Source organism: Undibacterium sp. Di27W, from assembly GCF_049340345.1.
In the GTDB taxonomy this organism is placed as follows: Bacteria; Pseudomonadota; Gammaproteobacteria; order Burkholderiales; family Burkholderiaceae_D; genus Undibacterium.
The window spans coordinates 173,014-230,684 of sequence record NZ_JBMPOS010000010.1 but is presented as its reverse complement, the minus strand read 5'-3'; the positions used below and the strand labels follow the sequence as shown (position 1 = coordinate 230,684).

Sequence of the window (57,671 nt, the reverse complement as noted above, 5' to 3'; positions counted from 1 at the left end):
CTTGCTGCCCGCCGCCATTGCCCACGGCCTGGGCAGTGACGTGCAGCGCCCGCTTGCCACGGTTGTGGTGGGTGGTTTGATCACGGCAACCGGCCTGACTTTGGTATGGCTGCCAGGTCTCTACTACCTGATAGAAAAATATATAGAAAACAAAAACAGTAAAGCTGCAGCGCACCATGATGCCAGCGCAGCAGACGCAGTGTAAGGAATCATCATGCAAAAATTTAAGATAAAAACAGCCCGTGTACTGCCGCTGATGTGCAGCCTGCTGCCATTGTTCTTGCAATTGCCTGCACATGCACAGGTAACTGCACCGACAGCAACGGTCAGCATGCAGCAATACCTGGCTGCGGTAGAAAGCAATAGTCTCGATTTGCAGGCGCAGCAAGAACTGATAGCCAGTGCCAGGGCTGGTATTTCCATCGCCGGTGTGCGGCCAGACCCACAATTGACGGCAGGTATTGACTCCAGGGAAATGTATGGCCCGAACAAGCCCAATACCGCGACCACGTCGATAGCAGGTATCGCCATTACTCTGGAAACAGCCAACAAGCGTGGGGCAAGGATACAGGCCGCCGAAAGCAATGTACGCCTGACCGAAGCCAGTGTCTCAGCCTACCGGCGGCAACTGCTGAGCGATGCTTCCAACGCTTTTACAGAAGCCTGCCGCTCTGCGATGTCGCTGGCACGCCGGGACAGCAGCCTGAATACCATGCGCGATATTGTGAAGATGAATGAGACACGCTTTAAAACTGGCGACATAGGCAAGCAGGAACTGGTGCAATCAAAAGTCGAAGCCGATCGCTTTGCCATGGATGTCACCAGCGCCCGCGCTGACACCATCAACGCCGAAGCACAATTATCGAATTTCCTGGGAAAGAGCTACCAGGAGATTTTTGCAGACAGGAAAATCGATTGCAGCAGCAACCAGGATGAGATGACGACAGACCTCGCCACCCTGACACGGCAAGCCCTGGAAAAACGGGAAGACATACAGGTAGCACGCTCAGCCAGCGAGAATGCCAAAGACAATATAGAACTGGCAAGAGCCAATCGCTGGATAGATCCTGTGATCAATCTTGGCATGAAAAATACCCCAAGGGTGAATGCCATACAAAATGCCAGTGGTGTGGTGACGAATTCTCCTGCTGAGCGCTCGAATCCGCTGAGCCTGACGGTCACGATTCCTATTCCTTTTTCACGCATGCAAAGTGGCGAATTAAGCCAGGCGCAATCAGCACTGACACAGGCGCAACTACAATTGCGCTCGACCCTGATGAAGGCAGAAACTGAGGTAAGGGGCAGCTATCTGCAATATCAGGCTGCTTTGCAAAATATCAAAAACTATAAGGAGCACGTACTCGATGATTCCGACCGTTTGCTACAGAGCGTGCGCACCAGCTATCGCAAAGGGGCAGCCTCCATGCTGGAACTTTTGAATGCCCAACGCAATGCCGATGAAATTTACCAGGCTTATCTGCAGGCAGAAGCCACTCTGGCGATTGCCAGAATCAAGCTGCAACAAAGCACGGCATATCAGATGAAATAAGGAAGTGAAATAAGGAAGTGAAATAAGGAAATAAAATAAGCCTGTCGCATTGCAGGCAAACGGAACATAAAAAGCATGGGCAAGCCCATGCTTTTTAACTTCATTTTTGGAGACTGGCCCATGTGTACGCATGGGCCAAATTTATTGCTTGATATTACTTAAGCAACCTGGCGTTGCAATTGATTTTGCACCTGAGCCTGCTGTTCTACCAGTTGCAGATTTTCGGCATCAATCAGAATGCGACGTGGTTTGTGTGCTTCTGGGATTTCACGCACCAGTTCTATACTCAACAAACCATTGTCGAGGCGTGCGGTGACGACTTTGACATGATCGGCGAGGCGGAAACGGTGTTCAAAATCACGTGAGGCAATACCACGGTGCAGGAAGTTGCGTGCGCCTTCTGCCTTTTGGCGGCGGCCTACAATTTTCAGAGTATCGCGCTCGGTTTCTATATCGAGTTCACTGCGATCGAACCCGGCAACTGCCATGGTGATTGCATATTTATCTTCTGCAATCAACTCGATATTGTATGGGGGATAGCTGGGTGCATTTTCTGTACGTTGTGCGTCATCAAACAATTGTGCGAGACGGTCAAAACCGATAGCGGAACGATACAGAGGAGCGAAGTCAAAATTACGCATGATAATATCCTTATAAATTGAAGCGATATAAATTAAATGTTTAGAAACTCTTTTTTGAAACTACTGCTTTAAAACTACTACCTTTACTTCTTCAGCAAACCTCGCATTTGAGCATCTGCTGATTAGAAAATGGTACTGGGGCCAAGAGTTTCAAGAGCTTCATATAAAAAAATTTTCTTCAATAAAATTGAATCAGCCAATCATTAATTAAAGACTGTTCTCACCAGCAATACTTATAACAGTTTCAAAAAAAACAGGAAACAGGCATGGCCAAGCTCTACTTCAGATATTCAGCAATGAACGCAGGAAAATCCACGGCACTTTTACAAGTTGCCCACAACTACGAAGAGCAGGGACAAAAAGTCCGGCTCTACACAGCAGCCATCGATAACCGTTATGGCGCAGGTAAAGTCACCTCACGCCTGGGCCCGCAAAGGCAGGCAGAAGTCTTTGATGCGTATTTTGATTTTCTGGCAGAAGCACCGCAAGTCAGTTGCGTACTCGTTGATGAAGCGCAATTCTTGTCAGCAGACCAGGTACGTCAACTGCATCAGCTGGCGCAAGTACGTGGCGTACCGGTGATTTGTTATGGCTTGCGCAGTGATTTTCTGGGTGAACCATTTACCGGTTCCAGCTACTTGCTGGCATTGGCCGACGATATAGAAGAACTAAAAAATATCTGTGCCTGCGGAAAAAAAGCGACGATGAATATTCGTGTAGATGAAAACGGCAGGCGCATGAAATCTGGCGAGCAAATTGATATCGGTGGCAATGAGCGCTACCAGCATGTCTGTGGGCGCTGTTTCTATTCAAACTAAATTCAAACTAAAAACTAGAGCAGGCCCTTGAGCCTGCTCTTTTACTATGCTGCTAAAGCACCATTAAAATTACATTACAGCACCTTCAAAAACTCCGTCAAATCAACAATCTCTTGCGGAGTAAAACCTATATTGAAGCGCTTGTCATAGAATTTCACTACATCAGTCAACTCCACCATGCCGCCATTATGAAAGTAAGGTGAACGCGCTTCTATGGCACGCAGACTGGGCACTTTGAAGCGGCCTATGTCTTTCCATTTTCCAGTTGCCATGGCACTGCCGGGGTCGGTAGTTTGCACTACTTCGCCGGTCAGTTTATTTTTCAGCGTATATAAAGGCATGTCCGGCGTACGCAGGCTGGCATCTGCCACACCAGTGTTGAACAGGCGCGGTACGGAATGCGTACCCACATTGCCTACGCTATGGCAACTGGTGCACGTGGCACGTTGCAAGGGCAGGCGTAATTCATCATTGAAACCGGCAACGCGGGTAATATTGAAGGGCTTGTTATTAAATATTTGCTCTCCCCTGGCGATGGATGCCCTGGCAAGGTTGATGGCCGATGGTGCCTGAGGCGTTTGCGGTGGCTGTGGCGGGCGCCCTTGTGCCGGTGGATTGGGTGGCGCAGGCCGGTCCAGGCCGCGCCAGCTGGTGAACATGGTCATGACATTGCGGTCAAACGGTGCACCCGTTATATAGTCTCCGGCATCAAGGTCATTGATACCAAAATAAAAATTATTCCTGGCCAACTCGGCAGGGCCACCTCTGGCTCCGGCGTCGGTCAGATTACCCGCAACCAGGCTAGTGATTTGTGCGGTGAATAAAGTCTTTTCAAAGTCCACGATGCTGCGCTGCTCTGCCGCTGTCAAGCCTTGCGCAGCTTGTGCATGGCCGGTTACTGCGCTATTCGACTGGTGCAGCAAATCAAAATCGGTAGTCGAGAAGCATTGCAACGGACGGGTATTACGTATGCAAAGATTGGACTTGGCATCGGTGAACGTTTCACGGCCATCCCACATTACGGTACTCAGGAATTTCAAATTCGTGGTTGGCAACGGACGGCGGAACAGGGACAATTCCTTGGCGCTGGCATAGCCGTAAGGATCATCAGCCTTGACCAGGGTAAACTCGGCATCGGCAGGTACGGCCAGGCCTACCCTGATGAGCCCTTTGCTCAGCAAGAGATTATATGCCAGGCGTTTTTGATCAATCGTCGCGACCTGGGCATTGGGTGAATTTGCGCCATCATTCAAACGAAAGATGGGGTCATTGCCATTGCTCTGGGTGAACCTGTCTTGCAAATTATCCGGACGCACGCTCCAGCCCTGGCCTTCCTGATGGCAACTGGCGCAGCTGCGACCATTGCCAAAGGCTTTGAAAAAGGCATTGCTCTTGTCGATGGCTCCAGTGGTCGATACCGTCAAGGCAGCTCCTTCGCCATTGGCAATCGGCACCAGTGTAGGTGTATCTGTCAGCGGTGCCGCTGGTGGTGGTGCAGATGTCCCTATGCTGGCAGATGTACTGACTGGCGGTGCCTGTACATTGCCTGTATTGCTGGTAGCCGCCGTCCCGGCATCACCACCGCAAGCAGCCAGACTGAATGCCATAAGAATGGCGATGGATAGCTGTACCCTGCGGTAGCCGGTTTGTGATTTCAATTGTGGTTTCATTTGAAGTCCCCTGGTAGTTAAATTTTTTGCTACTCAAGTAGCCCGTCATACTCATGTCCGGGATCTGAGACTGGGTACAGGATGTCTGCCGAATGTGAAGAAAAAATGGAGAATCAGAATTTTTTTGAATTCAGCCAAAAAGAAATAGCAGAAAAATAATTGTGAGCAGGCCATCGTGTTTACTTCACGATTCCTCCATAATTGCCTGGCACTATGGCAAATTATTACTATTATTAATTTTCGCTGGAGCCCTGAAAAAGTATGCGCCTGACCATCGCCCGCAAGCTTGCCCTGGCCATTACTGCCATCGTCATCATCAGCATAGGCACGCTGGCCTGGGTCACCAGTCAAAACCTGAAAAGTGGCTTTATTGCTTATCTGAGCGATCTCGAAAGGCAAGACCTGGTCAGGCTCAGTAAATTGCTGGCAGAAGATTATCGCCAGAATGGCAATTTTGACCGTTTCCAGGCAAACCGCCGTCCCATGCGTGACTTGCTGGACCAGATACGCAATCAGCCACGTCCAGAAAATGAAGATGCGCCTGCGCCGCCACCGCGCAGACGGCAGCGTGAAGCCGCGGCTGACGATAGGGGCGATCGCGATGAGCGGCGCCCGCCACCTCCTCCGCGCGCGCAAGACCGGCCACCGCGTGATGCGCCGCCTGAACAAAGGCCACCTATTGATCCGATGGGTTTTGGCCAAAGGCTGTCGTTGATAGACAAGCATGGCACGGCATTGATAGGCCCGGGCGATGCGCCGGGCGGCAGCATACAGGCCATCATGCTGGGCAATGAAAGAATAGGCACGATACGGCTAGCCCCTTTGCGGCAAATCTCGAATGCCAGTGCGATTGACTTTGTCAGCGTGCAGATACGTCACACACTTTGGTTGGCACTGACGCTGATCCTGGTCGCCCTGGTATTTTCACTGTGGCTGGCCAGGCATTTATTGCGTCCCTTGAAATCCTTGCACCAGGTCACGGCAAAAATCTCCAAGGGCCAGCTTGATGCCAGGGCAGAAATCATCAGCCAGGATGAGCTCGGTGACCTGGCCCGCGACATCAACAGCATGGCGCAAAACCTGGAAAGAAATGAAACACAAAGAAGCAAGATGCTGGCCGATATCTCGCATGAATTGCGCACACCGCTGACCGTCATCCAGGGTGAGATAGAGGCGCTGATAGATGGCGTGCGCCATATCACACCGGCAGCGCTGGAATCCCTGCATGCAGAAGTGCGCCACCTGAATAAACTGGTTGATGATATACGTCAGTTGACGCTGGCCGATAGTGGCGACCTGCATTACCAGTTTGTCGCCATGGATTTACGCCCCTTGCTGGCAGATCTCCTGCAACGCTTTGCCTTGCGCATAGAGCAAGCCGGTTTGCGCCTGGAAAGCCAGCTAGATGATATGCCCGCCTGGATCAGGGCCGACGGTGGTCGTCTGACCCAGGTATTGGGTAATTTACTGGAAAACTGTATACGCTATACCGATAGCGGTGGCCAGATTGTATGCAGCCTGCAACGTAATGGTGCACTGCTGGAGCTGAGCCTGGAAGACAGTGCCCCCGGCGTCGCCGACGGCAAACACGCCTTGCTATTTGATCGCCTGTATCGCGCCGACAACGCCCGCAGCCGCGCCAATGGTGGCAGCGGCCTGGGTCTGTCCATCTGCAAAGTGATTGTAGAAGCCCATGGTGGACGTATCAGCGCCACAGCCTCACAATTGGGTGGCGTGAAAATACTTATACAATTACCCTATATTAAAACTCCCTAGGATCAGGCATGGATACTACTGCCCGTATCTTCATCGTTGAAGATGATGTGAAGATTGCTGCCTTGCTCAAGGATTATTTGCTGGCTGCCGCTTACCAGGTCAGCCATGAAATCAATGGCAGGCTGGCTCTGGAACAAATACGCCAGTCGCCGCCTGAGCTGATCTTGCTGGACCTGATGTTGCCTGAGCTGGACGGTATCAGCATCTGCAGGGAGGTGCGCAAGTTCAGCCAGGTTCCCATCATCATGCTGACCGCCAGGGTGGAAGAAGTTGATAGATTGCTGGGCCTGGAAACCGGGGCGGATGACTATGTCTGCAAACCCTTCAGCCCGCGTGAAGTAGTAGCAAGAGTCAAGGTGCATTTGCGCCGCAGTATGGCTGCTCATGATAAGTCACCAGCAATGGCACCATCACGCTTCACCATAGACAAACAGCAATTGCGCATATTGGTAGATACCCAGCCCCTGAATTTGACACCTGTGGAATATCGCTTGCTGGCGGAATTCATCAATCATCCCGAGCGAGTATATTCACGCCAGCAATTGCTCGATTTCGCCCATGAAGACCAGCGCGACATCAATGACAGAACAGTCGATACCCATATCAAGAATATACGCAAAAAAATACAGGGTAAATTACCCGAGCATGAATGCCTGCATTCTGTGTATGGTGTAGGTTATCGCTTTGAACTGCCACATGGATAGCCAAATTCGCTGTGCGACGGCTTTTTTTCATGAATTTCGCCGCTTGCCTGCATGACTGAAAATGGAAAATAGGGTTTTGACGATTTCCCTTTTCTATGATGATGCTGCAGATCGCCACCTTAAAACATCTATTTCATCCAGACCCGCTCAAGACGGATTCAGTATGCCATCCGCTCAGCTCGCTGCTTTACCAGACCTTGTTACGCATCAATCGCTCAGGTGATATCCCTGTTGCTGATCTGGCCAGCAGCTGGATGCATTCTGATGATTATCGCCTATGGTCATTTGCCATTGCACCTGCCTGTTTTACGGATGGCCAGACGGTGTCGGCTAGCCATGTAACGCACAGCCTGGCACGCCATGTCTGGCCTGCATCAAGCTCTATTTTTGCTAATATCTTGCGCGAATTGATACTGGGGGCTGCCGCCTGTGCTGAAGGCGAGATACCGGCTGGCCTGTATGCCAATGATGAACAAAGCCGCTTGTTCATACAATTGCAGCAGCCATATTGCTCCTTACTGGAAATTCTTGCTCACCCTGCCATGGGGATAAGTCTGCAGATAGCTGAAGATAAGATCATCGGTTCCGGCCCCATGCTGATCAGCTCCAAAAGTACGACCGAAATACGCTTGCATCGCAATCAGCACTATGCAGGCCAGCGTCAATTGCCCGAAGATATCTGCATACAAGTCCATGATGAATTTGATGCGATAGTGCAGACCTTACAATCCAGCACAGCAGATGCTGCCCTGCTGGAACGCCAGCATCAATTAAAACTGGATGACATGCAAGGCATGCATAGCACGCCACTGCGTGACCGCTGGTCCGGCATGTTGATTTTGAATGCAGCAGGTGTGTTCAATCAGTTAGAAATACGTAAAGATTTTCATGCGCTATTGCAGCAGCAAGTCAGGAAAAAACTGGTGGCGCTTTATCATGCTGATTTTATTCCCGCAGATATCCTGGCTATTCCCTCAGGCGCGGTGAGCGAGATCAGTCTGGCAGTATTCCAGCAGCGCTGGAGCCAGCATTTTTCTGACACTGCCGTGCGCATCATCTATGCCGCCGGGCGCGGGCCATTAAGCACAGCCCTGGATTGCGCCATAGAATTGCTGCAGGCTTGCGGCATCCATTGTGAATTAATACGCACGAAGAATGCGGCAGAAGTCTATACATGTGTGGCCAGCGGTGAATTTGATATCGTTGCGCGCGGCTGGATACAAGACTATGACGACGCTGATCAATACTTTGGCGTCTATGAGAAACAGGCCCCGCAAGCCGAAGCACTTACAGCATACCAGCAATTCTACGAAGCTATCGCCGCCGCTCGCTATCTGGGCCAGCCAGATACCAGGTCTGCCGCTTATGCCCAGGCATTGCAGGCATTGAATGAGGAATATCTTTGCACTACCGTATGCCGCGATCACCACAGGATATTTCATCATCGCGACCTGCTTCTGCAAGAACTCTGCCGCGATCCCTTCGACTTGTGAGTGGAATATTATTTTTCCTGTATGCTTGACTTAGAGTGCACTCTAACTTCTAAGATCATACCGTGACCAAACAATTCATTTCCATCAGCGAGCTGGCGGCCCTGACAGGTTTGTCTGCCCATACCCTGCGTTTTTATGAAAAAGCGGGGGTATTGCAGGCAGCAAACCGGGCAGATAACGGCCACAGACGCTATAACTCCCAGGATGTATTGGTGCTGGCGTTTGTACTACGCTTGAAGCAGACTGGCATGCCCCTGGCTGAGATACGCGAGTATGCACAGCTCAGGGCACAGGGGGAGATGAGTTTGCAAGAACGGCTGACGATGTTGAAGCTCCATCGTCAGCGTCTGGCCACCACTATCTCTGAGCTTGTGGCGAATGCCAGTGCACTGGATGACAAGATCCAGATTTATCAAAAGATGATAAGTAATAAGCCTGGCAAGAAAAAGAAAGTCTGATCATGAATCAAAGCAGCAATGTATCAAGCAATGAACGTTATCAACGTGGCTGGGCAAAACTCAAGGAAATCGATGGTGAGGCCGGTGAAAAAGTAATCGAAGCCCTGGCTGATATAGCACCTGACTTTGCCCGCTACCTGATAGAGTTTCCTTTTGGGGATATCTATTCACGCCCGCAACTGGATTTGAAATCGCGTGAAATCGCCGTTGTAGCAGCATTGACAGCATTGGGCAATGCCACGCCCCAGCTGAAGGTTCATCTCCAGGCTGCTTTGAATGTTGGTTGCACAAGAGAAGAAGTCACCGAAGTCATCATGCAAATGGCAGTATATGCTGGCTTTCCGGCCGCTTTGAACGGCTTGTTTGCGGCGAAAGAAGTGTTTGCTGCACTCGATGCGCAAGTTTAAATCGGCAGGCAATAACTTTGCTTGACTGTATCCATGACGACCGTGGTACGGAACTTGAGGATATTCTCATTGACAAAGAGTACCGCGCGGGTGAAGCGCTCATAGGCAGCCATGTCTGTGGTTTGCACAATGAGCATGAAATCAAATTCACCCGCAAGGTAAAAGCATTGCTGTACTTCTGCCAGAGCTTGCATATTTTGCTTGAAACTGTCGATGACATCGCCCAGGCCTTGCTTGAAAGCGACTTCGACCATAACAGTCAGGGGATAACCCACCGCTTGCGGGGCGACGATCGCCACCTCGGCCCTGATCACGCCTTCTTCCCGCAATTTGCGTATGCGTCTTTGCACGGCAGTGGCAGACAAGCCTATGTCAGCCCCGATCAACTCGGCTGAATGGCGGCTATTCTTTTGTAGATAGCGCAAGATGGCGAGATCAAAACCGTCCAGTATCATTGCAATATGAGTTCATAGAGGGAAGCCTATTATGAACTCATATTAATACTTAATAATACCTAAAGGCAATTAATTTGCCTTGTAGAAATTATAAAGTGCTTTATATGGGGTGCGTGTTTCCGCACCCAGCTGGAAATCCGAGCAGCCTGTCAGAGGTGCTTTGCCGCCTACTGTGACCACACGTTGTATGCTGGTGATCCTGGCAAAAGTACCTGTGCCAGTATTGGATTTGGCTTTCAGTAATAACCATGGAATGGCATTGCTTTCAGGACTGTCGCTTTTGGAGGCAACCTCGCCAACTACCTTGCTGCCATCATTGCCTTCCCAGGTCGGGCCAGCATAGTGCTTGCCCAATTTGAGGTTGCTGCTGTCATGGCTGGCATATAACTCGGCTTCTGGTGCACGGAATACCCATTCAAATTTTTTGGCGACGTCTTTATTGGCCTTGCAGTCATAGATTTGGACGCCTGTTGCCGCCATCTGGAAAGCCAACACTTCGCCAGCAGGGGCTTGCAGATTGGCCGGGACAGTGACTTGCTGTGCCACCGGAGTTGCCGGAGCACTATGATTGACAGGTGCAGTCGAGCAAGCGGACAACAAGGAGACAGCAGCCAGACTGCCGACAAGAGCGATATTCTTCATTTATTAAACCTTTCAATAAGATGTACGAGGCGCATCAAGCACCGCAGACGCATGGCTGATTTATCCTGGCTATACTCAAATAGGACTTCGCATCATGAGCCCATTACTCGCTGCGGGCCAGGAATTTGAGTGGCCAGATTCTAGCAATGGCGTTTGCAGATAAATAAAACACTTACGGAATTTTACATCCTTGGCAAGGATATGCTGGCCCCTACTTAAGTATAGCCAGAGTCTGGTCAGACATATTTACTCCAGGCCAATGTCCTGGTTTGACTAATTTGACTCATTTGACTAAGCACAGCACCTTTGCCCTTCATGGGACAATATCGAATATCTAGCCCGAGCGGGTCTTGCAAAATAATGGACAGTTCTTCATGAGCAACAAAAGCAATAGCGATAAAAGTAAACCAGCTGCCAGCCAGTTGCTGCATCCGCGCAATCGCCATCAAGGGCGTTATGATTTGCCGGCCCTGATCCAGGCTGTGCCTGGGCTGGCACCATACATGGTGAATAATCCGGATGGGCTGGCCACCATCGATTTTTCCGATCCACAAGCCGTCAAACTGCTGAACCAGGCTTTGCTGCAAACCAGTTACGGCGTGCGTGAATGGGATATTCCGTCGGGAAATCTCTGCCCGCCTGTCCCCGGCAGGGCAGACTACCTGCATTATCTGGCGGACTTGCTGGCGGCCAGTAATCAGGGTCGCGTACCGAAAGGCAGGCAGCTACTTGCTCTCGACATAGGTACCGGGGCCAGTTGCATCTACCCCCTGCTGGGTGTCAGCGAATATGGCTGGTCATTTTGTGCCAGCGACATCAATGCAGCTTCACTGGCAAATGCCCAGGGCATACTTGATCGCAATCCAGATCTGGGCAAGCAGATACAGCTACGCCATCAACCTGATCCACAGTCGCTGTTCAAGGGCATAGTCGCCGATGACGAATGGTTTGATGTCAGCCTGTGCAATCCACCTTTTCATACCTCTGCAGAAGAAGCACGGGCAGGCAGTCTGCGCAAATGGGAAAATCTGAAGAAAACCGGCAATGCAGCGTCTGCCGAACCCGTGTTGAATTTCAGTGGCCAGGATGCAGAACTCTGGTGTGCAGGTGGAGAATTGGCGTTTATCAAGAAAATGATAGTGGAAAGCGCCAGCATACCCACAAAAATTTTATGGTTTTCCAGCCTGGTCTCGAAGTCAGCCAATTTACCGGCTATCCATGCAGCATTGAAGCAGGTCAAAGCCTGTGATCAGAAAACCATTATCATGAGCCAGGGCAATAAAGAGAGCCGCTTGGTCGCCTGGACTTTCCTGAATGCAAGTCAACAAGCGGCTTGGGCTAAATTACGTTGGTCAAATAGCAAGAGATAAGGCCTGTGGCCAGGTATTTACCTGCTGTACAGAATATAATCTTAACTGTAGGGGCTGGCCCTGGCTTACAATCTCGTTCGTCTTCGGGCTTGTCAGCCAGAATATGCAATATGTAACGATAGTATGTGCGTCGCGTGATTTACTTTTGAGCAAATGTGTCAAGGATAACAATGAAACGTGTAGATGATTTCCGCCTGAAGCTGGGCAAAGATGAGCTGGTTCCTATCATGATCGGTGGCATGGGCGTCGATATTTCCACTGCTGAACTGGCTCTGGTTGCTGCACGTCTCGGCGGTATTGGCCATATTTCTGATGCCATGGTACAGGATGTCTCTGATCGTCGATTTGACACCAGCTTCGTCAAGGAAAAGACCAAATTCTACAAATACAATATTAACAACTCCGACAAGACTGACATCAAGTTCAATCTGGAGCAGCTGGCCGAAGCTACCCGCCTGCATATAGGCAAGACCATGGAAGCCAAGCAGGGCTCGGGCATGATCTTTGTCAACTGCATGGAAAAACTGACCATGAACGGCCCGCGCGAAACCCTCAAGGTACGCCTGGAATCTTCACTCGATGCTGGTATTGATGGCATCACCATGAGTGCTGGTCTGCATCTGGGTTCCTTTGGCCTGATCGCTGAGCACCCACGCTTTCGTGATGCCAAGCTGGGCATCATCGTTTCTTCAGTACGTGCGCTGCAATTATTTCTGCGCAAGAATTCCCGCCTGAACCGCTTGCCTGACTATGTCATCGTAGAAGGCCCGCTGGCTGGTGGCCATCTGGGTTTTGGGATGGATTGGGCTGAATATGATCTGCAAACCATCATCACTGAAATCTCTCAGTATCTGAAAACAGAAAACCTGGATATCCCGTTAATTGCAGCGGGTGGCATTTTCACCGGCAGCGACGCCGTATCTTTCATGGAAAACGGTGCGGCCGGGGTGCAGGTAGCAACACGCTTCACGGTCACCAATGAATGCGGTTTGCCTGCCAGCGTCAAGCAGGAATATTTCAAGGCCAGTGAAAACGATATCGAAGTCAATAATATCTCGCCTACCGGCTACCCCATGCGCATGCTGAAGAACACGCCAGCGATAGGCGATGGCATACGCCCTGGTTGCGAATCCTATGGTTACCTGCTGGATGGTAACGGTAATTGCGCTTACATCACTTCTTATAACCGTGAAGTGGCGGCCAATCCGGATGCCAAGAAAGTCTCAGTCATGGACAAGACTTGCCTGTGCACGCATATGCGCAACTTCAATTGCTGGACTTGTGGCCAGATGACTTACCGCCTGAAAGATACGACCCGCAAATTGCCGGATGGTACGTATGAATTGCTGAGCGCAGAACATGTGTTCCGCGATTATCAATTCAGCGTTGATCACCAGATTGCCCTGCCAGTTTAAATCACTGACCTGAATAAAAAAACGCCGCTTTAGCCTTCCAGCAAAGCGGCGTTTTTCATTCACCCAAGCAATCAGAGTTCAGATGGCTTCTTGTTGGCGATAGTTTTCCAGTTGGTTTTTGCCAGATCAATATTGCCAGGAATATCTTTGGACCAGATCGTACGTATTTTGGTGTCAAGGTTGAAGTACAGTTTGTTGTCGACGATGTCGTAGACATCCGGGTCAGCAACAAATTTCTTGCCTATCGATGCACCGTAAGCACAATAGCCACCAAACGCTGGCAGGTATTTTTCAGGATTTGCCAGGAAAGTCTTTTTGTTTTCTTCGCTGGTGAACAGGTAATCAACACCATCGATAGTCGCCACATGATGGCCAGTGCCGTGAGCTGGTTTTTCGCTGGTGAAGAAAGTCGTCAAATCATAACCACGTGCGCCGATGACGCTATTGGCAACAGTGTCAGCGGCACTGATGCCGGGTACTGCGACCATGCTCAGGGCAGCCGCGGCCGACAAGAGAATAAATTTGAATTTGCTGACTAATTTGCTTACTGTACTGGTGAGTGAATTGCCAGCCTGGCTAATGGATGTGCGTGTCATGATGAGTTTCCTTTCAGGGTTTATGAGGACTTACATTTCGCTTTGAAGGCTTGGTGCGAATGAAGAGAAGTTTATGATCATTCGCCAAAAGAAAGAATAGTCAAAATATTGAATTCATTATTCCAATAAATGAAATGACTAAAGCCTTAGCTGACTCTGTTTGGCTCTGCCTGCCCGAACCTGGGGTACGCCTGCCATGAGGTACTCACTGCTGGCATAATTCTGGTGACGCAAGCTGGTGCAATACACTGCTTTTCTTCTAAACGTCACGTCTTCAGTTACAATTCTCAGAAAACCGCTGGTTCCCGCAAAGAATAAAAACGGCCCTTAATTCTGGACATGCAATGAAACAAACTCTCTACGACATACTCTCGGTTCAGGCGGATGCGACGGCGGAACAAATACACGTGGCTTACCAGGATGCCATGGTCAGGCTGGAAAGCGTGGAACTGCACGACCCAAATAAAAAAGTCCTGGTGCGTGAGGCGTATGAGTTGCTATCAAATCCACAAAAGCGTGCCAGTTATGATGCCCACCTGGCCAGACGAGAAAGCGTGCAGGCACAAACCACCAGCGATCAGACCAAGAGGCCGGCAGCCCCGGCAAAACCGAGGAATGTATTTGGTCCTGTGATTTTGCTGGCCTTATTACTGGCAGCGGCTGGTTTGTGGTGGTCCATGAAACAAAAAATGGAACGCAACAAGCAGGCAGAAATACCTGTCTATAGTGAAGTGACACCTGCTGCGCCAGCCAAGCTGCCACCCGCGCCTTTGGCAAATACGCCTGCTCCAGTGACGGCCCCTGCAACTGCGGCCCCAATACCAACACCAGAACCAGTCACCAGCAATGCTGAGACAGGCAAATCTGCCGAAGAAATATATGCCCTGCGATCACCCAGTATTGCCCTGATTTCTGTGTACGGACCTACTGGTGCGCAAGTCGCGATGGGGAGTGGTGTGGTGATTGCACCTGAGGTCGTGATCACGAATTGCCATGTAACACGCCCCGGAGTGCAATACAAGGCCAAGATAGGCAAGGAAGTGCTGGCAGCAACTGTCACCATGGCAGACGAAGAATTTGATTTATGTCGTCTCAGCGTACCAGGCTCAACAGCACCCGCCGTGTCACTGGGTAGTACCGACAGTCTGCGCATAGGCCAGAAAGTATTTGCGATAGGTGCGCCCCAGGGCCTGGACCTGACCATCAGTGATGGCATAGTCTCAGCGCTGCGCCCATTGTCAACCGGTAAGGTGATACAGACTACCGCACCAATTTCACCTGGCTCCAGTGGTGGCGGTCTGTTTGATGCAGCCGGCAGGCTGGTAGGCATCATGACCTTCCAGCACAAGCTGGGACAAAACCTGAACTTCGCCGTGCCTGCAGACTGGATCACCAGCATGACATCCCGAAAGGCCAGCAATCAAAGCGTGGGTGCACTGACCATGGGTAGCGCAGAAAGTAACAGGGAAGGTAACCGCGATGGTGGCGCGCAAGCTTCAGCAGCACAACAAGCGGTTGCCAGGCTCCTGGGTAACTGGACCTGTTATGGCGTCTTGACTGGCTATAGCATGGAAGTCCTGTTTGACAAGGACAGCAAAATGAGCGGCACCATGAACGGCAAGAAGTTTACTGGTAATTATCTTTTTGATGGCAAATCCCTGTCGTTGAGTATGGGTAGTTCAGTTTCTGGCGTCGTCGAAGAGTTCACGGGTAATAAACTTGTGGTCAATGGCGGCAAAGCCGACCGCCTGGTATGCAATCGGCGATAAGCATGTGGCCTACCATTTGGAGTAGTGATCTTCAGTCACACCCACCAGTTTCTCTATTTGTCGCCTGGGCTCATCCAGGCTGGCCCTGACCCAGCCGCTGAATAAGCCTATGGGTTGCAGATAGCGGCTGCTGGCAATAAGCAGATTCTTGTTTTCCGCACGAAAACCTTCTGGCCGGAAGTGCAGATCCAGCAAACCATCATCGGTAAAAATATGCCAGTCAGCCATGGCCTGGCTGGCATCGAATTCAAATTGAGCAGCGCCCAGGCTGATGAGCTTGCCATCCAGCCACAATGCATTTTCATGCTGGCCAAAATAGCCTGCCTGCAAATTGAAACCGACATCCATGCCGTGCGCCGAAGCCCAGCGCCAACTGGTTTCACGTGCCAGGAAACCATTGCTATGGTCATAGCTACCTATACCGGCTTGCAAGCTGAAACTGCGACCACCGACGATCACCTCGCCTGCCAGCGGCATGCCTGGTGACTTGACAGTCGCGTGCACGGTGCCGCCCTGCACTTCGCCTATGGCAAGTAGAGAAGGCGCGGTCAGGCTGGCATTCAGCAAGGCATCGATACTGAAAGAACCGCATTGCAGTTGCAACTGGAATTGCCCACGGTCTGGCAAATGCTGGAAACGGATTTTGTTACTCAGAAACTGGAATTGCGCCGCAGCCCCGGCTGCTGGCTGCTGCTTCAGTTTTGCTGTCAGACCAGGCAAGCCATCCTGGGAATAACTGGCGATGAGCTTGCCTTCCTGTCGATCAAACACATAGGCAAAAGCAGTATTGGTCCAACCCACGTCAACGATGGCAATGCCGCAAAATATCTCTGCCGTTGCCAGTGCCACATAATGCCAGTGCTTATGGTGCAAAGTTTGCCACAGCTTGCTGCGCTGATAAGGCAGGGCCAGGCTAGCCCAGTCTATGACATCGGGAGCACCGGCATATTTGCCAAATCTGGGTAGCCCTTCAGGGTTCAGGACGTGTGTGGGGGCAGGTGGTAGAAAATTGGCTGGCATGGTGTCTTCATATTTATTGTATGTCAGCGATTCTGCCGCAACTTGCCTAGAGCGTCTATTTCAAAGCGTACTCAGGTTTTGGCGACGTATCGCCGGTATGCTGAGCAGCTTCAACAAAGCATAACCCCATAACAGCAAGCCCATCCCCAGGCAGCCATAGGGGTCAGCCGGCCCACCAGACAGCAGGAATGGATAAGTGATGGCGAACAGGCTGATCAGCAGACCCAGCCACAAATGGCCCGGTACTTTAAACAATCTCGCCAATGGCAGGAAATGCAAACCTATGATCAGCATCGCGACTGGCATGACCCATACTGCATGCCCCAGATTGATCAATACATTCGAGGATATCAGTATCAGCAACCATTGCCCGCCATTCACGATATGAAACCAGCGCGCTGCCTTCTTGGTGGCAGGGCTATCTTCTTCAGCAAATTCCAGGTACTGGCGATTGCGCAAGCAGGCCAGGCAAAACAGGGCAAGGCCACCCAGGGCGATAAGCAGGTACACCAGCCAGCTAGCCTGCAGAGATCGCTGTATCCATAGTGCCAGCCAGGCAGAGCCAAAGACAGAAAAAAACATCGCACCCTTGGCACGGGCGGAATAAGATGACAATGCCACAGTATTAAGATCAGACATGATGAACACTCCCTGGTTGTATGCAGCCAGTGTGAATGAAATGCGTACATCGCATCAGAGCAAAGTGTCAGGACTTGCAGGTGACAAATGTCATTAGTCCTGTTTTACATCCTGAAACAGCACAAATGGCATGCACACAATGACTTGCATGCATAATGTCGTTTTGCGTGATTATTTCTGTCCGAGTGGGCAGATAATTCAGGAGATATTCGCTGTGCATCTACTCATTATCATCGTCGCCTTGCTAGGTATTGCCTATGTGCTCAACCAGCTTGTGCAGAAAGACAAGTCAGGAACAATTGGCGCGACACTACCAAACTCAGCCCACGATCCTGCCCAGCAAAGCAAGCTGGACCATGCGGCACCAGGCACGGCTGTGGCTTTTATTTCGGAAGGTAAATTGTTTTATCGCGCAGCCCATGGTGAAGTCAAACAACTGCATAGCCCTTACGTGCAAGAGATGCTGGATAAAATGGAAAGACACCAGGAGAAGAATGCCTGGAAACAAGGAACCAGCTTTGGCATTTCTGCATCCGGTGCCATGCGCCGCTTTGATGGCGAAGCTGCACAAATCAATACGACTGCCATGCAATTTGATGAGCAAGGCCGTATCCTGTATTTTTTGCAGGATGCAGGCATGGGTGGCTTGTTTTCTTATGAGCTGGAAACTGGCGTAGAGAAGCGCATCCTGCACAGGCAAAACCTGGCACTGACAGACATGCAACTGGACAAGGTGACTGGCCGCTTGCTGGCATCCGCCACGAATAAAACAGGTGTCGCCAATTTAGTCATGCTCGATCGCGAGGGCGACAATTATCGCGAATTGACTGGCGGTGATACCCTCGATACCAGCCCCTGCTGGATACCCGATGCCGAGAAACAGATACTCTACCAATCCACAGGCATAGCCCGTAATCAAAGCGGTATCACACTAGCCCATGGCAATGCCAGCATACAGATGCTGGATATGAAAAATGGTTCGGTAACGCCCGTGCTGGATGATCCCGCCTATGACTACCTGCATCCACGCGTATGCCCGCAAGGCAATTTGCATTTCATACGCAGGCCTTATGAGATACCAAAGTATGAAACCCGCAATGCCCTGCTGGATGCCCTACTCTTCCCTTTCCGCTTATTGCGTGCAGTGTTTCATTACCTGAATTTTTTCTCCATGATGTATAGCCGCAAGCCTTTGACCAGTGCGTCCGGGCCTGCCATGAATGCCGACCTCAAAGAAATCATGTTGAAAGGCAAGCGCATCGATGCTGAAAAGGCCTTGCAAAAAGAAAACATGATCAATGGCGTGCCTTCGCTGGTGCCCGCATCCTGGCAATTGATCAGCCGCAATCGTCAGGGGCTTGAAACTGTCTTGGCCACCAATGTGGTCGCCTACGACATGCGCAATGATGGCAGCATTATTTATTCGAATGGCCGTGGCGTATTCTTATTGGGTACGGGCAGACTATCCAGCCTGATCCTGAAGAGTGATCTGGTGGCTGATGTGATTGCCCAATAAGGTCATAAAAGTTATAGGTTATCATACATCCATAAGCTCACTTGGGGTAAAATCTCCCCATACCTCAAGCAAGCAGCCGCCACATGGACACTCCAGACTACGCCAACACTCTCCCCTCCAAAAGACGGCACAAAAGCCTGTCCCAGGGGGTAGTCGAAAGTATTAGCAATAATATCAAGAGTGGGGTATTGAAGCCGGGTGACAAGCTGCCTACCGAATCCGCCATCATGGCTTTGTATGATGTCAGCCGTACTGTGGTGCGGGAAGCCATTTCGCATCTGCAAGCCGCCGGGCTGGTGCAAACCCGCCATGGCATAGGTACTTTCATACTGGAACCCAGCCAGGCCACGACTGGCATGCTGCGCGAAGCCATCGTCACTGTCAGGGATGTGCTGGATATACTGGAACTCAGGATCAGCCTGGAAACCGAGGCCGCCTGGCTGGCCGCAGCCCGCCGAACAGAAGAACAGGCGGCAGCTCTGGGCAAGGCACTGGAAGAGATACTCAGCAATAAAACCGAAGAAAATGCCTCGGTGGATGCCGATGTACGCTTCCACCTGCTCATCGCGCAAGCCACTGGCAACCGTTATTTTGTCGATATTCTCAGCAATCTGGGCACCACCATCATCCCGCGCGCCAGACTTAAATCTGCCATGCTGGCCCTGGATGGCAGCAGCAATGCCAGTAGCAACTACTTGGACAGAGTCAATCGCGAGCATGAAGATATCTACCTCGCCATATTGCGCAAAGACCAGGAAGCCGCCAGGGCAGCCATGCGTACCCACCTCAGCAATAGCCGTGAGAGATTGCGCCAAGCACAGCAACGCATAGAGGCAACACCGGATTAATTGCGGCCATATCTGAATGCATGCATCTGCGCATCTCAGCGCTAATGCAAAGCTGCTTGCTGTACAGAGTGCGACCTGGTTAAATTAGCAAGCCGCACCTATCACCTCCCCCTCATGGTCAGAAATTCCAGGAGGTGTTGCGCATGCCACAGCCTGCGAAATACAGACCTGACAAAAGCCGGGCTGTAGCCTGGCCAGGACCAGTGTCAAACCTCTTTCACTAGCACAACACACTCATATTTTTAAAAAGTCTGCTTGCGATCTCTTATTTTAAGTTGTACGATGACGTATGACTTAATTAAGCAATGACTCAAACACGCACTTTTTAAAAACCATAGAACCTGGTCCAGACGCCATCCAGGTTGCCATTTCCGGAGCCACCATGCATCCTCAAGAACTGAAACAAATCCTGTCCTCTGGCTTGCTGTCTTTCCCTTTGACTGACTTTGACGCGGCTGGCGATTTCAATGCCAAGACTTATGCAGAACGTCTGGAGTGGCTGGCCCCCTATGGCGCCAGCGCCTTGTTTGCAGCCGGCGGCACGGGTGAATTTTTCTCGCTGACCGGTGGTGAGTATGCCGACATCATCAAGACTGCGGTAGACACTTGCCGTGGCAAAGTACCTATCCTGGCTGGTGCCGGTGGCCCTACCCGCCAAGCGATTGCCTATGCACAGGAAGCAGAGCGCCTGGGTGCGCACGGCATCCTGCTGCTGCCACATTATCTGACCGAAGCCAGCCAGGACGGCCTGATCCGCCACGTAGAAGAAGTCTGCGCCTCGGTTAAATTTGGCGTGGTTGTGTACAACCGTGGCAATTGCCGTTTGACTGCCGATTCCCTGGAGAAACTGGCAGCGCGCTGCCCCAACCTGATCGGTTTCAAGGATGGCATAGGCGATATCGAATTGATGGTATCGATCTGGCGCCGCATGGGCGACCGTTTCAGTTATCTCGGCGGCTTGCCCACGGCGGAAGTGTATGCTGCAGCGTACAAGGCACTGGGCACACCGGTGTACTCTTCTGCCGTATTCAATTTCATGCCCAAACTGGCGATGGATTTTTACCATGCCATTGCAGCGGACGATCATGCCACATCAAATCGCCTGCTGGACCAGTTCTTCCTGCCTTACCTCGAAATCCGTAACCGCAAAGCCGGTTATGCAGTGAGTATCGTCAAAGCAGGCGCGCGTCTGGTTGGCCATAGTGCAGGCCCGGTACGCGCACCACTGACCGACCTGACAGAGGAAGAAGATGCCATGCTGCATAAACTCATCCTGGCACAAGGCCCGCAATAAATTCAAAAGCAAAGGGAGTACAGTATGCAAATCACCGGGCAAATGCTGATCGGTAAAAAAGCGGTTTTTGGTCTGGCAGGTAATGTCAAAGCCATAGACCCATCCACCAATCAGGAAATCGAGCCTGTCTTTGGCTACGCCACGAAAGATGAAGTTGAACAAGCTTGCCTGCTGGCTGAACAGGCGTTTGACAGCTACCGCAACACCAGCCTGGAGCAAAGGGCGCGCTTTCTGGAAAGCATAGCCACCGGCATCATGGATCTGGGCCCGACACTGATAGAGCGTGCAGCACAAGAAACCGGCTTGCCCATCGCCCGCCTGGAAGGTGAACGAGGCCGTACCGTCAATCAATTGCGCCTGTTTGCCAAGGTAGTACGCGATGGACACTGGCTGGACGCGACCATAGACAGCGCCTTGCCAGAACGCGCACCACCACGCCCGGATTTGCGCTTGCAAAAAATTGCCCTGGGTCCGGTTGCGGTGTTTGGCGCCAGTAATTTCCCGCTGGCGTTTTCAGTAGCGGGTGGCGATACTGCATCTGCCCTGGCCGCGGGCTGCCCTGTCGTCGTCAAGGCGCACAATGCTCATTTAGGCACAGCAGAACTGGTAGGCCGCGTCATACAAAGAGCAGTAGCGGATTGCGCCTTGCATGAAGGCGTGTTCTCCATGCTGGTAGGCGCTGGCAGCCAGGTTGGGCAGCAACTGGTAGCTCACCCTGCCATCAAGGCAGTGGGTTTCACGGGTTCACGTTCAGGTGGCCTGGCACTGGTAAAAACTGCCAGCCAGCGCAAAGAGCCTATTCCGGTGTATGCGGAGATGAGCAGTATCAATCCAGTATTCTTGCTGGATCATGCTCTGGCCGAACAAACCACGACACTGGCGAAGAATTTTGTCGATTCCCTGGCATTGGGTGCGGGTCAGTTCTGCACCAACCCCGGACTGGTGATTGCCATAGAAAGTGCAACAGCACGACAGTTCCTGCAAGATGCCGCCAGGGCTTTGGAAGACAAACATGCGGCAACCATGCTGACACCTGGCATACACCAGGCCTATGTCAAAGGCACTACGCATCTGGCTGACATCGCGCAATTGCAATTGGTGGCCAAAGGCCAGCAGGCAGAATCTCCATGTGCAGCACAAGCGATGCTGTCTGTATGTTCAGGCAGCACCTTCCTGAGCACGCCAGCCTTGCAGGAAGAAATTTTTGGACCTTCTTCCATCGCGATTCTGTGCAAGGATTTTGATGAAGTGCTCACCGTCGCCTCATCACTGGAAGGGCAATTGACAGCAACCGTGCATGCCATGGCTGAGGATCATGCCCAGGCCAGAAAGCTCTTGCCCGTACTCGAAAGAAAGGCCGGACGCATCTTGTTCAATGGCTTTCCTACCGGAGTGGAAGTGGCGCATGCCATGGTGCATGGCGGCCCCTTCCCGGCAACCTCGGATAGCCGCAGCACTTCAGTTGGCGCTGCTGCGATTGAGCGCTTCTTGCGCCCGGTTTGTTATCAAGGTTTCCCGGCAAATTTATTGCCGACAGCGCTGCAGGATAACAACCCCCTGCAACTTGCACGTATCATGGATGGCAAATTGACCTTCGCCTAGCATGACACTGAACAGCTCTGGCTGTTGAATGATAAGCAATGCACCAAGCACACGAAGATGTGCAGGCATGCCAATGAATGAATAAAATGGAGACGCTCGCATGAGCCAGCAAAGCATAGGAAAATACCGGTGGACCATCTGTGCCCTGCTATTTTTTGCCACTACCGTTAACTACCTCGACAGGCAGGTACTCAGTCTGTTGTCACCAGACCTGTCCAAAGAATTTGGCTGGACCAATACCGACTATGCCAATATCACGGCAGCCTTTCAGTTTGTGTATGCCATTTCCATGCTGCTGGCTGGTCGCTTCATCGATAAGATAGGCACCAAGAAAGCTTATCTGATCGCGATTGCAGTATGGTCGATAGGTGCAGTCATGCATGCCTATTCCATCATGCTGGGCAAAGGCATGGTGAATGCCCTGACAGCGCTGGGCATCGCAGCAATTCCAGTCTCTGTCGCAGGCTTCATGATTTCGCGTGCAGTACTGGCGATAGGTGAGGCTGGCAACTTCCCGGCAGCGATCAAGGCCACGGCAGAATATTTCCCCAAACATGAACGCTCTTTCGCCACCGGCATTTTTAATTCCGGTGCCAACATCGGCGCGATCCTGGCACCTTTGACTGTGCCGCTGATTGCAGAACTATGGGGCTGGCAGGCAGCTTTCATTATCATAGGCGCGATAGGTTTTGTCTGGATGATATTCTGGCAGCTATTCTATGACAAACCTGAGCAGCAAAAATACCTGTCGGCAGCGGAGCTCGCTTACATCAACAGCGGTGATGCGCAAGCAACAGAGGCAAGTGCTCCTGGCGATGCAGGTAAAAAAATATCCTGGTTCAAACTGCTTTCTTATAAACAAACCTGGGCCTTTGTCATTGGCAAATTCATGACAGACGGCGTGTGGTGGTTCTTCCTGTTCTGGCTGCCAAAATATCTGGAAGCGCAGTACAAGATGCAAAAAACAGAAATCGTCTTGCCACTGGCAGTCTTGTACAGCATGACCATGATAGGCAGCATAGGCGGCGGTTATTTTCCCAGCTATTTCATGCGCCGTGGCGACAGTGCCTACAATGGCCGTATGAAAGCCATGCTGGTGATTGCCCTGTTCCCGCTCGTGGTCTTGCTGGCGCAGCCATTTGGTTATCTCGGCTTTTGGGTACCGGTATTACTGATCGGTATAGGCACCTCTGCCCACCAGGCCTGGTCTGCAAATATCTTCACTACTGTGTCTGATATGTTCCCGAAAAAATCGGTAGCATCCATCGTCGGCATAGGTGGTATGGCGGGTGGTATCGGTGGTGTACTGGTATCAAAAACTGGTGGCTGGCTGTTTGACTATTATGGACAGCTGGGTCATATACAAACTGGTTACACCATCATGTTTACTTTCTGTGCGGTAGCTTATCTGCTGGCATGGGGCATGATGAAGGCACTGGTACCCACCCATAAAGAAATTACCGACCTGTAAGATGACTCAATTTTCACATATAGTATCGATACCAGCAGTCAACTGCATCGTCGGCGAAAGCCCTTTGTGGCATGCGGAGCAAGCGGCCTGGTATTGGGTTGATATACCGGCGAAAACCATCTGGAAACTCGATGCCAGGAATGGTGAACTGAAATCCTGGCTGAGTACAGAAATGGTGGCCTGCATCGCCCTGAAACAGGATGGTGATTTTATTGCGGGCATGGAGAGCGGTATTTTCAACCTGCATCTGGGCGAAGGGCCGCGCGCCCTGCAAACCCGCCTGGCAACACCCGCAGAGCTGGCCGAACCCGGCAGCGGCATGCGCTTCAATGATGGCCGCTGTGACCGTCAGGGCCGTTTCTGGAGTGGCACCATGTTCATGGACATGGCTGCAGCGAAAGCAATCGGCAATCTCTACCGCTATTCAACGGCGCAAGGACTGTCGGCACCTGTGGTCAGTAAGCTGCTGACGCAAAATGGCCTGGCCTGGTCACCTGATGGCAAGACCATGTATTTGTCTGACTCTCATCCAGGCAGCCAGACTATCTGGGCATTTGATTACGATATAGAAGAAGGCGTTCCACATAAGCAGCGCGTCTTTGCCGACATGAAACCCATGGCTGGCCGCCCTGATGGTGCCGCTATGGATATTGATGGCTGCTACTGGATATGTGGCAACGAGGGTGCCTGCCTGCTGCGCTTCACGCCTGCAGGCAAGCTCGACAGGACCATAGCCCTGCCCATGAACAAACCTGCCATGTGCACTTTTGGTGGGCCGGACATGAGTACCTTGCTGGTCAGTTCCATAGGCGCAGGAAAGGCAGAACATGATCTATGGGCAGGCAGCCTGGTGCTGGTCAGACCAGGAGTAGCTGGTGTGGCAGAGTCAAGATTTTCCGTTTAAGAGAGTAGCTCAATATCAGATTACGCGCAGCGGCACTTCAGCGCATAAGAGTTAGCCTCTTATGCGCATTTTTTTATGCTGAGAGCTGGCTATTGTGCAGCTTGTCACCTATCTGCACATTCTTTAATTCCAGGCCCTTGACGTTGTACAGATACAGCGGGCTGGCAGCATTCACTGGCGTACCAAACTGGCAGTCGCTGATCGTTACATTGGTGACAGGGAAGATCATGGGATTCTTGTCGTCACCGTTATAGTCCGAGGCCACAGGACCCAGGATGACAATGGCCTGGAAGCACGAGAACTTGCCGTTTTTGGTCGTGACATTACCCACTTTGACATTCGAGATATGCACATTCGTCACTACCGGCGGCCTGGTCCTGACATTGTCACTGACAGGTGCGTAATCGCAATCAAAGGTGATGACAGCACCGGCAGCGGTGGCGACTGTCTTGGATTGAATTGGTGAGCCAGGCAGGGAGGTGTAAAAAGACGGGCTGGTCTGCACGCCATTCGGAATCGTAATATTGCGGACAAAGAAATTCTTCAGGTAACCGCCACGGTTCATATTCGTCTTCAGGCGTATCGCTGTGTTCAGTGGATTGGTGGCCCAGTTGATATTCTCGAACAAGAGATTTTGCGCATACACATTTTGTATGCCACCCGCCATTTCACTACCCAGTGTCACCGCGCCATGACCGCTTTGCATGGTGCAATTCTGGATGACGATATTTTGCGAAGGCCCATACTGGGTATCCAGATTCTTGCCTGCCTTGATGGCGATGCAGTCATCACCTGAATCAAAGGTGCAGGATTCAACCAGTACATGATCACAGGCCTCAGGGTCAAAACCGTCGCTGTTCGGGCCATGGCTTTTCGCCAGGACATTGCGTATCACCACATTGCGGCAATGCACAGGGTGGTGCTGCCAGAATGGTGTATGGTTGACCTGGTAGCCCTGCATCAGCACATTCGTGCAACTGATGAACTGTATCATCGGTGGACGCAGATTATGGCCCATGCCAAAGATGCGCTTGCCCAAAGGTACTCCAGCTTCTGACAGGGACGGCAGATAATTCGCATCGGCACGCCATTTATCATTGTCACCCTGTATGCGCAGTTTTTGCTTTTCATCGAGTTGCGGTGCGATTTTTTCCAGGCTGCTCGCATTCAAATCATTTGCGGTATTTTCTGAGCGCTTGCCCAGCTTGTAATTCGGCGTGGTGTTTTGCCCCACAGAATTGATGGTTTTTTGTTTGCCCTTCCAGGTCCACCAGCAATCACCATTATCATCAAAGGGAACACCACCCTGGCCATCAAGTATGCTGCTCCAGTCATCACCAGTCAGGGCGATATTATCCTGGCCATAGGCATATACCATGGGTGAGAAATTCAGGCAGTCATTACTCTGCCAGCGAGAGATCACCAGCTTGCCATTTGGCCCGCAATCAAAGCTGCCGTATTTAGCATAGTCTTCAGGATTATTGCTGAAATAGACGTGCGCGCCCTTTTGCAGATGCACATTCACATTCGACAGCAAGACGATGGGGCCTGCGCAATACCAGTTACCGGCCGGGATGATCACACGGCCACCACCAGCTTCATGACAAGTCTTTATTGCCTGAGCAATCGCCGGATAAATATCTTTGGCATTGACGACCGGTGTAGATAAATTATCCTGCTCTTCAAAAGAGATCCAGGCTTTGACTTTTTTTAATTCACAAGTGACAGCACCAAAGTCAGTGATGCGGTAATCAGCAGCGCGAAATTTGAGGGGCTTGGCGAGGCGATCGACAATGTCCTGGGCTTTTTGCCAGGGGTCTTCTATCATGCTCGCGGCGAGTGCACGGCTTGCAGGCAAGCTGCTGCCAGCGGCCAGGGATATCGTTTTGATAAAGTGGCGGCGCGCAGTCTGGCTTGCCACTGTATTTTTTTCGTGTTTCATCTTGTCTCTCTTATGCTGTTACCAGTTACCGGTTTACTCTTCAGTATTATTAAATTCAGCCAGGAAGATACGCACAGGTGAAAAAGGCCCTTCATATCCCATCTGCCTTATGGGATCGATTTTTGCAGCCTGCAAATTCGTCCAGTAATCATCACTGGTAAATTGCACAGGTCGGTAAGGCAAGGTGCCCTTCTTGTTCCAGTCTGACCACGGCTGTTTTTTATTGATATGTGCACCGATAACAGAATTCATGACGACCATCTTGCCCACCGTTTCCAGCGTCTGCCGCCTGATGGTGCCTGTCGGTGAATTGAAGACGTCGACCTCGCCTAGCTGGCAGTCATAGCCGGCGACAGGCACAGGTGCATACGGTGTGCAGCGCTCGTTATGGAACCACTGGCGCGCCAGGCTGAATTTACCTGCGAGGGCATTGCTACTGTCGTCGTGGATGAAGCGGCAATGATCAAACACAAAACCATAGCGCGACTTCACATTGGTGTTGGGAGCAGCTACATAAGAGGAATTGCGGTCACCCAGGGATTTGATTTCAGTTTCAAAAAAGTAGGCCGTGGCATCACCAAAAATAAAATCCACATCGCCTTCTATATAGGAGCGCTGGAAAAACTGCCTGGCAGTCTGGCCATCCTTGCCGGACTTCATGTACAGGGTATCCTGGAAGCCCAACATACGCACACCATCAAAATGCGTCTTGTCTGCACCATCCAGCATGACAGCCAGGGCCTGGTGATGCACCATCTGGCTGCGTGCATAAATACCGTTTTCATCAGGGCAATTACCGGGCTGGCAATCTGCGCGGGCATTGCCCTGTTCCTTGTTATAGGCATTTTCTACCGTCAGGTTTTTTGCCTGAAAGCCGGGACTCTTGACCCACAACACGGCAGTGCCAAAAGTACCCAGTGCTGGCCGGTCTTTAATGCTGTTGTACATGGCGGCGATATTAGTGTGTACACCCGCGAACTGTGCAGAAAATTGCGAGCTGTAAGTGCTGCCTGTGGTTGCCGCATCAAGATTGGCACTGATGCGCGTCGTAGCGGCATCACTGCCATACAAGGTGATGGGAATAATCGTATCAGGCACATACACCAGTTCACGGTAAATACCAGGTTTGATGTAGATGTGAATGCGCTGCTTGCCTGCTTTCGATTTTTCAACATCACCAACAGCCTGATTAACTGCAGCCTGCACTTGCCTGAATACCCTGACGCCATCTGGCGTGGCGTTGGCATCAACAATATAGTCAGGTACCAGTTGCGGGTCGCCGGCAATCGGGGCAGACAGCGGGTCCCATGGTCCAAGCTGCTCCTTGCCCGGCAAACCTGCATATTTCAAGACTTCGGTATAGGAAAAATTCCTGGCAGTCTGCGCATCTAGTTGCGGGCGCTTGCTATTGTCAGCCGCACTACCTGGTTCTGGATATGCAGAAAATGCATTTGCGCACTGCCCAGGATTGGCAGTCACTGCATTGAAAACTATTTCATCGCTGCCTTCCAGTTGCACATGTTCAAACTGGCTGTTGCTCTTTTCTGCTACGCTGACATCCTTCATTTTGAGTGCAATGACATGTGCTGCATCATAGCCTTGCAGGATGATCTTGCCTGGTGTTAAAGACTGTACATGCTCAAGACTGATATTGCGGTATTGTGGCACCAGATTACCTGTGGCAGTTTTACCGTAATGGGTATCAAAGTCTATCGGCGCCTTGACATTGCGTATACAGACATTGCGATAGTTAATGTTTTGTACCAAACCACCACGCGAGACATCGCTCTTGATACGCAAGCCTGAAGTTGTACCATCCATACTGAGATTTTCGACCAGCACATTGCTGACACCACCATTGGTTTCGCTGCCTATGGACATGCCGTGGCCGGAATAAAAATGATTATTGCGGATGGTGATATTTTCAGTAGGACCGTTGTTACCCGCCTTGATGGCGATATTATCGTCGCCTGTGCGGATGTAGCTATTGGCAATCGTGATATTGCGTGAAGAGATGGGGTCTATACCATCGGTATTTCTGGCATTGGCGGGCGTATCAATGCGCGCACCCCAGGCGGTAAAGCCATCAACCTGATTCAGGGTAACATGAAAATTTGCTGAATTGCGCAAGGTAATATTGTGCAGAGTAAAATCATTCGACTGCGTGACTTCTATGAGTCTGGGCACATTCTGGCGATTGTTTTCTTTTTGCGCACGCCGGGCGATCTGCCACCAGCTTTCTTCCTTGCCCATAATACGTTCGCCACCCTGGCCATCGATGACACCCTCGCCATAAATACCACTGCCTTTGGCGCGTTCTACGGTGATAAAAGGTTTGCACCCCTTGCCTTTGTCATCATTGATGCCGCAGGTACCTGTGCCACGGTCATAATCGAGCGGGTGCGTCGATGCATATAAGGTCACACCGGCATCAAGCAATAGTGAAACACCACTGCGCAATTGCAAAGCACCAGACAAAAAGGCGGCCTTGCCATTACGGCTGCTCAGGCGCACGGCCTGGCCAGGCCTGCAGGCATCTATCGCGGCTTGCAGGCTTTGTGTATCCGGTGCACGGCCAGATACAGCATTTTGCTTGCCACTCTCCAGTTGCGCTGTCAGCACACTGCAGATTGCCGGTGTCTGCGGTTCTTTTACCAGGCGGCTATCTTGTGCAAACACTGAGTCGGAAAATAACAGGCCTGATGAAGCCAGTGTAGCGACGGCAACAGCTAATGCAGAAGATTTTTTTCGCTTGCTCATCATCTGTTCCCTGCATTCACATGTGCTTGCAAATTGGGCGCGACCAGCAGCAATTCCTTGAGCACCATGGCAGAAAAATGTGCTGCGCCTTTGCTGCCCAGGTGGGTACGGTCAAAAGCAGATTTCGCTGCACCGGCTCTTTCCGTCTTTGCCAGGTCACCCGCCTCTGCTGGCAATGCCGCAGGTGATGGCGGTGGTGCCATTGCCAGCGTGTCGGCTTCAGCCTCGCCCATCGTTTGTACCGCGCTATAACTGATGGCATTCAAATCTATCATCGGCACATGCTTGTTGGCTGCCACTTTGATGCTGGCTTCTGCCCATGGACGCAAATCATTTTGCAACTGAGTACCTTTGAAGCTGCGTCTGGTCAAGGGCGTCACCAGCACGGCTTGCGCACCGGCCGCTTGCACATCATTGACATAGCCTGCCATATTGACAGGGAATTCTGTCGCCAGATCAGTAGAGCGCCCGGGCTTGCCGGGTTGGTCATTATGGCCGAACTGTATCAAGACCAAAGTCTGGCTGAACTGTGCATTACCAGTCATGAGTTTCTGTACTACATCCCATGAACCTTCGGCACGATAACTGCCAGAACTACGACCACCTTTTGCCAGGTTAAGACAAGTCAGCTCAGGCTTGAAGCGCGCGCATAAGGCATCACCATAGCCACTTTTGGTTGCCATGGTGGAGTCACCCACGAGGATGATGCGGACAGGCTTGCCAGTCTGAGACTCAAGCTGTTTTGGCTGGCTGCAAGCGCCCAGTAGCAGAGCACAGCTCACAGCCGTGGCGATAGAGCGAATTATTGTTTTCATGGGATATTTTTGACCTTACTATAAAACACGGGGCCAGCCAGCAAACCCCGTGTTTTCTCAAATCTAGGCAGACAATGTCTTGTTATGCACGGTATCGCCTATCCTGACATTCTTCAGCGTCAAGCCTTTGACGTTATACAGATACAGCGGATTGGCAGCATTGGCTGGCGTGCCCAGATCACAGTCAGTGATAGTAATATTAGTCACAGGCACAATATGCGGTGCTGGTTTGGTCGGGCCGTTATAGTCACTTGCCACTGGCCCCAGGATAACTATCGCCTGATAGCAAGAAAACTTGCCATCTTTGGTCGCTACATTGGCCACTTTGACATTCGAGATATGGATGTCGGACACCACCGGTGGGCGTGTACGCACATTGTCATTGATGGGGTCGTAGCCGCAATCTATGGTGATGATGCCACCGGCAGAAGTCGCCACAGACTTGCTGGGGATGACCGAACCAGGCAAAGTCGCATAAAACGCTGGTGTCGTCCGTATGCCATTGGGCACGGTGATATTGCGTATATGCAGATTACGCAAGAAGCCACCGCGGCTCATATTGGCTTTGAGTCTGATGGCGATATTCAGCGGATCTGTTTTCCAGTGGCTGTTTTCAAACACCAGATTTTGTGCGAATACATTTTGTATGCCGCCAGACATGATACTGCCAAACGTCATGGCACCATGGCCGCTATGCATCTTGCAATTCTGGATCACGATATTCTGTGAAGGGCCATACTGTATATCCGGCCCCTTGCCAGAATCAACGGCAATGCAATCATCACCGGTATCAAAAGTAGAGTCTTCTATCAATACATGATCGCAGGATTCAGGATCAAAGCCATCGCTGTTAGGGCCTATGCTATTGGCATAGATATTCTTCACATGGACATTGCGGCAATTCACGGGATTATGCTGCCAGAACGGTGTGTTAGTGACTTGATAGCCCTGGAACAACACATTCGTGCAACTGATGAATTGCACCATATGTGGTCGCAAGAAATGTCCCATGCCAAACACACGCTTGTCTGCTGGCACACGGGCTTCGGCCAGCGCCCGCAGATAGTTTGAGTCACGCCGCCATTTATCGCCCTCGCCTTGTATGAAGCTGGCTTCTTGCGCACTTAAATGCGGCGCAACTTCTGACAAGGCCATGGGGTTGAGCGGATTCAAGGAAACCTCGGTCTCGCCTTTGACATGCTTGACATAGTCGCCACCATTGCCAGCCGCAATATCGCCACTGGTATTTGGTTTTTCCCGGCCCTTCCATGACCACCAGCAATATGGGTTATCCGGAAAATCGACACCAGCCTGGCCATCCAGGATGGCAGTCCAGTCTTCGCCTGTCAGGGCGATATTGTTTTGTCCAAACGCATAGACCATGGACGAGAAGTTCAGGCAGTCATTACCTTCCCAGCGCGTCATCGATAAATTGCCATTCTTGCCGCAATTGAATGTGCCGTATTTTGCATAATCCGCCGGATTGTTACTGAAGTAGACATGCGCACCAGCCTGCAGATGCACATTGACATTCGACAGCAACACTATGGGGCCGGCGCAATACCAGTTGCCAGCCGGGATAACAACCCGACCGCCACCAGCCTTATAGCAAGCTGCAATAGCTTCGGCAATCGCAGGATAGCAATCTTTGCTCCCCTTGGCTGGGGTGGACAGATTGGCTTTTTCGACGAAGGAAACCCAGGCCACCGCAGGCACTACCTGGCAAGTCTCCGCACCAAAACTGGTGATGACAAAATCTTCCTTGCGGAATTGTATAGGCTTGGCAAAGCGATTGATGATGTCCTGGGCCTGCCTCCATGGATCTGCTGTGCCAGCAGCGGCAAAAGCGCTTGCTGTCATGCCACTACCCAGCAAGAAGCCGCTGGCGGATGCGGCCTGCAAGAAACTGCGGCGCTTCATATTCATACTCATATTCAAACTGTTTTTCAGATTACTGTTTTGCATCATGGCTCCACGTCCCCCATATACTGGCGCGCACATGGGGGCTTACTTTTTAGAAGTTATAGGTCAGACGTGCATTGAAAGCGCGGCCTATCGGGCTGGCAGCGCTGCTCAAATAGCCAAATGTATAGCCGCTGTGATTAGTCACTGGTGGTTTGGCATCCAGCAGATTGGTGATGCCGGCTGACAGGGTCAGGTTCTTGAAGCCACGATAGCTGGCAGTCAGATTCCAGACCGAGTAAGGCTCTATATCCCGGAAGTATTCCGCCGCGACCAGGTTTTGGTCGTGATAGCCAGTGTTATAGTTTTGCGTCAGTTGTGAAGTCCAGTTACCCTGATTCCAGGACATCGTCAGCGTATGCTTCCAGCGGAAAGTAATGATGGGCAAGCTGCTGGTAGTACCATTGCTGGCGACACCAAAACGACCAATATTCGACACATAGGCGCTGTCTTTTTCCAGTTGATTATCGAATTGCGTCAGGTAAGTGCCATTCAATTCGAACTTGAAATTACCCAGCGATGTCTTGGGAATGGCATAGGCCAGCATGACGTCGATACCAGAAGCTTTTTGGCCGCCCAGGTTCATCGTAATATTCTTGATATATGCCAGCGAACCATCAGGATTGCGCACGAACAGGTCAGCATATTTGGTCGGGTTCAGGAAATAAACTTGTTCGGGCAAATTGGCCAGCATGTCCTTCATTTCTATATGCCAGTAATCTGCCGAGACCGTCAGGTTCTGCATGGGTTCGGTGACGATGCCCAAGGTGAAGCCGCGTGAAGTCTCGGGCACCAGGTCGGCATTGCTACCGGTCTGGCGTGGCAAGGCGACATTACATACGGCAGAAGCCACCAGGCCAGGCAAGGCCTTGCCGGTGCCTGCCACACCAGGCGTGCCTCCTGGGCACTGTACCGGGTCATCCCATTTTGCCGCGGTCGTGGTATTCGCGCCCGGCACACGGTAACCATAGCGGTCAAACAAAGTCGGGGCACGGAAGCCGGTATTGGCCGAGCCGCGGAACATCAGCGACTTCATCGGTTGATAACGGAAACTGGCCTTGGGATTAATGGTATTGCCAAAATCACTGAAATGATCATCACGTACCGCCAGGTTGAAATTCAATTCCTTGGTCACCGGAATTTCCATTTCTGCATAGGCAGCAGCGACATTGCGCGCGCCCTGCCCATGCGAAGGGCCGGAAGCAGCATAAGTCACTAGTGATGTGATATCGGTCTTGGTGTCTTCTGTGGTATCGCGATGGAAATCCGTACCCAGTGCCAGGGTCAGCGGGCCGCCTGCGAGTTTGGTCAATTCGGTAGAGGCAGTGAAATCGACACCGGTGAAAGTACTGATGGAATGACGGTTCAAAGCACCATCAACACCTATGCTTTTCAAATAAGCTTTGCCATTGGCATCTTGCAAGCCGAAAGGATTCAGGGTGCCATTGGCTATGCCTGCCAGCAAGCCAGGGCCGTTGACGTAACCTGTTTCATAATAATTATCGCGCTGGCTATTGCCATAGACAAAACCCAGCTTGTAATCCCAGTTGGCAAAGCGGCCTTCATCATTGACGCTGATGCGCTGGTTGATTTGTACGTCTTTGGTGGTCGCCTCGGCGAGGTCGGCAACGCTCCAGGTCACAGTCAGTGGCTCGCCTTTCAAGCCTGCAACGGTAGGCACGCCACCACTGCCACCTGGATACCATTTGCTGCTAGCTGGCAGCAAGGCAGTGACGCCATTGGCTGCCAGGCTGGTAGTTGGGTTTTTGGTGCCCAGTATGTATTCCTGGCCACGCATGTAATCGATAGTCAGCAAATGATCATCACTGAATTTCTTGCTGCCCTTGGCATAGAAAGTCACCTGCTCATTGCCATACAGGGCTGTACCATAATAACTGGCATTCAGGATACAAGTGTTTTTTGCGCCCTGTATGCTGTAGGGTCCCTGGCATCCTGTTGCATAGTAAGGGTTGGCAGCGTTTTTATTGGTGGCCGTGGTGAAATTGGCTGGCATGGCATAACCACCACTACCCAGTGTCGGTGCACGGCCTATGCTGGTTAATAATTCTGGCGTACTGAGTTCAGCCCTGTCTGATCCCAGCAAGCGGCTACGACGGTGCGCGTCTACCGTGGCATATAAATTCCAGCCATCTTTTTCCAGGTCACCTACGCCTACTGTGGCACTCAATCTTTGTTCATCGCCACCACCAGTTTTTTGCGGTTTGACAAATTGCGCAGAAATGGAATTGCCGACTACCGTGCGCTTGGTGATGAAGTTGACGACACCACCGATAGCATCAGAGCCATAGATAGAAGATGCACCGTCGCGCAGGATTTCCACCCTGGCTATCGCGCTCATGGGGATCACGTCCAGATTGGCATAACCGTCGGCGATCGCTTCATTGGCGAGGCGACGGCCATTAATCAATACCAGGGTGCGGTTAACACCCAGGCCGCGCAAATTGATATTGGTACCAGAACCGGCATTGGAGGGTGCCAACGAGGCAGATTCAGGCAAGGACATCATCAAGTCTGCCAGCGTAGTCATGCCGCGCTTTTCCAGCTCTTCACTACTCACCATAGTGACGGGTAGAGAAGCTTCACTGGCCAGGCGTTTGATGGATGAACCAGTAACCTCCACCCTTTGCGGCTCTTGCGCCTGTGCCTGATTGACCATGGTCAATACTGCCAGCGCGATGGATGACAATACAAGCACTGGCCTTTGGAATTTCTTATCGTCTTTCATTATTCAGTCTCCTCCTGTTTTTCATGGAATTCTCGTGCCCATGCTTCTGTGAGCATGGGTCACTAGTTGGAGCACCTCGCGTACTCTGTGCCACTGCGACGAAGATGGGCGCACGAAGCCCCACCGGGGTCACAGCCGGTCAAAATAGAAATTCGATAACGGATACTGTCGCAAATGTTTTCTTTGCTTGATGACAGATGCACTTATCCGCGTGAGAAAGTCCTGGTCACTCTTTCAAGATGGGCGCGCATGGCCTTTCTTGCGGCAGCCGGATCATGAGAAGCAATTGCCTCCAGTATGTTGCGGTGATCCGTCAGTGTTTGCTGGCGTAATTCTTCAGTCTGGAAATGCTCCTTCAATTTATGCCACAAGCAACCACGCTGGTTCCACAAATATTCCACCGTGCCCACCAGGGCACTATTACCCGTTGCCCTGGCAATGGATAAATGAAAATTCCTGTCAGCATTTTCATTACTGGAATAATTGGCATGATGCTTTTCCATTTCCAGCACTGCTTTCAAGATTTCATCTATCGCAGAGTCAGTTGCCACCCTGGCGGCAATCGCTGCCACTTCAGCCTCAATCAAACGCCGTGCAGACAAGACCTCAAACGGGCCTGGCCCGCTTTCCGGCACAGCGGCCTGCTCTTCTGGTTGCTCGCTGACATACACGCCAGAGCCGCCACGTACTTCAATCACGCCGCCCAGCTCCAGGGCAATCAAAGCCTCGCGCAAAGAGGCACGGCTGACACTGAGCTTGCTTGCCAGATCACGCTCGGATGGCAGGCGTTCTCCGGCAGCAATATTCTCTTCTGCGATCAGAGTTTGTATCCTGTCAGCGACCAGGCGGTACAACCTGGGCTCATGAGACGACCCTTCATTCTGCGCACTATTTTTTTTCATCATGATGATTTGCTACTCATAGAAAAGCTTGATAAAAGCAATTCGGTCAGGCCATTCTAATGTGGTCAGACCAAATATGCAATGTGGACTAGCCAGATTTTTTATTTGGTGGCATACTCGCCACAAATGATACCCGAGGGATTATAGCGGACTCCGCCTTCCCTCCTGTAAAAAAAGAGAAATCTGAGCGTAAAAACCAGAGATTTTCATAGGAAAAAGTGGCTTTCACATGGCAATGCAGTGGTGTGGCAGTCTTAGACCTGCTTTCCGTCCAAAGACGCATGCCAATTATATTTTGGTAAGGCCAATTTTGTGAAAATCAGATTTTTCAACAAAAATAATTCAGCTGATGTGCCTGCTTTATACCCGGGCAGCCACATGCAGCAATGATGGGGGAAAGAAAATGACGATATCCAGCAACAGTTTGCCGCTTTATATACGCATGCATGACAATGACAACGTTGCCATTGTTGCCAATGATGGTGGCTTGCCCACAGCGACCATCTTTCCCTCTGGCCTGGCCTTGCTGGAGCATGTCCCGCAAGGGCATAAGCTGGCATTACAGGACATTGCTGAAGGCGCAGCGATTACCCGCTATAACGTCACAATAGGCTATGCAGTGCGGGCCATCCCTCAAGGTAGCTGGGTGGAAGAATCCCTGATACGCATGCCCGCCGCTCGCGAATTGCTGGACTTGCCCATCGCCACCGTATCAGCGCCCGATACGACGCCTCTGGAAGATTACACTTTCATGGGTTACAAGAATGCCGATGGCAGTGTCGGTACGCGAAATATTCTGGCGATCACCACGACTGTGCAATGTGTATCTGGCGTGGTTGAACATGCGGTGCAACGCATCAAGGAAGAACTCTTGCCCAGGTTTCCGCATGTCGATGATGTGGTTGGCCTGGAACACAGCTATGGCTGCGGCGTTGCCATTGATGCGCCGAATGCGGATATCCCCATACGCACCTTGCGCAATATCAGCCTGAACCCCAACTTTGGTGGACAAGCCATGGTAGTCAGCCTGGGTTGTGAAAAACTGCAGCCCACACGCTTATTCCCCAAGGGTAGTATTCCGATCAAAAGCGGTGACGAAGGTAGCGGCGAACCTGCGCTGGTATGCCTGCAGGATCAGGCACATGTGGGCTTCAATTCCATGATTGCTTCCATCATGAGTACGGCTGAAAAGCAATTGGCAGAACTGGATAAACGCCGCCGTGTACCCTGCCCGGCATCCGCACTTGTAGTCGGCGTGCAATGCGGTGGCAGCGATGCTTTTTCAGGAGTAACCGCCAATCCGGCAGTCGGCTTTGCCACAGATTTATTGGTGCGCGCTGGTGCAACCGTGATGTTTTCTGAAGTGACCGAAGTACGCGATGGCATAGACCAGCTAACCTCACGCGCCGCCAATGCGGAAGTGGCCGCCGCCATGATCAGGGAAATGGCCTGGTATGACGATTACCTGAAACGCGGTGGCGTAGACCGTAGCGCAAATACCACGCCCGGCAATAAGAAAGGTGGATTATCGAATATCGTAGAAAAAGCCATGGGCTCTATTGTGAAGTCTGGCAGCTCCACGATTTCTGGCGTCTTGTCGCCTGGTGACAAGCTCACGCAAAAAGGCTTGATCTATGCAGCCACACCTGCCAGCGATTTTGTCTGCGGCACTTTGCAACTGGCAGCTGGCATGAATTTGCATGTCTTCACCACCGGGCGCGGCACACCCTATGGCCTGGCCGCAGTTCCTGTCATCAAGGTCGCCACCAGGAATGACCTGGCCAGACGCTGGCATGACCTGATGGATATCAATGCTGGCAAGATCGCCAGCGGCGAAGCCACGATAGCCGAGGTAGGATGGGAATTATTCCAGATGCTGCTGGATGTCGCCAGCGGCAAGGAAACCTGGGCCGAGCACTGGAAATTGCATAATGCCCTGGTCTTGTTCAATCCGGCACCGATTACCTGATGACCGAAGCCATGCACTAAGTCAGGCAATAAGGCAGACAATATGCAGCCCAAGAATTCAATAGCAAAGAGAGAGCCTCATGAATAGCACCATCACAGAAAAACCTTTTAATCGTATCTTGCTGACCGGCGCTGCCGGTGGCCTGGGCAAGGTCTTGCGTGAACGCATCAAGGCATGGGCCAATATCATCCGTCTCAGCGACATCGCCGACCTTGGAGCCGCAGGTGAAGGCGAAGAAATCGTGCAATGTGATCTGGCCGATAAAGCTGCCGTGCTGGCACTGATGGAGGGCGTGGATGTGGTGCTGCATTTTGGTGGCATTTCTACCGAAGCCAGTTTTGAAGCCATCATGCATGCCAATATCCAGGGTACTTACAATATCTACGAAGCCGTGCACAAACATAATGTGAAGCGCGTCATCTTTGCCAGCTCCAATCACGCAGTCGGCTACTACCGCACTACCGATTACATTGATGCCGACATGCCCACCCGCCCTGACGGCATGTATGGCATCAGCAAATGTTTTGGTGAATCACTGTCGCGTTATTACTATGACCGTTTTGGAATAGAGACGGTATGCATACGCATAGGCTCATCCTTCCCGGTGCCAACGACGCGCCGCATGATGGTGACTTATTTCAGCTATGACGATTTGTTTGAGTTGTTGCGCTGCTCGGTCTTTGCACCGCGCGTAGGCCATACCATCAGTTTTGGGGTATCCGACAATCCGGGTAAATGGTGGGACAATAAAAAGGCTGCTCATCTGGGCTTTCAAGCAAAAGATAGCTCTACGGCTTTTTCCCATTTATTCCCGGACAGCGGCGAATATCCTGAGAAGGATGACATCACGACCATCTATCAGGGTGGGGGTTTCTTGTTGACCGGCCCGCAATACAAATAAAACAGAAGGGGCAGGCTCAGGCCTGCCTATCTGGTCTTATTCACCCTCAGTCAAATTGAGGAATTGATCGAGGATATGGAAATGATCATCGAAGAACATTTCTTCCATGCCTTCGAGTTTTTCTATGCTGACCCAGGCTGCCTGTGCTGCATCATCGGCAGCGCGTATGTCAGGCAGGTGTTCGGTCTGCAAATCAAAGAAATGGGCATGCGTAATCGTACGGCCACGCAGGCTGCGGCCAGGGTGGTCAAACACCTTCACATCGACCAGTGAATGCTCAAGAGTCGATGCCAGCACGGCCAGATTGGTTTCTTCAAACAATTCGCGTATCGCCCCCTGGAACAAACGTTCATTCTGGTCGAGAAAGCCACCCGGCAAGGCCCACAAGCCTTTGCCCGGAAAACCACCGCGTTGCACCAGTAAGATATGGCCTGCTGCCTTGACCACGGCATCCAGGGTCACGAACATCGGTGCATAGGGTGCTGGCTTCCATGACTCATGATAGGCCAGCAATTGTGCATGTTCTTTCACCAGCACGGCGTAGTGCGGCAAGATACTCCATGCCTTCAGATATTGTCGTATGCTCAGTGGCAGGTAATGGGCGATCACATCGAGCGAGACACGCATGTCTTCGGCTTCAAACAATACCCGGCGTATGACAGTGGCATCGATCGCCAGCAGTTGTTCAGCCGCCACCAATTGCCATTGCGGGAAACGGTTCAGGTAATAACTGGAGGCATCCTTGAAATGACCTATCAGGGCTATCCGCTTTGCATACGGGAAGTGTCTTTCTACTTTGCCACGCACGGCAGTCGCCCAGCGCGCATCATCGTAGTAATCACGCACGGCGTTATACGAAACCCTGTCGCGGTCAGTCGGCGACAGAGTAGCATTGATCATGTCTGCCCGTTCTTGCCAGGTGAAAGGGTTCTTGGTACTGCGCGCATGGAAAGAAGAACCCAGTATGATGACCACTTCTTCGGCGGTTTCCAGTGCCAGTTGCAAGAGCGTGGCATGGCCATTATGAAAAGGTTGAAAGCGTCCTATCAGTACTGCAACGTCGATTTGCATGGATGACTTCATAAAAAATACTGTGATTAATCTTAATTGCTGTACTTTGCCGCAATCGGCATCTGCCGTCCACTACCAAATGCACGGGCACGCACTCGGATGATGGGTGGTGCCTGGCGACGCTTGTATTCATTGCGCGCTACCATGCCTATAATGCGGCTCAGGCTTTTCTGACCAGCTTCAGTCTTTTGCAATTGTTCTACAAATGCCTGGGCTTTAGCAAATTCATGTGCAGGCAGACGCTTGCCTTCTATATGCCATTTCAGCATTTCATCAAGCTCATCATACGGTGGCAGGCTGTCAGTATCAAGCTGGTCTGGTGCCAGCTCGGCTGATGGTGGCTTGGTCAGCACATCTTGCGGGATGATTTCACGCCCGGCTATGCTGTTGACATGTTGCGACAAGGCATAGACTTCTGTCTTATACAAATCACCTATCAAACCCAGGCCACCATTGGTGTCGCCATACAGGGTACAGTAGCCCACCGATATTTCACTCTTGTTACCTGTCGTCAGCAAAAGTGCGCCAAAGGCATTCGAGTATTCCATGAGTATGGTGCCGCGTATGCGTGCCTGTAAATTCTCTTGCGTCAGGCCACGCAAGGGGGAGGCAAATGCCATTTCAAAGCCTTTGGCATATTGCTCTACCAGACTCAGTATGGGATGCGTATGCAGTTTGACTTGCAGGTTGTCGCATAGCTTGACCGAGTCAGAGACAGAACCTGTGCTTGAATACGCCGATGGCATGGTGATGGCAATGACGTTTTCTGCCCCCAGTGCCTGCACGGCCAGGGCAATCGTCAATGCCGAATCGATACCGCCAGAAGAACCGACCACGACTTGCTTGAAGCCGCAACGACGCGCATAGTCTTGCAGACCTAATACAATCTGGCGACGGGTGAATTCCGGCACAGTCAAACCTGTGCTATCAGGCCTGGCCAGATCAGCGCCATCCATTGCGGAGAACTGCTTATTTGCAAATCCCAGTAGCTGAAAATCTTCTTCAAAGCGCGCCGCTTCAAACATCACGCCATGATCAGGCGTGACCGCAAAGGAAGCACCATCAAACACCAGTTGGTCTTGCCCACCGACCTGATTCACATACAGCAGGGGTAGTTGATGGTGCGCTGTGGCTTTGGCAAACATCGCATGTCTTTGCTGGCGCTTGCCTATATCCGAAGGACTGGCATTGATGCTGATGATCAGATCCACTTTCGCCGCAGTCAGGGCATTGAAGGGATTGACCTGATAATCATGTTCTTCATCATTCCAGCCATCTTCACACACCATGAAGCCCAGCTTGTATCCGGCCACATCGAGTGTGCTGGCAACTTCCTTGCCGGGCTCAAAATGACGGCGCTCATCGAAGATGCCATAAGTGGGCAACAATTGCTTATAGTATTCAGCAACGATCTCGCCATTGCGTATCGCCAGCAAGGCATTATGCAAAGCCTTGCCCTGGCCCTTGTTTGGACGCACGGTCCCTATCACACTGACGAGATTAGGGTAATCCCTGGAAGCCTGCATGATATTGGCCAGGGCCTGTTCTGCCTTGGTCAGGAAAGCGCTGTCCTCGAGCAAATCGCCGGGGTAATAGCCACAGACACAGAGTTCGCTGAATACCGCGACATCGGCATTTTCCGCCGCAGCTTTTTGCATATGACTGATGATGGCGGCACAATTGCCAACAAAATCACCCACCATATAATTTAATTGCGCAACTGCCAGTTTCAACATGATGAAAGTCCTGAGTTCAACTTGGTTTACATGAGCGGATGATTAAAAACCTGGCGCATATAGGCGAGAAAGGTTTCATCGGTACACAAGGTCTTGCCTGCAGAGTCAGATAATTTGGCAACTGGCTGGCCATTGCAGGACTTGAGTTTCATAACGATATTCAAAGCCTTGATGCCAGTATCATTCGTCAGATTGGTGCCTATGCCAAAGCCGGTCATGGTGCGGTCAGCAAAATGGCGGTACAGGCTGAATGCCGTTGCCATGTCCAGTCCATCAGAAAACACCAGGCGTTTCGTGTGCGCATCTATGCGCAGCTTGGCATAATGTGCTAAAGCCTTCTCGCCCCAGATGACCGGGTCGCCAGAATCATGACGCAAGCCATCAAATAACTTGGCAAAGTAGAGGTCAAAGTCAGACAGGAAGGCATCCATGCCGACCACATCAGTCAAAGCAGTTCCCAGATCACCACGGTATTCCTGCACCCAGTCTTCCAGCGCCGCTTTCTGGAAATCACGCAGGCGCACACCAAAGGATTGATAAGACTGCAGATATTCATGGGCCATCGTCCCTATAGGCACCAGCTTGTGTTTCCTGGCCAGATAGACATTCGATGTCCCTTTGAAGAATTGTGGCACTTCACGCGCCAGGGTAGCAACCACTTCATCATGCCATTCACCAGAAAACCGCCTGCGCAAACCAAAGTCAAAGAATTCAAAAGGATGCGCTTTTGGCGCTTCTTTTCCAAATTCACGGATTTGCTCTATCTTGGTCGCCAGCCTGCGCCTGCCTTCATCCAGGGTATCTGCCGTTTGCAAACGACGGAAATATAATTCATTGACGATATGCAGCACAAAAATTTCAAAACCCATGACATGCACTTGCGGCCCAATTGCCACGATCTGCAAATGATCGCCATCGGTGCTGATCTTGATGAATTTACGCTGAAAATGAAAGACAGTTAAAAAGTCAGTGAAGTCACTTTTGATAAAGCGCAGGGAGCGCAGATAATCGAGCTCATCTTCAGTAAAGTTCAACGCGCATAAGTGATCGATTTCACGCTCTACATCAGCCTTCAATTCTGCCAGTGGATAAGCCGTGGTATTGCGGCAAACGAAAGCATATTCAGTCTGGGCATTTGGATGACTATGTAGCAGAGCCTGCCACATGGTGAATTTGTATAAGTCGGTTTCCAGCAAACTTTGAACTACGGGTTTCATATTTTTCTTTTCCAGTATCACTTAAAGACTGCTGCAAGATGAAGCTTGGCCAGCAAGTCGGGTGCGCCCTACACATTTATCTTTTTGCAGCCTCTACACATTCGCCAGCAACTCAGGCAAGACATCTGCCATTTTTGCAATCTGCACACCCCTGGCAGCCATGTCGCGCACAAAGTCTTCAAACTGCGCATCAAAGCCAGTGACTGCACTCATGCAATCAGTCACCAATACCAGTTTGTGTAAATCGGTCGCGGCAAAATTTTCTACCAGATGCTCAGTAGTCGCCTTGACGCAATGGCTGCCTGCTTCACCAGTAATATACACGCGGTCAGCCTTACTCAGTTCTGTAATCAATTGCTGGTTCAATTGTGTATCCGGGTCACTGTCATCTGGCACTTCTGCCTTCACGGCTGAATAATGCTCAGTCCAGGGGTTGGAACCCTTGTTGATCTTGTTGACGACACCCAGCCGTTTTTCTTCCCAGGCATTATAGGCTGCACGCACATCGGCATGCACATTTTGCCCCCACGAGCCAATTTCGCAATGAACTGGCCATATCATGAGTTGATAACGCCCTTCTGCTTCCAGCGCATCCAGATAAGCCAGGGCACGTGGCAAAGCCTCAGGCTGGCGCGGCTGATATTCACCTGCTCGCACTGCCGCTGCAGATATGCTGGTGAAAGGGATCACTGCCGCACCCGCCCCTGTCTTCCAGAAAGTAGGATGAGCGATATCATAGCGATGATGCGCATCCAGGGTGATGCTGATACCGCTGATGCCATCTGCACCCTTATTGATCAGCTCAGCCACGCGCAACATATCAGCATGGGCACCAGGCACAGGCAGGGCTGGCGACAATGCCTCAGCAGTATGTACATCTCGTGCCAGATAAGCGGGCGGCAAATCACAGAAATCATTTTGCGGATCAATAATGAGGACTTGCAAATTACGTTTCATGATATTTCCTTTTCTTTTGAAGCTGATTCTATTCTAGGTCACTTAGTTATTTTTTGCAACTAAGTTAAAGTATATCTTGCTTTATCTGTCAGCGAGCCAGACAACATGTGTTAAATCCAAAAATAAGTTATTTATTTTCAATAACTTAGCATAAATCCTTGGCTCCCCCTTCACTCCGACTTCTCAGCTCGGCAATTACAATTCGTTGCAAATTCGAAGACTGATAGCCTGCTACTGCACCCATCACCCGCTGCATTTAATTTCCGCGCTGATAACACAAGAGTTCTTGCGATTCATTTTCTCGTATCCTTGCAAGAAAACAACAAGACCATCATCTTAGTTAATTTATGAAACTATCTTAGTTGATTTAAATAACTAACTTAGTTTATAGTTCGATTATGCAGGATAAAGTTAACCTTGCGTACAACAATAAGATAGAGAAAAATAATGAAAACTACAGTCATCAATAGAAAACAAAGGGCTGATATTGCACAGGAAACTCTAACAATACTAGAGCGTGGCAACTACATGAATCAGCACGGCGATCAAGTCAGCATACAAGAATGTTTGACAGCAGCGCAAAATGCATCTGTTCATTATTTGCCGGAAGACTTAAAGGAAATCTTGCTTTCACTTTCGGCTAATAAAAAATTCGACACTGCGATCAACGTCAGCAATGAAAGCTGTTTGACAGCAGCCAGACGCCTGGCATCAGAAGATGACGCGCGTCCTCTTTGTCTGAATTTTGCTTCGGCAAAAAATCCTGGTGGCGGCTTCCTGGGTGGTTCGGAAGCGCAGGAAGAAAACCTGGCAAAATCTTCAGGCCTATATCCCTGCATTGCACAGATGACTGCCATGTATGAGAAGAACCGTGCTTCGCAATCTTGCCTCTATAGCGATGACATGATTTATTCGCCAGACGTTCCCGTGTTCAGGGATGATGATTATGCCCTGCTGGATAATTTCTATAGTGCATCCTTCATCACTGCACCTGCGGTCAATCTTGGCGCATTGAAAAAGAATGAACCAGACCGTGTCAGTGAAGCGGCCAGCATAATGATGAACAGAGTCCATCTTGTATTGGCGCTAGCGCTTCAGCATGGGCACCAGCATCTGGTACTGGGTGCCTGGGGCTGTGGAGTATTCGGCAATGATCCCAAAGATGTTGCTAACTACTTCTTGCAAGCCTTGTCACAGGGATCAATTTTCCACGGCGCATTCAAGAAGATAGTATTTGCTGTGCTGGACAAGAAAAACACTGGAAGCTTTCAGGCTTTCGAAACAACATTTAAAAATAATAAAAACAAGCAATAAACAATAAAAAAATGAATAATAAAGATAAAAATTTCAGCAAATTCCTCAGCTATGTATTGCGTCACCAGCCTGACTCCATAGGCATCAAACTGGATGAACAAGGCTGGACAGAAATAAATAACTTGATGAGCCAGGCCGCCAAGCATGGCAAGCGTTTCAAATTGGACGACTTGCATGAGGCAGTACGCACTTCTGACAAGCAGCGCTTCGCCATCAGTGAAGATGGTTTGCGTATCCGTGCCAATCAGGGGCATTCAGTCAAGGTCGATCTGGCCTTGCCTGTGACCGTGCCGCCTGATGTTTTGTATCATGGTACAGCCAGCCGTTTCATTGCATCCATCATGAAAGAAGGGCTGCGCCCAGGATCGCGTCATCATGTGCATTTGTCGACTACCATAGCAACTGCACGTACTGTCGGTGCAAGGCATGGTGCACCAGTGATCTTGCAAGTCATGGCGCAGCAAATGCATGCGGATGGCTTCCAGTTTTTTGTATCGGCGAATGGTGTATGGCTATGTGACAATGTGCCAGCTAAATATTTGATCAGGATGCATGATGACAAGTAAACGACCACATTATAATACTTACTTGGTAAGGCCAGGACAGTTACTCGCGGGTGAATATCCTGGAGCCTTGGATGATGAAACTGCGGCTATCAAGCTAAAACAATATCTTGACTGTGGCGTCGATTATTTCATCGACCTGACAGAGCAGGATGAATTGCATCCCTATGCAGCTTTGCTAAATAAGCTGGCTGCTGAACGAGGTATGCAAGTCCAGCATCATCGCTTTGCCATTAGGGATCGCAGTACCCCGTCTTCAACAAAGCTTATGCAGGATATCTTGTGCTCATTACGTGAAGCGCTGGCAAAGCAGCATATCGTGTATGTGCATTGTTTTGGCGGCATAGGCCGTACCGGCACTGTCATAGGCTGCTATCTGGCAGAACAGCATCAGGACACAAAAGCAGGCTTGCAGGAACTGGCGCAATTATGGCAACAGATGGATAAGAAGCGCTACTGGCCAGAGACGCCACAAACCACAGAACAGCATGCCTGGGTATTAGCCTGGCCTGCAGATAGCTTAGGAAAAACATGAATACGCTGGAAGAATTATTGCAGCAGGTGAGCGAGGGAAGGCAGTTTGACTACCTGCATTTCTGGGGCCACAAGCAACGCGGTTTGCAGCCAGATAAAGCCTGCTTCAGCCAATGGTTTGTTGCGCCGTTTCAGATAGCTGGCATCACTTACCCCACGGCGGAACATTATATGATGGCTGGCAAGGCCAGGCTATTTGATGACACTATCGTGCTCAAAGAAATACTGGCAACCAGCAATCCTGACTTGGTAAAGCGCCTGGGCAGGAAAGTGAAAAATTATGATGAGTCAGCATGGATAGCACATCGCTACCAGATTGTGGTCAATGGCAATTATGCGAAATTTTCACAAAACCAAAAACTAAAACAGTACCTGCTTAGCACTGCAGACAAGATCATCGTCGAAGCCAGCCCGCTGGACAGAATCTGGGGCATAGGTCTGGCGCAAGATCATCCCGACAGTGATAAGCCGCAGCTCTGGCAAGGATTGAATCTGCTGGGCTTTGCGCTGATGGAAGTCAGGCGCAGACTATGCGCTGAACATAAATATTAAAAATGAAATTTGAAGCTTATAAAAAACAAATAGAGCAATGGCCAGACAATGGCAAACACATCATGGCGCAATTTGATGAGGATAGCATTATCGTCTATCAGGCATATTCTGATGCCATCGCCGACTTTGCAGTTAAGCACCAATATTTTGGTGGAGCATTCAGCTATACGCGTATGAGCTGGATCAAGCCAAATTTTTTATGGATGATGTTTCGCTCTGGCTGGGCGCAAAAACCTGGGCAAGAACGTGTACTGGCTATACGCATCCGGCGCAGCTTTTTTGATGAAATTTTAGCGCAGGCTATTCCATCATCTTTTGCAACCTCAGAATTTCTCACACAAGAAGCATGGAAGCAGTCAATAGAAACCTCAGACGTGCGTTTGCAATGGGACCCCGATCATGACCCTGCTGGCAACTGCGTTTCACGGCGTGCCTTGCAATTAGGTTTGCGTGGCGAAATGCTTGCCCGTTATGGAAAAGGAGAAATCCTTGAAATTATGGATGTCACCCCGTTTGTACTACAACAGTATCCACATGCAGATCAGCAAGAGCAATTATTGACACCCAGCGAATCCATATATCGCTCCTGTATTTAATACGCCAGACACCTTTCGCATGCGCGCTGCGCATGCGAATTATGCAAAAATATCGTTTGAATACCATCTCAGCATCCGATTAAATATCCATAGACGACAGCCCTGCACTTACCATCCGTAAGCGTGACTTCGTCGCAATATGGCCGGAGGCAATATGGATGTGTTTACTGAGCATCAACGCGAATTCTCACTGGCAATCGCTATGCAGGGCAGCAGCTATGTGCTGGCTCCCATGAGCTATGTTTTACCTGGCGAACAGCGACCTGTCAGTTATACCTTTGAACCACCGCCAGGCATACCCTGGGAAAACGCCACTTACGATTTGCGTGAAGTAGCGATACATGACGCACGCCAGGCTGAACAAGAACCCGCGCTGGAGCGTGAGGGCTTTGAATTGTGGGATGCGCCTACCTCAGTTAGAAACTTCATGGATCATGAAGAGATCAGGTCTGATTATTATCAGGAAGCGCGTGAACTGGCGCTGGCAGTCACCGGTGGCAGACAGGCCTATGTTTTTGATCACCTCGTCAGGCGGCGTGAACCCAGGCAAACCACTTTATCCTTTGGCAAGCGTGGCGAGAATGGTCTGGCAGCAGCCAATGGTCGCATACATAATGACTACACCGAGCAATCCGGGCAAAAGCGTCTGGGCCTGGTGATAAGGAACATGGAAGTAATGGCCCAGATACGGCGCTATTGCATCATCAATATCTGGCGCCCTACCCATCATACCGTGCTGGATACGCCACTGGCAGTGTGTGATGCGCGTACTGTCCGGCAGTCGCATTTACTGGCTTGCGATGTCAAATATCCTCATCGCACAGGAGAAATTTATCTGTCCAGGTTTTCACCCAGGCATCGCTGGTCTTACTTCCCTGAAATGCAGCCACATGAGGCACTGATTTTCAAACAGTACGATAGCCAGTTCAGTGCCGTCTCGCGCTTTACACCGCATGCTGCATTTGATCATCCACATGCACCGGCTGATGCGCCACCAAGAGAAAGCATAGAGCTGCGCTGCCTGGTGGTATTTTAAAAAGGAGATCAAGATGGATACTTCTATTACCACCATGCCTGTTATTGATTTCTGGTTTGAGTTTGGCAGCAACTACAGTTACCTGAGTGTCATGCGCATAGAGCAGGATGCGGCTAAAGCGGGTGTCAGGGTACGCTGGCAGCCGTTCTTGCTTGGCCCCATCTTCAAGGCTTTTGGCTGGAGCACTTCACCCTTTGTATTGCAAAAATCCAAGGGCGACTATGTCTGGCTGGATATGGAAAGGCAATGTCGCAAGTATGGCCTGCCGTGGAAAAAACCTGGCAATTTTCCGCGTTCCGCCATCTTGCCATTAAGAGTCGCGGTGTTGGCTGCAGAACAAAGCTGGATGGCAGAATATTGCCGTCGCATCATGCAAATGAATTTTGCACATGATCGCGATATTGATAACAAAGAAGTAGTGACTAAAGTATTAAATGATATGGGCTTGCCTGCTGCAGAAATCATTGCGCAGGCGCTCAGCGATGACAACAAACTGAAGCTGCGCACGCAAACTGTGCTGGCCATGAGCAAGGGTATCTTTGGCGCACCAACTTTCTTTGTAGCTGAGCAGATGTTCTGGGGCAATGACAGGCTCGATGATGCACTGCGTTTTTGCAATGAGCTGTTGCAATGACTTATTGACTCATCCTGATGCCTGAGCCCTGGTCTTGCTGGCCTCGCTGAGTAACCAGTCTTTGACTTGCAGTGCATCCACACTGAGTCCGGCATCCGCAACCAGCAGCCAGTATGCAAAGCCATGTTCACCCTGGCTCTTGCCGGGTGTCAGTGCCATCAACCTGCCATCGGCGATGAAGTCCTGTATCAATTCCAGCCGTCCCAGCGCTATGCCCTGGCCAGCAACTGCTGCCTGTATCAATTGGTCATATTGATTGAAATGCAGAATGCCGCGTGCCCTGGCTGCCTGCATATCCTCTTTGCTGAGCCAGTCATGCCAGGATAGCCAGTCTTTTTTTGATTCTTCAAATTCCAGCAGCGGCGATTGCAATGCCAGCTTGCCATTCTTTTTGTATTTCATGCCCAGCGAGGGATGCGCCACGGGAACAATAGTTTCATCGAACAGACGTATCGCATCTGCAGGCACGGACTTGGCATTGGTATAGCGTAGCGCCAGGTCTATGCCATCCTTATTCTGGTCTATGATTTTATTATTGGCTGAAATGCGCACATCAATAGATGGGTGCAGTTTTTGAAATGCATTCAACCTGGGCAATAACCACAAGCCAGTCAAGCCTATGCTGGCACTGATGGTGACTGGCCTGGCTGGTTTGGCCTGCGATTGTGCAAGAATATCACCGGCAATATCCTGCAACTGCTGCAAGGCAGCGTCAGCGCTGCGGAACAGGCGTTCACCTTCTGCGGTGAAAGCAATACTGCGATAGCCGCGTACCAGCAAGGCTATGCCTAGCTGCTGTTCCAATGCCTGTATCTGGCGGCTGACCGCAGACTGACTCAGGCATAACTCATCCGCCGCCAGTGTGATGCTCATGTGGCGGCCTACTGCAACAAAGCCCCTGAGCTGGTCAAGGAAAGCCAGTCTGGAAAGTGATAGTGACTTTCCCATCGTGCATGTCAGTCGTGAATTAAATAAGGATTTAATTGCAGTATATCCTTAAGATCAAGCTGCTGTTGCCACCTTGATGCCAGCTTCCTGTATCGACACAGGCTGCGTCCTGATGAACATGCTTAGCAAGGTAGTCAATACACCACCTGCGATCAGGAAGAGATAGACATAGCGAAATTGCTGCAGATTCTGTACCTGTCCACCCAGTATGGTCACGGTGAAAGCCACTCCCAGGGCAGAACCAAACTGGCGCACTGCCTGGTTGACAGCACTCCCCACACCAAAGCGTTTTGCAGGCAGACGCGCCACTGCTGCACCTGACAGCGATGGCAACACCAGACCTACACCTATGCCACTAAGCAGCATGCCGGGCAACCATACTGTAAGATAATCGGCCGTCAGGCTGGTATTCAGGTAAAACCATAGACCACTCAAGGCATAGATCAGTCCACCTGCTACCAGCAAGGGTTTATGACCAAAGCGCGCGACATAACGGCCTGAGATAATCGCCACTGGCATGACCATCAAAGGCCCCGGAGTAATGCCAAATCCCGCCTTGGTCAGGCCGTAATGCCAGATTGCTGTCATGAATAAAAAGAAGCTCAGGAACATGGCAGTAAACGCTGCACCAAATACCAGGGTGGCAGCATTCACAAAGCGATAATTCCTGTCCTCGAACAAGCTCAAGTCCACCGCCGCATGTGGCTTACCTTTGGCCCAAAAGATAAAGACAAGCAGCAGTGCGACGCCAGCGCTGATGGTGGCAAGAGTCGCGGGTGCCAGCCAGCCCCAGCTGTCGGACTGGACTATGCCCAGTATCAGCAAGCCACTGCCTGCGATCAGCAAGAACACACCTGGCCAGTCAAAGCGGTGGCCGGTTTCCAGGTTGCGCGATTCTGACAGGCTGAGCGCAGCCCTGATCATGGCGATGATGCCTATAGGAACATTGATCAAAAATGCCCATTGCCAGTTGATGCTCTCGATAATGAGCGCACCCACGCTAGGCCCAACCGCCGCCGCCAGTGCAGCAACCGCGCCCCACAGGCTGACGGCGATGGCGCGCTTCTCGATAGGAAAAGCCTGCAATACCAGTGCCAGTGAAGTCGGTGTCAGCAAGGCGGCACCAATAGCTTGCAATACACGGAAAGAGATCAGCATGGCCGTGCTTCCAGCTACGCCGCATAAACCGGATGCCAGGGTAAATATGCCTACGCCGAGTATGAACAGGCGCTTGCGCCCCAGTAAATCTGCCAGACGACCGGCAGGTACCAGTAGCGCGGCATAGACGATGGTGTAGGCATTGAGCACCCAGGACAGCTCACTGGGTCGGACATCCGGGAAGGCATGGCGCAGCGCGGGGAAAACAGCGAAGCCTATGGTGGCATCGAGTGACACCAGAAATACGGCGACACTGGCCAGGGCGAAGGTAGGCCAGGGGCTGAGGTTTTTCATGATTTTTCTCCTGCATCTTCGGTGTCTTGAACTTTTCCAACAATCGCAGCGACGATATTTTTAATAATGAAGCTGACTGCCGCCGCATGAATCTCTGGCGTGCGCAAGATGCGTCTGTGTCCAGTTCCTACGCTTGCCACCAGGCTGGATTGCGGCCAGGCAGCAGCCAGTGCCTGGCTTTCGGAATAGGGCATTTCTTTATCGTCAGGGTCATGCATGATCAGGGCCGGGTGGCGCATACCTCGCTGCAGTTGAGTCAGGTCCATGACTGACAGCGGTGCACCTATGCTGCTTGCCAGCATTTCTTCCAGCTGTATTCTGGCTGCCTCATCCAGACCACCTGCCCTGGCGGCGTGCTGACATACCCGGGTCAGCGAAGCCGGGCCACACAGATGGACACTGGCCTTGACTTGCACACCTTGCGCAAAGGCATACAGGCTGGCGGCTGAACCTACGGAATGGGAGATAGTGGCTGTCAGCGGCCCCAGATGTTTTGCCACAGCGACAACGGCCTTGCCATAGTCAAGCACATTGCTCGTTTCACCTGGCGATGCACCGTGTGCCGGTGCATCCAGCGCGGTCACGCCAAAACCGGCTTGCAGCAAAGGAGCGACAAAACCCGCCATGTGGCTGGCGCGGCTTTCCCAACCGTGCAAAAGCAAGACTTGCGGCCCCTGCCCCCAGGTCCAGGCACGCAATTTCAGATCAGCATAAGGAATACTGACTGGCCGCGCCTTTATCAATGCCTTTTTATCATCCTCAGTTTCTTGCTGCCTGTGCGGCTGGGTAAATGCCTGCAAGATCATGTTCACGATAGGATTTGTTGCTTCCTTGCCAAATGTATTCATGCTGCCCTCAAAATTAGATGACGAATATAATCCATTGGATGTTGATTATCATCTAAAATAGAGATTCATGTCAAACGTGGCTAAAAAATAGTCATAAAAAGAAATCTTAGCTACCAGATTTCAAGGAAAAAATAATGAGAACTACACGCGAACAAGCCGCGCAAACCCGTGAACGCATAGTTAAAACCGCTGCCCGCCTGTACCGTGAACATGGCATCAATGGCATAGGTGTGGCCGACCTGATGAAAGAAGCCGGGCTCACGCATGGCGGTTTTTATAAACACTTTGCGTCCAAGGAAGCGCTGATAGCCGAGGCCTGTGATAATTCACTGTCGAGCACCCGTACAGAATTGCTGCGTAATACTGAACTTGCCAGTGACGAGGAAGCCATCGCCAGTCTGGTGCATACCTATCTGAGTCGGGCGCATAGTGAACATCCAGGCCAGGGTTGTGCGATTGCAGCACTGGGGGCAGAAGCAGCGCGTGGCGAAGCTGCCAGCAAGGAAGTGATGGTGCAGGGAGTAGATAAATTGCTGGCATTGATCACCAGGCAATTACAACGTTCAAAAGTAAAGGACGATGCCACTACCGCCCATGGCGTGTTGTCTACACTGATAGGCGGCTTGCTGTTATCGCGCATGATGAATAGCCCGGAAAAATCCGAAGAAATATTGCGTGATACCAGTGATTTTGTGTTGAAGTCGGTACAGAAATAATAAAGAAATAAAAAAGCCTGCCCCTACTTCAAGGGGCAGGCGGTGCATTAAAACTATTTACTTCACTTGCAAATTTCACTTACGATTATTCGCCAGCCTGCGTACCGCCGCCAGCAAACGGTCTATCTCTTCACAAGTATTGTAGAAAGCAAACGAAGGCCGCACCGTTGCTTCCAGGCCAAAGCGACGCAAGATGGGTTGGGCGCAATGATGGCCGGAACGTACCGCAATTCCTTCTTCATTGAGCGCTTTACCCACTTCTGCCGTTTCATACCCTGCCAGCACAAAAGAAGCGACGCTGGCTTTTTGATGCGCAGTACCGACCAGGCGCACGCCGGGTATGCTCTTCAGACCATGCGTTGCATATTCCAGCAAGGCATGTTCATACAGGGCGATATTTTCCAGGCCTATGCGCTCGACGTAATCTATTGCCGCTCCCAGGCCGACTGCATCGGCGATATTGCCCGTACCCGCCTCAAAACGTGCCGGTGCTGGCTGATAACGGGTATGCTCGAAAGTCACATCCGCTATCATATTGCCACCGCCCTGCCAGGGTGGCAATTGCTCGAGCAAGGCCTTCTTGCCATACACCACACCTATGCCAGTCGGGCCAAATATCTTGTGACCTGAGAAGACATAAAAGTCGGCATCCAGCGCCTGCACATTCACGCGCAGATGTGACACGGCTTGCGCCCCGTCTATCAGCACGCGGGCTCCAGCGGCATGAGCCAGGGCAGTGATCTCATGCACAGGGGCGATAGTACCCAGGGCATTGGACACTTGCGTTACCGCCACCAGGCGGGTCTTGCTGTTCAGGAGCTTGCGGTACTCGTCGAGCAAGACCTGGCCACTGTCATCCACAGGAATGACGCGTATGACAGCGCCCTTTTCAGCCGCCAGTTGTTGCCAGGGCACGATATTGGCATGATGCTCCAGCTCAGAGACGATGATCTCATCACCCGCTCCTATGAACTTCTTGCCAAAGGTTTGCGCAATCAGATTGATACCTTCAGTCGCGCCACGTACGAAGATGATTTCCTGTTCAGAGGCAGCACCAAGAAATTTGGCTACCTTTTTACGTGCAGACTCATAAGCATCGCTGGCACGTGCCGCCAATTCATGAGCCGCTCTATGTATATTTGAATTCTCATGCTCATAGAAATAACTGATACGGTCTATCACAGCCTTTGGCTTGTGCGTGGTAGCCGCATTATCAAACCACACCAGTTGTTTGCCATTGACACGCTCAGCCAGGATAGGAAAATCCCTGCGCACGGCATTGATGTCAAAGGGTGCTGCCAGTGATGGGTTAGCTGCACGCGGTGCCTGATCCCAGTAGTCTTGCTCACCTTGCTGGAAATAATACGCTGGCTGCGTAGCATTGCCACCAGATTGCTGTGCAGGCGCAGAGGCCGGATACAGCTCACCCAGTATGCGTTGCAATTGCTCTTGCCCCGGCACGTTGAAAGCACTGGCCCCAGACTGTTTGCCAGTACCTTGAGCTGCCAAGCTGTCCAGATGATTGTCAGCAATGGGGTAGCCATGCTCTTGCCCGACAAAATAATAGGGCGTGCTGGAACTGGCGCCACCCGCTTGCGGGCGTGATGGTGCAATACTGCTACCACCATTTTGCGGTACGCCACTGGCAGAGACAGAAGGCTGGCTTTGTATCGAGCTGCTATCGTGCAAAGGCGTACGCGCCGAGGTTGGAACTGCTTGTGGTGCTTCAGGCGTATTGCCCTTGCTAAAGCCCGGCAAGAATTGCGCCGCTGCTTGCGCCGCACCTGGCACCAGTGCAAAAAATTCTGATGCCATCTGGTTCAGCGCGGCTTCATCTGGCAAACCTGAATTTGCCGCGCCAGTATTATTTGTAGGTGTCAGGATAGTCATGATATTTACCTATCTCTACGTCATCGAGAACAGCCACTGCATCATCTGTCAGCACTGCCAGCGAGCAGTACAGGGAGATGAGGTAAGAGGCAATCGCATTGCGGTTGATGCCCATGAAGCGCACCGACAAACCAGGGCTTTGTTCACCCGCCAGGCCAGGCTGGAACAAGCCAACCACACCCTGGCGTTTTTCACCAACGCGCAACAGGATGATTTTTGTCTTGCCATCTTCGATAGGCAATTTGTCAGACGGCACCAGTGGCACACCACGCCATGTCAGGAATTGCGAACCAAACAGGCTGACTGTAGGTGGTGGCACACCACGGCGTGTGCACTCACGGCCAAAAGCAGCAATCGCCAATGGGTGGGCGAGGAAGAAGCCTGGCTCTTTCCAGACCTTGGTCAGCAAATCATCGAGGTCATCTGGGGTAGGTGCACCGGTCAGGGTGGAGATGCGCTGATCATCATGCACATTTGCCAGCAGACCATAATCAGGATTATTGATGAGTTCGCTTTCCTGACGTTCCTTGATAGTTTCAACCGTCAGGCGTAATTGTTCCTTGATCTGATCATGCGGGCTGCTGTACAGATCAGAAATACGCGTATGTACATCCAGCACAGTCGCTACCGCATTGAGGAAATACTCGCGCGGCTGTTCGTCATAATCGACAAAGGTTTGCGGCAATTCTGATTCATCGCGCTGAGAGCAGGCTACCCGCACATCCTTGGGATTTTTTACTTTGTTGAGACGGTAGATACCTGCCTCTACCGGCAACCATTGCAGCAAATGCACCAGCCAGCGTGGTGAGATGGTGGATAACTGTGGAACGGTCTTGGTCGCGTTCGCTAACTGCCTGGCGGCATTGTCGCTGAGAGCGAAATTACCTGCAGTTACTTCATTACTTACATCTGTCATTACTCTACTCCATTAGTCAGTATATCGAAAAAATAAACATGAACAGGCGTGCGGGGATAAGCAGCCGTGTTATGTAGTTCACGGCTGTTTATTTGAAGCTCACTTGTTCAAACCAAAGAAACGGGATTTTGCTGTTCGTGCCGCAAGCTGGCCTGGCTGACATGGCTGCCTGCCGCCACATCGCTGGTAACCCAGACATTGCCCCCAACGATGGCACCACGACCTATGGTGACGCGGCCCAGCACCGTGGCACCGGCATAGATCACCACATCATCTTCAACGATGGGGTGACGCGGCAAACCTTTTTGCAGCTTGCCATCATCATCGCTGGGGAAACGTTTTGCCCCCAGCGTAACGGCCTGGTAAATGCGCACGCGCTGGCCGATGACGGCAGTCTCGCCTATCACCACGCCAGTACCATGATCGATGAAAAAGCCTGCACCTATGCTGGCACCAGGGTGGATATCGATACCGGTCTGGCCATGGGCAATCTCGGCAACGATGCGCGCTAGCAGCGGCACACCCAGTTGATACAGTTGATGGGCGATACGGTGATGTATCATCGCCAGTATGCCGGGGTAGCACAGCAAGACTTCATCAACCGTGCGCGCCGCCGGGTCACCCTGATAGGCCGAGATGACATCGCTGTCCAGCAATGAGCGTATGCCGGGCAGCGCGCGCGAAAATTCACGCACTATCGTCAGGGCACGGTCATCAATATGCAGACCTTCTTCTTCGTGATAGCGTGAGGCGTAGCTAAGTTCCAGCCTGACCTGGCTCAGCAGAGAATGCAGGACGGTATCAAGGGTATGGCCCACATAAAAATCTTCACTCTCTTGCCGCAATTCAGGCGGCCCCAGGCGCATAGGGAAAAGTGCACCGCGCAAGTCATTGAGAATTTTTGCCAGTGCATCGCGCGATGGCAATTCACGCCCTCCTGGCTCGGCTGATCTTTGCTGGCGACGCCGCCAGGCATGGCGCACTACTGCCAGCTCGCTGACAACCTGCTCTATGCCGAACAGCGAAGCGCGTATCTCTTTAGTCTGTTGCAATGCTTGTCCCATGATGCTCTGCCTTCTCAAGTCCTTAAGTCCGCAATTACTTCTATTACTTCAATCCTGTACCCAGGGCAGCTTGTGGAAGCGCCAGCCACCGCTATGCCCGCGCTGCTGCACTTCATCCAGGTCCCCTTCAAAGCCCTGTTCTATATTGAAAACATTTGGCAAACCCGCCTTACTGGCGGCTTCGGCTGCCAGTGCAGAGCGCTTGCCGCTGCGACACAGCAGCAGGACCACGGCCTGCTTTTCCTTAAGCTTGCCTTCCAGCTCCTTGACAAAGCGGGGGTTGCGCGTCAAAGCCGTGCCTGTCGCCCAGGCCACATGCAGACTGTCTGGTAAGTGACCGACGAATTTGCGTTCTTCATTACTACGTACATCAACAATCACCGCCAGGCCTTGCTGCAGCAATTCCCAGGCATCCGTCGGGGAAACGCTGCCAGCAAATGGCAAACCAGCGTCTTTGGCGCGCTGGCGAGCAGCAGCCAATGTGAGAGGTTCGGTGAGAGGCCCAGTGAGGGTCTCTATAAGTGGGGAAGCTGTCATACACGTTCTCTGTATTTATGTTTTTCATCACAGAGA

At 51.3% G+C, this 57,671-nt stretch carries 51 protein-coding genes (1 of these 51 running past the window's edge); 27 read left to right on the top strand and 24 right to left on the bottom strand.

From position 1 onward, the window contains the following. Both ACO0LF_RS20390 and ACO0LF_RS20385 read left to right on the top strand, forming a co-directional pair. Nucleotides 1–205 carry the 3' portion of an efflux RND transporter permease subunit gene (locus ACO0LF_RS20390; protein ID WP_423017331.1) on the top strand. 2,912 nt of this gene lie to the left of the window's left edge, so 205 of the gene's 3,117 nt are visible here — the last part of the coding sequence; its start codon lies off the left edge, out of view; its stop codon occupies nt 203–205. Nucleotides 206–214: 9 nt separating this feature from the next. Then, nucleotides 215–1,549 (top strand): TolC family protein, encoded by a 1,335-nt coding sequence (locus ACO0LF_RS20385; protein ID WP_423017329.1) that lies wholly within the window; start codon nt 215–217, stop codon nt 1,547–1,549. Between the two features lie 158 nt (nt 1,550–1,707). Here the strand turns inward: ACO0LF_RS20385 and ACO0LF_RS20380 are convergent, their stop codons facing one another. Next, the gene (locus ACO0LF_RS20380) at nt 1,708–2,190 is read right to left on the bottom strand and encodes an Hsp20 family protein (RefSeq protein ID WP_422949074.1); all 483 of its coding nucleotides are present in this window, start codon (nt 2,188–2,190) and stop codon (nt 1,708–1,710) included. Between the two features lie 266 nt (nt 2,191–2,456). Between ACO0LF_RS20380 and ACO0LF_RS20375 the strand changes: the two genes are divergently transcribed. Further along, nucleotides 2,457–3,008 (top strand): thymidine kinase, encoded by a 552-nt coding sequence (locus tag ACO0LF_RS20375; protein WP_423017327.1) that lies wholly within the window; start codon nt 2,457–2,459, stop codon nt 3,006–3,008. Nucleotides 3,009–3,082: 74 nt separating this feature from the next. Here ACO0LF_RS20375 and ACO0LF_RS20370 read toward each other — a convergent pair whose 3' ends face one another. Beyond that, nucleotides 3,083–4,678, bottom strand: coding sequence for a cytochrome C (locus tag ACO0LF_RS20370; protein ID WP_423017325.1), 1,596 nt, complete (start codon nt 4,676–4,678; stop codon nt 3,083–3,085). Between the two features lie 261 nt (nt 4,679–4,939). Between ACO0LF_RS20370 and ACO0LF_RS20365 the strand changes: the two genes are divergently transcribed. The 5 genes from ACO0LF_RS20365 to ACO0LF_RS20345 all read left to right on the top strand — a co-directional run bounded on the left by ACO0LF_RS20365 (nt 4,940) and on the right by ACO0LF_RS20345 (nt 9,516). After that, the gene (locus ACO0LF_RS20365) at nt 4,940–6,454 is read left to right on the top strand and encodes an ATP-binding protein (RefSeq protein ID WP_423017323.1); all 1,515 of its coding nucleotides are present in this window, start codon (nt 4,940–4,942) and stop codon (nt 6,452–6,454) included. A gap of 8 nt (nt 6,455–6,462) precedes the next feature. Further along, a complete protein-coding gene (locus ACO0LF_RS20360) occupies nt 6,463–7,158 on the top strand; it encodes a response regulator (protein ID WP_423017321.1) in 696 nt (231 codons plus the stop codon). 95 nt (nt 7,159–7,253) lie between these two features. Further along, on the top strand, nt 7,254–8,651 hold the full coding sequence (locus ACO0LF_RS20355) for an ABC transporter substrate-binding protein (protein ID WP_423017319.1): 1,398 nt from the start codon (nt 7,254–7,256) through the stop codon (nt 8,649–8,651). Nucleotides 8,652–8,713: 62 nt separating this feature from the next. Beyond that, nucleotides 8,714–9,109 (top strand): MerR family transcriptional regulator, encoded by a 396-nt coding sequence (locus tag ACO0LF_RS20350; protein WP_423017317.1) that lies wholly within the window; start codon nt 8,714–8,716, stop codon nt 9,107–9,109. 2 nt (nt 9,110–9,111) lie between these two features. After that, a complete protein-coding gene (locus ACO0LF_RS20345; protein WP_423017315.1) occupies nt 9,112–9,516 on the top strand; it encodes a carboxymuconolactone decarboxylase family protein in 405 nt (134 codons plus the stop codon). Here the strand turns inward: ACO0LF_RS20345 and ACO0LF_RS20340 are convergent. Then, on the bottom strand, nt 9,513–9,971 hold the full coding sequence (locus tag ACO0LF_RS20340) for an Lrp/AsnC family transcriptional regulator (RefSeq protein ID WP_423005406.1): 459 nt from the start codon (nt 9,969–9,971) through the stop codon (nt 9,513–9,515). The two genes, ACO0LF_RS20345 and ACO0LF_RS20340, sit on opposite strands and share 4 nt — an antisense overlap. A gap of 69 nt (nt 9,972–10,040) precedes the next feature. Further along, complete coding sequence (locus ACO0LF_RS20335) at nt 10,041–10,613, bottom strand: DUF3455 domain-containing protein (RefSeq protein WP_423017313.1); 573 nt, start codon at nt 10,611–10,613, stop codon at nt 10,041–10,043. Between the two features lie 374 nt (nt 10,614–10,987). On the opposite strand from ACO0LF_RS20335, the gene rlmF reads away from it, so the two are divergent. Both rlmF and ACO0LF_RS20325 read left to right on the top strand, forming a co-directional pair. Continuing rightward, entirely contained in the window at nt 10,988–11,983 is a 996-nt protein-coding gene (gene rlmF, locus ACO0LF_RS20330) for a 23S rRNA (adenine(1618)-N(6))-methyltransferase RlmF (RefSeq protein WP_423017311.1), read from the top strand. Between the two features lie 170 nt (nt 11,984–12,153). Further along, nucleotides 12,154–13,398 (top strand): nitronate monooxygenase, encoded by a 1,245-nt coding sequence (locus tag ACO0LF_RS20325; RefSeq protein ID WP_423005412.1) that lies wholly within the window; start codon nt 12,154–12,156, stop codon nt 13,396–13,398. A gap of 71 nt (nt 13,399–13,469) precedes the next feature. On the opposite strand, the gene ACO0LF_RS20320 is transcribed toward ACO0LF_RS20325, so the two are convergent. Beyond that, nucleotides 13,470–13,994: a YHS domain-containing (seleno)protein gene (locus tag ACO0LF_RS20320; protein WP_423017309.1), complete on the bottom strand. Its 525-nt coding sequence runs from the start codon at nt 13,992–13,994 to the stop codon at nt 13,470–13,472. A 344-nt stretch (nt 13,995–14,338) separates the two neighbouring features. Here ACO0LF_RS20320 and ACO0LF_RS20315 point away from each other — a divergent pair, with 344 nt between their 5' ends. Continuing rightward, complete coding sequence (locus tag ACO0LF_RS20315) at nt 14,339–15,763, top strand: trypsin-like peptidase domain-containing protein (protein ID WP_423017307.1); 1,425 nt, start codon at nt 14,339–14,341, stop codon at nt 15,761–15,763. Between the two features lie 9 nt (nt 15,764–15,772). Here ACO0LF_RS20315 and ACO0LF_RS20310 read toward each other — a convergent pair whose 3' ends face one another. Together ACO0LF_RS20310 and ACO0LF_RS20305 are read right to left on the bottom strand one after the other, a co-directional pair. Further along, nucleotides 15,773–16,783 (bottom strand): DUF2804 domain-containing protein, encoded by a 1,011-nt coding sequence (locus tag ACO0LF_RS20310; protein WP_423017305.1) that lies wholly within the window; start codon nt 16,781–16,783, stop codon nt 15,773–15,775. A 60-nt stretch (nt 16,784–16,843) separates the two neighbouring features. Beyond that, the gene (locus ACO0LF_RS20305) at nt 16,844–17,422 is read right to left on the bottom strand and encodes a hypothetical protein (protein ID WP_423017303.1); all 579 of its coding nucleotides are present in this window, start codon (nt 17,420–17,422) and stop codon (nt 16,844–16,846) included. Between the two features lie 214 nt (nt 17,423–17,636). Between ACO0LF_RS20305 and ACO0LF_RS20300 the strand changes: the two genes are divergently transcribed. The 6 genes from ACO0LF_RS20300 to ACO0LF_RS20275 all read left to right on the top strand — a co-directional run bounded on the left by ACO0LF_RS20300 (nt 17,637) and on the right by ACO0LF_RS20275 (nt 25,057). Further along, nucleotides 17,637–18,938, top strand: coding sequence for a TolB family protein (locus ACO0LF_RS20300; RefSeq protein ID WP_423017301.1), 1,302 nt, complete (start codon nt 17,637–17,639; stop codon nt 18,936–18,938). 83 nt (nt 18,939–19,021) lie between these two features. Beyond that, nucleotides 19,022–19,786, top strand: a complete 765-nt coding sequence (locus ACO0LF_RS20295; RefSeq protein WP_423017299.1) for a FadR/GntR family transcriptional regulator — start codon at nt 19,022–19,024, stop codon at nt 19,784–19,786. Between the two features lie 382 nt (nt 19,787–20,168). Continuing rightward, nucleotides 20,169–21,080, top strand: a complete 912-nt coding sequence (kdgD, locus tag ACO0LF_RS20290; RefSeq protein ID WP_423017297.1) for a 5-dehydro-4-deoxyglucarate dehydratase — start codon at nt 20,169–20,171, stop codon at nt 21,078–21,080. A gap of 24 nt (nt 21,081–21,104) precedes the next feature. Further along, nucleotides 21,105–22,682: an aldehyde dehydrogenase (NADP(+)) gene (locus tag ACO0LF_RS20285; RefSeq protein WP_423017295.1), complete on the top strand. Its 1,578-nt coding sequence runs from the start codon at nt 21,105–21,107 to the stop codon at nt 22,680–22,682. 100 nt (nt 22,683–22,782) lie between these two features. Next, a complete protein-coding gene (locus ACO0LF_RS20280; RefSeq protein WP_423017293.1) occupies nt 22,783–24,153 on the top strand; it encodes an MFS transporter in 1,371 nt (456 codons plus the stop codon). Nucleotide 24,154: 1 nt separating this feature from the next. Then, nucleotides 24,155–25,057 (top strand): SMP-30/gluconolactonase/LRE family protein, encoded by a 903-nt coding sequence (locus tag ACO0LF_RS20275; protein ID WP_423017291.1) that lies wholly within the window; start codon nt 24,155–24,157, stop codon nt 25,055–25,057. A gap of 73 nt (nt 25,058–25,130) precedes the next feature. On the opposite strand, the gene ACO0LF_RS20270 is transcribed toward ACO0LF_RS20275, so the two are convergent. The 6 genes from ACO0LF_RS20270 to ACO0LF_RS20245 all read right to left on the bottom strand — a co-directional run bounded on the left by ACO0LF_RS20270 (nt 25,131) and on the right by ACO0LF_RS20245 (nt 36,187). Continuing rightward, nucleotides 25,131–26,999, bottom strand: coding sequence for a glycoside hydrolase family 28 protein (locus ACO0LF_RS20270; protein WP_423017289.1), 1,869 nt, complete (start codon nt 26,997–26,999; stop codon nt 25,131–25,133). A gap of 33 nt (nt 27,000–27,032) precedes the next feature. Beyond that, nucleotides 27,033–29,762 (bottom strand): pectinesterase family protein, encoded by a 2,730-nt coding sequence (locus ACO0LF_RS20265; protein ID WP_423017287.1) that lies wholly within the window; start codon nt 29,760–29,762, stop codon nt 27,033–27,035. After that, a complete protein-coding gene (locus ACO0LF_RS20260; RefSeq protein ID WP_423017285.1) occupies nt 29,759–30,574 on the bottom strand; it encodes a rhamnogalacturonan acetylesterase in 816 nt (271 codons plus the stop codon). The genes ACO0LF_RS20265 and ACO0LF_RS20260 overlap by 4 nt, the downstream gene beginning before the upstream one ends. A 63-nt stretch (nt 30,575–30,637) precedes the next feature. Next, complete coding sequence (locus ACO0LF_RS20255; protein WP_423017283.1) at nt 30,638–32,542, bottom strand: glycoside hydrolase family 28 protein; 1,905 nt, start codon at nt 32,540–32,542, stop codon at nt 30,638–30,640. A gap of 46 nt (nt 32,543–32,588) precedes the next feature. Further along, nucleotides 32,589–35,282 (bottom strand): TonB-dependent receptor plug domain-containing protein, encoded by a 2,694-nt coding sequence (locus ACO0LF_RS20250; protein WP_423017281.1) that lies wholly within the window; start codon nt 35,280–35,282, stop codon nt 32,589–32,591. Nucleotides 35,283–35,485: 203 nt separating this feature from the next. Next, entirely contained in the window at nt 35,486–36,187 is a 702-nt protein-coding gene (locus ACO0LF_RS20245) for a FadR/GntR family transcriptional regulator (protein ID WP_423017279.1), read from the bottom strand. A 400-nt stretch (nt 36,188–36,587) separates the two neighbouring features. Here ACO0LF_RS20245 and garD point away from each other — a divergent pair, with 400 nt between their 5' ends. Both garD and ACO0LF_RS20235 read left to right on the top strand, forming a co-directional pair. Next, complete coding sequence (gene garD / locus ACO0LF_RS20240; protein ID WP_423017277.1) at nt 36,588–38,153, top strand: galactarate dehydratase; 1,566 nt, start codon at nt 36,588–36,590, stop codon at nt 38,151–38,153. A gap of 79 nt (nt 38,154–38,232) precedes the next feature. Further along, nucleotides 38,233–39,054, top strand: a complete 822-nt coding sequence (locus ACO0LF_RS20235) for an NAD-dependent epimerase/dehydratase family protein (RefSeq protein WP_423017275.1) — start codon at nt 38,233–38,235, stop codon at nt 39,052–39,054. 36 nt (nt 39,055–39,090) lie between these two features. Here the strand turns inward: ACO0LF_RS20235 and ACO0LF_RS20230 are convergent, their stop codons facing one another. The 4 genes from ACO0LF_RS20230 to ACO0LF_RS20215 form a co-directional block, all read right to left on the bottom strand. Beyond that, nucleotides 39,091–40,125, bottom strand: coding sequence for a bifunctional nicotinamide-nucleotide adenylyltransferase/Nudix hydroxylase (locus ACO0LF_RS20230; RefSeq protein ID WP_423017273.1), 1,035 nt, complete (start codon nt 40,123–40,125; stop codon nt 39,091–39,093). 32 nt (nt 40,126–40,157) lie between these two features. Further along, nucleotides 40,158–41,861: an NAD+ synthase gene (locus tag ACO0LF_RS20225; RefSeq protein ID WP_423017271.1), complete on the bottom strand. Its 1,704-nt coding sequence runs from the start codon at nt 41,859–41,861 to the stop codon at nt 40,158–40,160. 26 nt (nt 41,862–41,887) lie between these two features. Continuing rightward, complete coding sequence (gene pncB, locus ACO0LF_RS20220) at nt 41,888–43,078, bottom strand: nicotinate phosphoribosyltransferase (RefSeq protein WP_423017269.1); 1,191 nt, start codon at nt 43,076–43,078, stop codon at nt 41,888–41,890. 93 nt (nt 43,079–43,171) lie between these two features. Continuing rightward, a complete protein-coding gene (locus ACO0LF_RS20215; RefSeq protein ID WP_423017267.1) occupies nt 43,172–44,035 on the bottom strand; it encodes a cysteine hydrolase in 864 nt (287 codons plus the stop codon). Between the two features lie 447 nt (nt 44,036–44,482). On the opposite strand from ACO0LF_RS20215, the gene ACO0LF_RS20210 reads away from it, so the two are divergent. The 7 genes from ACO0LF_RS20210 to ACO0LF_RS20180 all read left to right on the top strand — a co-directional run bounded on the left by ACO0LF_RS20210 (nt 44,483) and on the right by ACO0LF_RS20180 (nt 49,264). Continuing rightward, nucleotides 44,483–45,349 (top strand): TIGR02452 family protein, encoded by an 867-nt coding sequence (locus ACO0LF_RS20210; protein ID WP_423017265.1) that lies wholly within the window; start codon nt 44,483–44,485, stop codon nt 45,347–45,349. An 11-nt stretch (nt 45,350–45,360) separates the two neighbouring features. Then, the gene (locus ACO0LF_RS20205) at nt 45,361–45,915 is read left to right on the top strand and encodes an RNA 2'-phosphotransferase (protein ID WP_423017263.1); all 555 of its coding nucleotides are present in this window, start codon (nt 45,361–45,363) and stop codon (nt 45,913–45,915) included. Further along, nucleotides 45,902–46,447: a protein-tyrosine phosphatase family protein gene (locus ACO0LF_RS20200; protein ID WP_423017261.1), complete on the top strand. Its 546-nt coding sequence runs from the start codon at nt 45,902–45,904 to the stop codon at nt 46,445–46,447. Before ACO0LF_RS20205 ends, ACO0LF_RS20200 begins: the two co-directional genes overlap by 14 nt. After that, nucleotides 46,444–46,998 (top strand): NADAR family protein, encoded by a 555-nt coding sequence (locus tag ACO0LF_RS20195; RefSeq protein WP_423017259.1) that lies wholly within the window; start codon nt 46,444–46,446, stop codon nt 46,996–46,998. The genes ACO0LF_RS20200 and ACO0LF_RS20195 overlap by 4 nt, the downstream gene beginning before the upstream one ends. Before the next feature lie 2 nt (nt 46,999–47,000). Next, a complete protein-coding gene (locus ACO0LF_RS20190; RefSeq protein ID WP_423017257.1) occupies nt 47,001–47,594 on the top strand; it encodes a DUF4291 domain-containing protein in 594 nt (197 codons plus the stop codon). A gap of 154 nt (nt 47,595–47,748) precedes the next feature. Then, nucleotides 47,749–48,630, top strand: a complete 882-nt coding sequence (locus tag ACO0LF_RS20185) for a CmcJ/NvfI family oxidoreductase (RefSeq protein ID WP_423017255.1) — start codon at nt 47,749–47,751, stop codon at nt 48,628–48,630. A 13-nt stretch (nt 48,631–48,643) separates the two neighbouring features. Beyond that, nucleotides 48,644–49,264, top strand: coding sequence for a 2-hydroxychromene-2-carboxylate isomerase (locus ACO0LF_RS20180; protein WP_423017253.1), 621 nt, complete (start codon nt 48,644–48,646; stop codon nt 49,262–49,264). A gap of 9 nt (nt 49,265–49,273) precedes the next feature. On the opposite strand, the gene ACO0LF_RS20175 is transcribed toward ACO0LF_RS20180, so the two are convergent. The 3 genes from ACO0LF_RS20175 to ACO0LF_RS20165 are packed head-to-tail and all read right to left on the bottom strand — an operon-like array spanning nt 49,274 to nt 52,512. Then, nucleotides 49,274–50,212 (bottom strand): LysR substrate-binding domain-containing protein, encoded by a 939-nt coding sequence (locus ACO0LF_RS20175; protein WP_423017251.1) that lies wholly within the window; start codon nt 50,210–50,212, stop codon nt 49,274–49,276. Nucleotides 50,213–50,266: 54 nt separating this feature from the next. Then, on the bottom strand, nt 50,267–51,664 hold the full coding sequence (locus ACO0LF_RS20170) for an MFS transporter (protein WP_423017249.1): 1,398 nt from the start codon (nt 51,662–51,664) through the stop codon (nt 50,267–50,269). Further along, a complete protein-coding gene (locus ACO0LF_RS20165; RefSeq protein WP_423017247.1) occupies nt 51,661–52,512 on the bottom strand; it encodes an alpha/beta fold hydrolase in 852 nt (283 codons plus the stop codon). The genes ACO0LF_RS20170 and ACO0LF_RS20165 overlap by 4 nt, the downstream gene beginning before the upstream one ends. Before the next feature lie 134 nt (nt 52,513–52,646). Between ACO0LF_RS20165 and ACO0LF_RS20160 the strand changes: the two genes are divergently transcribed. Beyond that, nucleotides 52,647–53,228: a TetR/AcrR family transcriptional regulator gene (locus tag ACO0LF_RS20160; protein ID WP_423017245.1), complete on the top strand. Its 582-nt coding sequence runs from the start codon at nt 52,647–52,649 to the stop codon at nt 53,226–53,228. Between the two features lie 75 nt (nt 53,229–53,303). Here ACO0LF_RS20160 and ACO0LF_RS20155 read toward each other — a convergent pair whose 3' ends face one another. From ACO0LF_RS20155 to ACO0LF_RS20140, 4 genes are all read right to left on the bottom strand, one after another. Continuing rightward, a complete protein-coding gene (locus ACO0LF_RS20155) occupies nt 53,304–55,118 on the bottom strand; it encodes a family 2A encapsulin nanocompartment cargo protein cysteine desulfurase (protein ID WP_423017243.1) in 1,815 nt (604 codons plus the stop codon). Then, complete coding sequence (locus ACO0LF_RS20150; protein WP_422949117.1) at nt 55,093–56,034, bottom strand: family 2A encapsulin nanocompartment shell protein; 942 nt, start codon at nt 56,032–56,034, stop codon at nt 55,093–55,095. The genes ACO0LF_RS20155 and ACO0LF_RS20150 overlap by 26 nt, the downstream gene beginning before the upstream one ends. Before the next feature lie 107 nt (nt 56,035–56,141). Next, nucleotides 56,142–57,098: a serine O-acetyltransferase EpsC gene (gene epsC, locus ACO0LF_RS20145; protein WP_423005480.1), complete on the bottom strand. Its 957-nt coding sequence runs from the start codon at nt 57,096–57,098 to the stop codon at nt 56,142–56,144. A 48-nt stretch (nt 57,099–57,146) separates the two neighbouring features. After that, a complete protein-coding gene (locus tag ACO0LF_RS20140) occupies nt 57,147–57,635 on the bottom strand; it encodes a rhodanese-like domain-containing protein (protein WP_423017240.1) in 489 nt (162 codons plus the stop codon). Between the last annotated feature and the right edge of the window lie 36 nt (nt 57,636–57,671).

Coding starts and splice junctions, on each gene's coding strand:
- garD (WP_423017277.1), top strand. CDS start 36,588: ATGACGATATCCAGCAACAGTTTGCCGCTTTATATACGCATGCATGAC.
- ACO0LF_RS20185 (WP_423017255.1), top strand. CDS start 47,749: ATGGATGTGTTTACTGAGCATCAACGCGAATTCTCACTGGCAATCGCT.
- ACO0LF_RS20305 (WP_423017303.1), bottom strand. CDS start 17,422: ATGTCTGATCTTAATACTGTGGCATTGTCATCTTATTCCGCCCGTGCC.
- ACO0LF_RS20235 (WP_423017275.1), top strand. CDS start 38,233: ATGAATAGCACCATCACAGAAAAACCTTTTAATCGTATCTTGCTGACC.
- ACO0LF_RS20365 (WP_423017323.1), top strand. CDS start 4,940: ATGCGCCTGACCATCGCCCGCAAGCTTGCCCTGGCCATTACTGCCATC.
- ACO0LF_RS20345 (WP_423017315.1), top strand. CDS start 9,112: ATGAATCAAAGCAGCAATGTATCAAGCAATGAACGTTATCAACGTGGC.
- ACO0LF_RS20265 (WP_423017287.1), bottom strand. CDS start 29,762: ATGATGAGCAAGCGAAAAAAATCTTCTGCATTAGCTGTTGCCGTCGCT.
- ACO0LF_RS20160 (WP_423017245.1), top strand. CDS start 52,647: ATGAGAACTACACGCGAACAAGCCGCGCAAACCCGTGAACGCATAGTT.
- ACO0LF_RS20310 (WP_423017305.1), bottom strand. CDS start 16,783: ATGCCAGCCAATTTTCTACCACCTGCCCCCACACACGTCCTGAACCCT.
- ACO0LF_RS20340 (WP_423005406.1), bottom strand. CDS start 9,971: ATGATACTGGACGGTTTTGATCTCGCCATCTTGCGCTATCTACAAAAG.
- epsC (WP_423005480.1), bottom strand. CDS start 57,098: ATGGGACAAGCATTGCAACAGACTAAAGAGATACGCGCTTCGCTGTTC.
- ACO0LF_RS20245 (WP_423017279.1), bottom strand. CDS start 36,187: ATGATGAAAAAAAATAGTGCGCAGAATGAAGGGTCGTCTCATGAGCCC.
- ACO0LF_RS20255 (WP_423017283.1), bottom strand. CDS start 32,542: ATGATGCAAAACAGTAATCTGAAAAACAGTTTGAATATGAGTATGAAT.
- ACO0LF_RS20195 (WP_423017259.1), top strand. CDS start 46,444: ATGAATACGCTGGAAGAATTATTGCAGCAGGTGAGCGAGGGAAGGCAG.
- ACO0LF_RS20260 (WP_423017285.1), bottom strand. CDS start 30,574: ATGAAAACAATAATTCGCTCTATCGCCACGGCTGTGAGCTGTGCTCTG.
- ACO0LF_RS20335 (WP_423017313.1), bottom strand. CDS start 10,613: ATGAAGAATATCGCTCTTGTCGGCAGTCTGGCTGCTGTCTCCTTGTTG.
- ACO0LF_RS20210 (WP_423017265.1), top strand. CDS start 44,483: ATGAAAACTACAGTCATCAATAGAAAACAAAGGGCTGATATTGCACAG.
- ACO0LF_RS20190 (WP_423017257.1), top strand. CDS start 47,001: ATGAAATTTGAAGCTTATAAAAAACAAATAGAGCAATGGCCAGACAAT.
- ACO0LF_RS20295 (WP_423017299.1), top strand. CDS start 19,022: ATGGACACTCCAGACTACGCCAACACTCTCCCCTCCAAAAGACGGCAC.
- ACO0LF_RS20225 (WP_423017271.1), bottom strand. CDS start 41,861: ATGTTGAAACTGGCAGTTGCGCAATTAAATTATATGGTGGGTGATTTT.
- ACO0LF_RS20205 (WP_423017263.1), top strand. CDS start 45,361: ATGAATAATAAAGATAAAAATTTCAGCAAATTCCTCAGCTATGTATTG.
- ACO0LF_RS20285 (WP_423017295.1), top strand. CDS start 21,105: ATGCAAATCACCGGGCAAATGCTGATCGGTAAAAAAGCGGTTTTTGGT.
- pncB (WP_423017269.1), bottom strand. CDS start 43,078: ATGAAACCCGTAGTTCAAAGTTTGCTGGAAACCGACTTATACAAATTC.
- ACO0LF_RS20360 (WP_423017321.1), top strand. CDS start 6,463: ATGGATACTACTGCCCGTATCTTCATCGTTGAAGATGATGTGAAGATT.
- ACO0LF_RS20250 (WP_423017281.1), bottom strand. CDS start 35,282: ATGAAAGACGATAAGAAATTCCAAAGGCCAGTGCTTGTATTGTCATCC.
- ACO0LF_RS20275 (WP_423017291.1), top strand. CDS start 24,155: ATGACTCAATTTTCACATATAGTATCGATACCAGCAGTCAACTGCATC.
- ACO0LF_RS20380 (WP_422949074.1), bottom strand. CDS start 2,190: ATGCGTAATTTTGACTTCGCTCCTCTGTATCGTTCCGCTATCGGTTTT.
- ACO0LF_RS20230 (WP_423017273.1), bottom strand. CDS start 40,125: ATGCAAATCGACGTTGCAGTACTGATAGGACGCTTTCAACCTTTTCAT.
- ACO0LF_RS20200 (WP_423017261.1), top strand. CDS start 45,902: ATGATGACAAGTAAACGACCACATTATAATACTTACTTGGTAAGGCCA.
- ACO0LF_RS20150 (WP_422949117.1), bottom strand. CDS start 56,034: ATGACAGATGTAAGTAATGAAGTAACTGCAGGTAATTTCGCTCTCAGC.
- ACO0LF_RS20320 (WP_423017309.1), bottom strand. CDS start 13,994: ATGACACGCACATCCATTAGCCAGGCTGGCAATTCACTCACCAGTACA.
- ACO0LF_RS20325 (WP_423005412.1), top strand. CDS start 12,154: ATGAAACGTGTAGATGATTTCCGCCTGAAGCTGGGCAAAGATGAGCTG.
- ACO0LF_RS20315 (WP_423017307.1), top strand. CDS start 14,339: ATGAAACAAACTCTCTACGACATACTCTCGGTTCAGGCGGATGCGACG.
- ACO0LF_RS20175 (WP_423017251.1), bottom strand. CDS start 50,212: ATGGGAAAGTCACTATCACTTTCCAGACTGGCTTTCCTTGACCAGCTC.
- kdgD (WP_423017297.1), top strand. CDS start 20,169: ATGCATCCTCAAGAACTGAAACAAATCCTGTCCTCTGGCTTGCTGTCT.
- rlmF (WP_423017311.1), top strand. CDS start 10,988: ATGAGCAACAAAAGCAATAGCGATAAAAGTAAACCAGCTGCCAGCCAG.
- ACO0LF_RS20355 (WP_423017319.1), top strand. CDS start 7,254: ATGATGATGCTGCAGATCGCCACCTTAAAACATCTATTTCATCCAGAC.
- ACO0LF_RS20385 (WP_423017329.1), top strand. CDS start 215: ATGCAAAAATTTAAGATAAAAACAGCCCGTGTACTGCCGCTGATGTGC.
- ACO0LF_RS20270 (WP_423017289.1), bottom strand. CDS start 26,999: ATGAAACACGAAAAAAATACAGTGGCAAGCCAGACTGCGCGCCGCCAC.
- ACO0LF_RS20140 (WP_423017240.1), bottom strand. CDS start 57,635: ATGACAGCTTCCCCACTTATAGAGACCCTCACTGGGCCTCTCACCGAA.
- ACO0LF_RS20215 (WP_423017267.1), bottom strand. CDS start 44,035: ATGAAACGTAATTTGCAAGTCCTCATTATTGATCCGCAAAATGATTTC.
- ACO0LF_RS20280 (WP_423017293.1), top strand. CDS start 22,783: ATGAGCCAGCAAAGCATAGGAAAATACCGGTGGACCATCTGTGCCCTG.
- ACO0LF_RS20165 (WP_423017247.1), bottom strand. CDS start 52,512: ATGAATACATTTGGCAAGGAAGCAACAAATCCTATCGTGAACATGATC.
- ACO0LF_RS20155 (WP_423017243.1), bottom strand. CDS start 55,118: ATGACTATCCTGACACCTACAAATAATACTGGCGCGGCAAATTCAGGT.
- ACO0LF_RS20170 (WP_423017249.1), bottom strand. CDS start 51,664: ATGAAAAACCTCAGCCCCTGGCCTACCTTCGCCCTGGCCAGTGTCGCC.
- ACO0LF_RS20180 (WP_423017253.1), top strand. CDS start 48,644: ATGGATACTTCTATTACCACCATGCCTGTTATTGATTTCTGGTTTGAG.
- ACO0LF_RS20370 (WP_423017325.1), bottom strand. CDS start 4,678: ATGAAACCACAATTGAAATCACAAACCGGCTACCGCAGGGTACAGCTA.
- ACO0LF_RS20375 (WP_423017327.1), top strand. CDS start 2,457: ATGGCCAAGCTCTACTTCAGATATTCAGCAATGAACGCAGGAAAATCC.